General features: G+C 61.2%; 51 protein-coding genes and 1 tRNA gene (1 of these 52 running past the window's edge). 19 read left to right on the top strand and 33 right to left on the bottom strand.

Annotation, left to right across the window (positions count from 1 at the left end):
• Positions 1–553: 553 nt before the first annotated feature.
• Together rapA and rluA are read left to right on the top strand one after the other, a co-directional pair.
• A complete protein-coding gene (rapA, locus tag AB5Y95_RS18515) occupies positions 554–3421 on the top strand; it encodes an RNA polymerase-associated protein RapA (RefSeq protein WP_368161790.1) in 2868 nt (955 codons plus the stop codon).
• Between the two features lie 312 nt (positions 3422–3733).
• Positions 3734–4390, top strand: coding sequence for a bifunctional tRNA pseudouridine(32) synthase/23S rRNA pseudouridine(746) synthase RluA (rluA, locus tag AB5Y95_RS18520; RefSeq protein WP_368161791.1), 657 nt, complete (start codon positions 3734–3736; stop codon positions 4388–4390).
• 73 nt (positions 4391–4463) lie between these two features.
• Here rluA and AB5Y95_RS18525 read toward each other — a convergent pair whose 3' ends face one another.
• The 5 genes from AB5Y95_RS18525 to AB5Y95_RS18545 all read right to left on the bottom strand — a co-directional run bounded on the left by AB5Y95_RS18525 (position 4464) and on the right by AB5Y95_RS18545 (position 9228).
• Entirely contained in the window at positions 4464–4652 is a 189-nt protein-coding gene (locus AB5Y95_RS18525) for a hypothetical protein (RefSeq protein WP_080628999.1), read from the bottom strand.
• Between the two features lie 57 nt (positions 4653–4709).
• Positions 4710–6641, bottom strand: coding sequence for a bifunctional diguanylate cyclase/phosphodiesterase (locus AB5Y95_RS18530; RefSeq protein ID WP_324039908.1), 1932 nt, complete (start codon positions 6639–6641; stop codon positions 4710–4712).
• A gap of 23 nt (positions 6642–6664) precedes the next feature.
• Positions 6665–7162: a hypothetical protein gene (locus tag AB5Y95_RS18535; protein WP_005309520.1), complete on the bottom strand. Its 498-nt coding sequence runs from the start codon at positions 7160–7162 to the stop codon at positions 6665–6667.
• Positions 7163–7257: 95 nt separating this feature from the next.
• Positions 7258–8892, bottom strand: coding sequence for a chaperonin GroEL (gene groL, locus AB5Y95_RS18540; protein WP_005309517.1), 1635 nt, complete (start codon positions 8890–8892; stop codon positions 7258–7260).
• 42 nt (positions 8893–8934) lie between these two features.
• Positions 8935–9228, bottom strand: a complete 294-nt coding sequence (locus AB5Y95_RS18545; protein ID WP_005309514.1) for a co-chaperone GroES — start codon at positions 9226–9228, stop codon at positions 8935–8937.
• Positions 9229–9409: 181 nt separating this feature from the next.
• Between AB5Y95_RS18545 and AB5Y95_RS18550 the strand changes: the two genes are divergently transcribed.
• The gene (locus AB5Y95_RS18550) at positions 9410–10810 is read left to right on the top strand and encodes an MATE family efflux transporter (RefSeq protein WP_019839813.1); all 1401 of its coding nucleotides are present in this window, start codon (positions 9410–9412) and stop codon (positions 10808–10810) included.
• 23 nt (positions 10811–10833) lie between these two features.
• On the opposite strand, the gene AB5Y95_RS18555 is transcribed toward AB5Y95_RS18550, so the two are convergent.
• A complete protein-coding gene (locus AB5Y95_RS18555) occupies positions 10834–11310 on the bottom strand; it encodes an FxsA family protein (protein ID WP_005309509.1) in 477 nt (158 codons plus the stop codon).
• A 449-nt stretch (positions 11311–11759) separates the two neighbouring features.
• Between AB5Y95_RS18555 and aspA the strand changes: the two genes are divergently transcribed.
• The 3 genes from aspA (at position 11760) to AB5Y95_RS18570 (ending at position 15947) form a co-directional block, all read left to right on the top strand.
• A complete protein-coding gene (aspA, locus tag AB5Y95_RS18560; protein WP_368161792.1) occupies positions 11760–13202 on the top strand; it encodes an aspartate ammonia-lyase in 1443 nt (480 codons plus the stop codon).
• 127 nt (positions 13203–13329) lie between these two features.
• Positions 13330–14649 (top strand): anaerobic C4-dicarboxylate transporter, encoded by a 1320-nt coding sequence (locus AB5Y95_RS18565; protein WP_279463285.1) that lies wholly within the window; start codon positions 13330–13332, stop codon positions 14647–14649.
• A gap of 200 nt (positions 14650–14849) precedes the next feature.
• On the top strand, positions 14850–15947 hold the full coding sequence (locus AB5Y95_RS18570; protein WP_368161793.1) for a porin: 1098 nt from the start codon (positions 14850–14852) through the stop codon (positions 15945–15947).
• A gap of 61 nt (positions 15948–16008) precedes the next feature.
• On the opposite strand, the gene mdtH is transcribed toward AB5Y95_RS18570, so the two are convergent.
• Entirely contained in the window at positions 16009–17202 is a 1194-nt protein-coding gene (gene mdtH / locus AB5Y95_RS18575) for a multidrug efflux MFS transporter MdtH (RefSeq protein ID WP_279974460.1), read from the bottom strand.
• 209 nt (positions 17203–17411) lie between these two features.
• On the opposite strand from mdtH, the gene AB5Y95_RS18580 reads away from it, so the two are divergent.
• The gene (locus AB5Y95_RS18580) at positions 17412–18311 is read left to right on the top strand and encodes a LysR family transcriptional regulator (RefSeq protein WP_017764724.1); all 900 of its coding nucleotides are present in this window, start codon (positions 17412–17414) and stop codon (positions 18309–18311) included.
• A 52-nt stretch (positions 18312–18363) separates the two neighbouring features.
• Here the strand turns inward: AB5Y95_RS18580 and AB5Y95_RS18585 are convergent, their stop codons facing one another.
• Complete coding sequence (locus tag AB5Y95_RS18585) at positions 18364–20133, bottom strand: M4 family metallopeptidase (protein WP_213344400.1); 1770 nt, start codon at positions 20131–20133, stop codon at positions 18364–18366.
• 352 nt (positions 20134–20485) lie between these two features.
• Between AB5Y95_RS18585 and AB5Y95_RS18590 the strand changes: the two genes are divergently transcribed.
• Both AB5Y95_RS18590 and rimJ read left to right on the top strand, forming a co-directional pair.
• Positions 20486–21040, top strand: a complete 555-nt coding sequence (locus AB5Y95_RS18590) for a GNAT family N-acetyltransferase (protein WP_017764725.1) — start codon at positions 20486–20488, stop codon at positions 21038–21040.
• Positions 21040–21591 (top strand): ribosomal protein S5-alanine N-acetyltransferase, encoded by a 552-nt coding sequence (gene rimJ, locus AB5Y95_RS18595; protein ID WP_017786489.1) that lies wholly within the window; start codon positions 21040–21042, stop codon positions 21589–21591. Before AB5Y95_RS18590 ends, rimJ begins: the two co-directional genes overlap by 1 nt.
• A gap of 102 nt (positions 21592–21693) precedes the next feature.
• Here the strand turns inward: rimJ and AB5Y95_RS18600 are convergent, their stop codons facing one another.
• The 3 genes from AB5Y95_RS18600 to AB5Y95_RS18610 all read right to left on the bottom strand — a co-directional run bounded on the left by AB5Y95_RS18600 (position 21694) and on the right by AB5Y95_RS18610 (position 24570).
• Complete coding sequence (locus tag AB5Y95_RS18600) at positions 21694–21939, bottom strand: hypothetical protein (RefSeq protein WP_213344399.1); 246 nt, start codon at positions 21937–21939, stop codon at positions 21694–21696.
• Between the two features lie 309 nt (positions 21940–22248).
• A complete protein-coding gene (locus tag AB5Y95_RS18605; RefSeq protein WP_368161794.1) occupies positions 22249–23298 on the bottom strand; it encodes an oxidoreductase in 1050 nt (349 codons plus the stop codon).
• A gap of 108 nt (positions 23299–23406) precedes the next feature.
• Positions 23407–24570 (bottom strand): multidrug effflux MFS transporter, encoded by a 1164-nt coding sequence (locus AB5Y95_RS18610; RefSeq protein ID WP_368161795.1) that lies wholly within the window; start codon positions 24568–24570, stop codon positions 23407–23409.
• Between the two features lie 221 nt (positions 24571–24791).
• On the opposite strand from AB5Y95_RS18610, the gene rdgB reads away from it, so the two are divergent.
• Both rdgB and hemW read left to right on the top strand, forming a co-directional pair.
• Positions 24792–25388, top strand: coding sequence for an RdgB/HAM1 family non-canonical purine NTP pyrophosphatase (gene rdgB, locus AB5Y95_RS18615; RefSeq protein ID WP_368161796.1), 597 nt, complete (start codon positions 24792–24794; stop codon positions 25386–25388).
• A 133-nt stretch (positions 25389–25521) separates the two neighbouring features.
• Positions 25522–26667 carry a radical SAM family heme chaperone HemW gene (gene hemW / locus AB5Y95_RS18620; RefSeq protein ID WP_368161797.1) on the top strand — a complete coding sequence of 382 codons (1146 nt, stop codon included), beginning with the start codon at positions 25522–25524 and terminating at the stop codon, positions 26665–26667.
• 116 nt (positions 26668–26783) lie between these two features.
• On the opposite strand, the gene AB5Y95_RS18625 is transcribed toward hemW, so the two are convergent.
• The 3 genes from AB5Y95_RS18625 to zntR form a co-directional block, all read right to left on the bottom strand.
• The gene (locus AB5Y95_RS18625) at positions 26784–27002 is read right to left on the bottom strand and encodes an alternative ribosome-rescue factor A (RefSeq protein WP_043125097.1); all 219 of its coding nucleotides are present in this window, start codon (positions 27000–27002) and stop codon (positions 26784–26786) included.
• Positions 27003–27129: 127 nt separating this feature from the next.
• A complete protein-coding gene (locus tag AB5Y95_RS18630; RefSeq protein ID WP_368161827.1) occupies positions 27130–27666 on the bottom strand; it encodes a dihydrofolate reductase family protein in 537 nt (178 codons plus the stop codon).
• Positions 27656–28093: a Zn(2+)-responsive transcriptional regulator gene (gene zntR / locus AB5Y95_RS18635; RefSeq protein ID WP_005309469.1), complete on the bottom strand. Its 438-nt coding sequence runs from the start codon at positions 28091–28093 to the stop codon at positions 27656–27658. The genes AB5Y95_RS18630 and zntR overlap by 11 nt, the downstream gene beginning before the upstream one ends.
• A gap of 409 nt (positions 28094–28502) precedes the next feature.
• On the opposite strand from zntR, the gene purH reads away from it, so the two are divergent.
• From purH to AB5Y95_RS18655, 4 genes are all read left to right on the top strand, one after another.
• On the top strand, positions 28503–30095 hold the full coding sequence (gene purH, locus AB5Y95_RS18640; protein ID WP_017780951.1) for a bifunctional phosphoribosylaminoimidazolecarboxamide formyltransferase/IMP cyclohydrolase: 1593 nt from the start codon (positions 28503–28505) through the stop codon (positions 30093–30095).
• 110 nt (positions 30096–30205) lie between these two features.
• Positions 30206–31495: a phosphoribosylamine--glycine ligase gene (gene purD / locus AB5Y95_RS18645; RefSeq protein WP_054544158.1), complete on the top strand. Its 1290-nt coding sequence runs from the start codon at positions 30206–30208 to the stop codon at positions 31493–31495.
• A 255-nt stretch (positions 31496–31750) separates the two neighbouring features.
• Positions 31751–32125, top strand: coding sequence for a cytochrome b562 (locus tag AB5Y95_RS18650; RefSeq protein WP_005309462.1), 375 nt, complete (start codon positions 31751–31753; stop codon positions 32123–32125).
• The gene (locus AB5Y95_RS18655) at positions 32106–32672 is read left to right on the top strand and encodes a cytochrome b/b6 domain-containing protein (RefSeq protein WP_368161798.1); all 567 of its coding nucleotides are present in this window, start codon (positions 32106–32108) and stop codon (positions 32670–32672) included. The genes AB5Y95_RS18650 and AB5Y95_RS18655 overlap by 20 nt, the downstream gene beginning before the upstream one ends.
• Before the next feature lie 67 nt (positions 32673–32739).
• On the opposite strand, the gene AB5Y95_RS18660 is transcribed toward AB5Y95_RS18655, so the two are convergent.
• The 5 genes from AB5Y95_RS18660 to rpsU all read right to left on the bottom strand — a co-directional run bounded on the left by AB5Y95_RS18660 (position 32740) and on the right by rpsU (position 37640).
• Positions 32740–32816: transfer RNA gene (locus AB5Y95_RS18660), tRNA-Ile, on the bottom strand.
• Positions 32817–33010: 194 nt separating this feature from the next.
• Positions 33011–34906: an RNA polymerase sigma factor RpoD gene (gene rpoD / locus AB5Y95_RS18665; RefSeq protein WP_264082799.1), complete on the bottom strand. Its 1896-nt coding sequence runs from the start codon at positions 34904–34906 to the stop codon at positions 33011–33013.
• 183 nt (positions 34907–35089) lie between these two features.
• Positions 35090–36877: a DNA primase gene (dnaG, locus tag AB5Y95_RS18670; protein ID WP_368161799.1), complete on the bottom strand. Its 1788-nt coding sequence runs from the start codon at positions 36875–36877 to the stop codon at positions 35090–35092.
• A gap of 88 nt (positions 36878–36965) precedes the next feature.
• Positions 36966–37409, bottom strand: coding sequence for a GatB/YqeY domain-containing protein (locus tag AB5Y95_RS18675; RefSeq protein ID WP_017780947.1), 444 nt, complete (start codon positions 37407–37409; stop codon positions 36966–36968).
• A gap of 15 nt (positions 37410–37424) precedes the next feature.
• Positions 37425–37640: a 30S ribosomal protein S21 gene (gene rpsU / locus AB5Y95_RS18680; RefSeq protein WP_005309452.1), complete on the bottom strand. Its 216-nt coding sequence runs from the start codon at positions 37638–37640 to the stop codon at positions 37425–37427.
• A 179-nt stretch (positions 37641–37819) separates the two neighbouring features.
• Between rpsU and tsaD the strand changes: the two genes are divergently transcribed.
• On the top strand, positions 37820–38833 hold the full coding sequence (gene tsaD, locus AB5Y95_RS18685) for a tRNA (adenosine(37)-N6)-threonylcarbamoyltransferase complex transferase subunit TsaD (RefSeq protein WP_010635011.1): 1014 nt from the start codon (positions 37820–37822) through the stop codon (positions 38831–38833).
• 84 nt (positions 38834–38917) lie between these two features.
• On the opposite strand, the gene rpoS is transcribed toward tsaD, so the two are convergent.
• From rpoS to rlmD, 14 genes are all read right to left on the bottom strand, one after another.
• Entirely contained in the window at positions 38918–39901 is a 984-nt protein-coding gene (gene rpoS / locus AB5Y95_RS18690; protein ID WP_005309444.1) for an RNA polymerase sigma factor RpoS, read from the bottom strand.
• A 47-nt stretch (positions 39902–39948) separates the two neighbouring features.
• Complete coding sequence (locus AB5Y95_RS18695; protein WP_025202185.1) at positions 39949–41004, bottom strand: peptidoglycan DD-metalloendopeptidase family protein; 1056 nt, start codon at positions 41002–41004, stop codon at positions 39949–39951.
• Positions 41005–41013: 9 nt separating this feature from the next.
• Entirely contained in the window at positions 41014–41595 is a 582-nt protein-coding gene (locus tag AB5Y95_RS18700) for a YqaA family protein (protein ID WP_025202186.1), read from the bottom strand.
• Positions 41592–42209 carry a protein-L-isoaspartate(D-aspartate) O-methyltransferase gene (locus AB5Y95_RS18705; protein ID WP_005309437.1) on the bottom strand — a complete coding sequence of 206 codons (618 nt, stop codon included), beginning with the start codon at positions 42207–42209 and terminating at the stop codon, positions 41592–41594. Before AB5Y95_RS18705 ends, AB5Y95_RS18700 begins: the two co-directional genes overlap by 4 nt.
• A gap of 4 nt (positions 42210–42213) precedes the next feature.
• The gene (gene surE, locus AB5Y95_RS18710; protein WP_139725099.1) at positions 42214–42960 is read right to left on the bottom strand and encodes a 5'/3'-nucleotidase SurE; all 747 of its coding nucleotides are present in this window, start codon (positions 42958–42960) and stop codon (positions 42214–42216) included.
• Positions 42941–43999, bottom strand: a complete 1059-nt coding sequence (gene truD, locus AB5Y95_RS18715; protein WP_242761207.1) for a tRNA pseudouridine(13) synthase TruD — start codon at positions 43997–43999, stop codon at positions 42941–42943. Before truD ends, surE begins: the two co-directional genes overlap by 20 nt.
• The gene (ispF, locus tag AB5Y95_RS18720) at positions 43999–44475 is read right to left on the bottom strand and encodes a 2-C-methyl-D-erythritol 2,4-cyclodiphosphate synthase (RefSeq protein ID WP_005309431.1); all 477 of its coding nucleotides are present in this window, start codon (positions 44473–44475) and stop codon (positions 43999–44001) included. Before ispF ends, truD begins: the two co-directional genes overlap by 1 nt.
• A complete protein-coding gene (gene ispD / locus AB5Y95_RS18725) occupies positions 44472–45203 on the bottom strand; it encodes a 2-C-methyl-D-erythritol 4-phosphate cytidylyltransferase (protein ID WP_042008853.1) in 732 nt (243 codons plus the stop codon). Before ispD ends, ispF begins: the two co-directional genes overlap by 4 nt.
• Positions 45196–45513 (bottom strand): cell division protein FtsB, encoded by a 318-nt coding sequence (ftsB, locus tag AB5Y95_RS18730; RefSeq protein ID WP_005309428.1) that lies wholly within the window; start codon positions 45511–45513, stop codon positions 45196–45198. Before ftsB ends, ispD begins: the two co-directional genes overlap by 8 nt.
• A 178-nt stretch (positions 45514–45691) precedes the next feature.
• Positions 45692–46993, bottom strand: a complete 1302-nt coding sequence (gene eno, locus AB5Y95_RS18735) for a phosphopyruvate hydratase (protein WP_005309426.1) — start codon at positions 46991–46993, stop codon at positions 45692–45694.
• Between the two features lie 89 nt (positions 46994–47082).
• Entirely contained in the window at positions 47083–48720 is a 1638-nt protein-coding gene (pyrG, locus tag AB5Y95_RS18740) for a glutamine hydrolyzing CTP synthase (RefSeq protein ID WP_005309423.1), read from the bottom strand.
• Positions 48721–48861: 141 nt separating this feature from the next.
• Positions 48862–49659 carry a nucleoside triphosphate pyrophosphohydrolase gene (gene mazG, locus AB5Y95_RS18745; protein WP_124250547.1) on the bottom strand — a complete coding sequence of 266 codons (798 nt, stop codon included), beginning with the start codon at positions 49657–49659 and terminating at the stop codon, positions 48862–48864.
• 82 nt (positions 49660–49741) lie between these two features.
• Entirely contained in the window at positions 49742–51955 is a 2214-nt protein-coding gene (gene relA, locus AB5Y95_RS18750; protein ID WP_005309420.1) for a GTP diphosphokinase, read from the bottom strand.
• A gap of 264 nt (positions 51956–52219) precedes the next feature.
• Positions 52220–53542 (bottom strand): 23S rRNA (uracil(1939)-C(5))-methyltransferase RlmD, encoded by a 1323-nt coding sequence (gene rlmD, locus AB5Y95_RS18755; protein ID WP_368161800.1) that lies wholly within the window; start codon positions 53540–53542, stop codon positions 52220–52222.
• Positions 53543–53695: 153 nt separating this feature from the next.
• Between rlmD and barA the strand changes: the two genes are divergently transcribed.
• The 3 genes from barA to AB5Y95_RS18770 form a co-directional block, all read left to right on the top strand.
• Entirely contained in the window at positions 53696–56407 is a 2712-nt protein-coding gene (gene barA, locus AB5Y95_RS18760; protein ID WP_025202190.1) for a two-component sensor histidine kinase BarA, read from the top strand.
• A 71-nt stretch (positions 56408–56478) separates the two neighbouring features.
• Positions 56479–56958, top strand: coding sequence for a DUF1456 family protein (locus tag AB5Y95_RS18765; protein WP_368161801.1), 480 nt, complete (start codon positions 56479–56481; stop codon positions 56956–56958).
• Positions 56959–56961: 3 nt separating this feature from the next.
• Positions 56962–57671, top strand: the 5' portion of a protein-coding gene (locus tag AB5Y95_RS18770) for an N-acetylmuramoyl-L-alanine amidase (protein WP_368161802.1). 190 nt of this gene lie beyond the right edge of the window; the window shows 710 of its 900 coding nt (coding positions 1–710); its start codon is at positions 56962–56964; its stop codon lies beyond the right edge, outside the window.

Genomic DNA, 57671 nt, shown 5'->3' on the forward strand with positions numbered 1-57671 from the left:
GCGGCTCAATGAATTGCTGAATTAACTGCTGCAACTTAAAAGTTGCTTTGGTCACTTCATCAGACATTGAAAATCAAAAATTGTTTTTGATGCTCGATGCTGTGAGTGCCCACACAGATTGCTTGATTCAAATTGTTAAAGAGCGACGCAGCTTTTGGCTGCTGCGGGAGTGGCATTCTACTCAACCGCCTTCTCGAGTCAATCCTTATTTGCAAAGGCTTTTCGAGGCTATCGACTCGGCTGTTTGCGTTGCCGCTTGCCGTGTCGATGGAGGCGCATTATAGAGATCTAGATCACGCTTGCAAGCGACAATTCGCATTAAATTCGAAGAAATCGCTCAACCGCTCAACAATCAATCAAGGCGTCGCTTAATCCAGCAATTTCCTCGCCCGTAGTCAACGCCATCTATCTTCAATCATGCAGGACAAGAGCCGGATCAACAGCAGGATGAAATGGCTGCCACCATCGCCATATCCATGGTGATCACGCTCACGCCTTCGGGTAACATAGCGCCCCTTTGCGATTCACACACTCTTGGGCTTTGGAGAGTTTAATGCCTTTTGCACTTGGCCAGCGTTGGATTAGTGATACAGAGACGGATCTGGGGTTGGGAACTGTCGTTGCTGTTGAAGGACGCATGGTTACCCTGTTGTTTCCGGCTACCGGTGAAAACCGCATGTATGCCAAAGAAGAGGCGCCGGTGACCCGGGTCAGCTTCAATGTGGGCGATCAGATAACCAGTCACGAAGACTGGACCATGATGGTCGATGAAGTGCAGGAGAAAGATGGCCTGCTTATATATGTAGGTGTTCGCACCGACAATGATGAGCCGGTTGCCCTCAAGGAAGTGTTTCTCAACAACTTCATCAAGTTCAACAAGCCACAGGATCGCCTGTTCGCCGGCCAGATCGACCGGATGTCCCGCTTTACCCTGCGCTACGAAGCGCTGGTCAACCAGCACAAGCGTCGTCGCAATCCGACCCGCGGTCTGGCCGGTGGCCGGGTCAGCCTGATCCCGCACCAACTCTATATCGCCCATGAAGTAGGCCACCGTTATGCCCCGCGCGTACTGCTGGCCGACGAGGTGGGCCTCGGCAAGACCATTGAAGCGGGCATGATCATTCATCAGCAACTGCTCTCCGGCCGCGCCCATCGCGTGTTGATCCTGCTGCCCGAAACGCTCCAGCACCAGTGGCTGGTCGAAATGCTGCGCCGCTTCAACCTGCACTTCTCCCTGTTTGACGAGGAGCGCTGCATCGAGGCCTTTGCCGATGCGGAAAACCCCTTCGAAACCGAACAGCTGGTGATCTGCAGCCTCGATTTCCTGCGCAAGAAACGCCGCCGCTTCGAGCAGTTGCTGGAAGCCGAATGGGATCTGCTGGTCGTCGACGAGGCACATCACCTGGAGTGGAGCGAGGAGGCGCCGAGCCGTGCCTATGAAATGGTGGAAGCGCTGGCCGAACAGGTGCCAGGCGTGCTGCTGCTGACCGCGACTCCGGACCAGCTGGGCCACCAGAGCCACTTTGCCCGTCTGCGCCTGCTCGACCCCGAGCGCTTCTACGACTACGAGGCCTTCCTCGCCGAGGAGCAAGCCTATGGCCAAGTCGCCAGTGCCGCCCAGGAGTTGCTGGATGGTGAGGCCCTGAGCGAAGCAGCCAAACAGACCCTGGCAGGCCAGCTGGATGGTCTGGATCTCACTGATGCGGCCGCCCGTCAGCAGGCAGTCGCCAAGCTGCTGGATCAGCACGGCACCGGCCGCGTGCTGTTTCGCAACAGCCGCGCCAACATTCAGGGCTTCCCCGAGCGTCATCTCAACGTCTACCCCATGCCGTTGCCGGAGCAGTACAAGACCGCCATCAAGGTGATGGGCATGATGGGTGGCAACGGCGGCGATCTGCAGACCCGTGCCCTGCGCTACCTCTATCCCGAGAAGATCTTCCAGCAGTTTGAAGGCGACAACGCCAGCTGGACCCAGTTTGACCCGCGCGTCGACTGGCTGCTTGAGTTGCTGATCTCTGCCCGTCAGCAGAAGATACTGGTGATCTGCTCCGAAGCGGCCACCGCCATCGCGCTGGAAGAGGCCGTGCGTACCCGCGAGGGGATCCGCGCAGCCGTCTTCCACGAGGGGATGTCCATCCTCGAGCGGGACAAGGCGTCCGCCTATTTCGCTCAAGCTGAGGGGGGCGCCCAGGTGCTGCTCTGCTCCGAGATCGGTTCCGAGGGTCGCAACTTCCAGTTTGCCAGCCATCTGGTGCTGTTCGATCTGCCCCTCAACCCGGATCTGCTGGAGCAACGTATCGGCCGTCTCGATCGCATCGGCCAGCAGAACACTGTCGAGATCCACGTTCCCTATCTGGAGGGCACCTCCCAGCGCACCCTGCAGCTCTGGTATCACGATGGCCTCGATGCGTTCGAGCAGACCTGCCCGACCGCCCGCCCGGTGTTTGAAGCGGTGCGTGACGAGCTGTTCGAGCTGCTGGCAGCCAACACTGGTGAGCAGGCGCCCCTCGAAGCACTGCTGACCCGCACCCGCGAGTTGCACGAGCCCCTCAAGGCCAAACTGGAAAAGGGCCGCGATCGTCTGCTGGAGATCCACTCCAGCGGTGGCGAAGCCGCCCAGCAGCTGGTCGAGAAGCTGGCCGCCGAAGATGACGACACCGGCATGATCTCCTTCGCCCTCAAGATGTTCGACGAGATCGGCGTCAATCAGGATGATCGCGGCGAGAACGCGCTGGTGCTGATGCCGGGCGATCACATGCTGGTACCGAGCTTCCCGGGGCTGCCGCAAGACGGCATGACCATCACCTTCGATCGCACCACCGCCCTGTCGCGGGACGACATGTCGTTCCTCTCCTGGGATCACCCCATGATGCGCGGCGGTATCGACCTGATCCTCGGCTCCGAGATCGGTGCCACCTCGGTGGCTCTGCTCAAGAACAAGGCGTTGCCGGTCGGTTCCATCCTGCTGGAGCTGATCTTCGTCGCCGAGTCTGCGGCCCATCCCCAGCTCTACCGCTTCATGCCGCCGACCCCGATCCGGCTGCTGATGGACAAGAACGGCAACAACCTGGGCGAGAAGGTGGCTTTCGATGCCTTCAACCGCCAGCTGACGCCGGTCAACCGCCACCTGGGCAGCAAGCTGGTCACCGCTTCCCAGCCGGTGATCCACGGTCTGATTGGCCAGGGTCAGGCGATTGCCGAAGGACTGAAGGCAAATATTGTCGACCAGGCCCGTACTCAGATGGCGCAAACTCTGCAGCAGGATCTCGATCGTCTGGAGGCGCTCAAGGCAGTCAACCCGAACGTGCGCGACAGCGAACTGGATTATCTGCGCAATCTGCAGGCAGAATTGCACCACCTGATCGACCAGACCCAACTCAAGCTGGATGCCATCCGCTTTATCGTGGTCACCCATAACTGATAAAACGGTGAAGGCATCGTCTGGTTGATAACGACCAGACCCAACGCGAGTTGGATGCCATGCACTTTTTATCGTGGTTACCCATAACTGATAAAACGGTGAAAGCATCGTCTGGTTTATAACGACCAGACCCAACGCGAGTTGGATGCCATGCACTTTTTATCGTGGTTACCCATAACTGATACAACGGTGCAGGCATCGTCTGGTTGATAACAACCAGACCCAACGCGAGTTGGCTGCCATGCACTTTTATCGTGGTAATCCAAAACTGATGGGGGCTTGCCCCCGCTTTGACCAAAGATGCGAGACGCTATGTTTGTATACTCACCGCCCCTGGAACCCTGGCTCGATATCCTGTTCAAGGACAAGGACATCATGGTGGTCAACAAGCCCACTGGCCTGCTGAGCGTCCCCGGGCGCGGCCCCGAGAATGAAGACAGCGTGCTCTATCGGGTGAAACAACAGCACCCCAAGGCGGCGGCAGCCCATCGTCTCGACATGGCGACCACAGGTGTGCTGGTGATCCCCCTCAATCCCAACTCTCACCGGGAGCTGAGCCGGCAATTTCGCGAGCGGGAAACCGAGAAACACTATCTGGCCTGGGTGTGGGGCGAGCCGGAACTGGATGCGGGTGAAGTGGATCTGCCGCTCTGCGTCGACTGGCCCAACCGCCCGAAGCAGAAGGTGGACTTTGAGGAGGGGCGTCACGCCCTGACCTTGTGGCAGAAGCTGAAGGTAGAAAATGGCAACAGCCTGATCAAGCTGACCCCCATTACCGGTCGCTCCCATCAGCTACGGGTCCATATGCTGGAGCTGGGTCATCCCATCCTCGGCGATAACCTCTACGCCCATCCGGATGCGCTGGCGGCGGCACCGCACCTTTATCTGCATGCGGCCAGCCTGACCATCAGCCACCCCCGCAGCGGCGAACGGATGACCTTCGAGGCACCAGCCCCTTTTCCGGTCTGAGCCAAGAGAGACATTGCGATATCGCAGACATAAAAAAGCCCCCATCGACTAGATGGGGGCTTTTTCGTTAGGGTCAGACGCGAATATCGATTTTACTTCCCAGAGAAGCGTTGGCCGATGTCGGTGCAACCGGTGCTGATTGAGCCGCTGTTTGCAGCAGTTTCAATGCAGATTCACCTTCTTGGGTCTGCTGTTTCTTGGCCAGGCTGGCCGTCATCAATGCAGAACCAAATGACGCAGATGCAGAACTAGATATATCCATGGTGTACCTCCTGCCCTAAGACTATCGGCCATCTTAGGCCAGACATGAGCACTTTGGCTAAATTAAATACGCCTTGTCGGGCTGACGCCGCTCCAGCCACTCCTCTTCCATCTCCAGCAGGGTCTGATAGACCTTCTCCGCCTGCTCGGGACGGCTGAACAGATAACCCTGACCATAGAGATGGATGTCGGTCAAGGTGCGCAGCACATCTAGCTGGGCCTGGGTTTCAATCCCTTCGCACACCAGACTCTTGCCCAGCATGGAGCCCATCCGGCAGATGTTGGCGACCAGCTCGGACGCTTCGATGGAGGTATCGATCCCCTGAATGAAAGAGCGATCGATCTTCACCTTGCTGACCGGCAGTTTCTGCAGATAACTGAGGGACGAGTAGCCCGTCCCGAAGTCATCCAGCGCCAGCTGTACCCCTTGCTGGTTGAGATCCTGCATCAGCTGCAGGGAGTTTTTCACCTCGCGCATGGTAGTGTCTTCCGTCACTTCCAGCACCAGGCTGGCAGCCGGGATATGGTGGTCCATCAGCGCCTTGGCCACCAGTTTCAACAGGTTGCGCTGATACATGCCGGGAGAGATGTTCACGCACATCTGCAGATCCACCAGGCCCAGCTGCTGCCATTGATAGAGCTGCTCACAGGCGGTGTTCAGCACCCAGCTCCCCAGCTTTTCGGCCAGCTGAAACTCTTCGGCGACCTGGATCACCTCGTTGGGCGGGATGAAACCAAGCTCAGGGTGACGCCAGCGCAGCAGGGCCTCGACCGCCTCGCAGCGGCCGCTTTCCAGGTTGACGATGGGCTGGTAGTAGAGCTCGAGCGCATTGTGCTCCAGCGCCATGATCATGTCGCTGGCCAGATGCTTGCGACGCGCCGTCTCATTGAGCAGCGAGCTGTCGTAGATGACGTACGGCACATGGGTCTTGCGACTGTGGAACAGTGCCTGTTCGGCCCGGCTGAGCAGTTCCTGGGCCTGTTTGCTGTCCATCGGGAAGAAGGCGATGCCGATGCCCACCTCCAGCCGGAATGGATAGTTGTCGATGATGATGTCCTGCTTGAGCGCGTGCAGCAGACGGGCTACTAGCTCCCTCACCTGACGCAGATCACTGCTCTCGCGCTGGATCATGGCGAACTGGTCACCGCCAAGCCTGGCCACCCACTCACCGTTTTCACACAGGCCGCGCATCCGTTTCGCCAGCTCCTGCAACAGGAAGTCACCGGTGTTGTAACCGAACTTGCTGTTGATGTCGCGAAAGTCATTGATGTCCACCAGCACCAGACCAAACGGCATCTCCTTGCTGGCGTAGGATTCCATCTTCTCAAGCAGGGCCAGACGATTGGAGAGCCCGGTCAGGGGATCTATCCGTGCCACTCTGAAATGGCGGCGCGCCTCGCGGATCAGCAGGCCGCTCAGCAGCATCACCGACAACACCAGCCCGGATACCATGAACAGCAGGGCATTGCGCAACTGGCCGAAGCGCTTGTCATTGCCCGAATAGACGTTGATGTTCTTCTGCATCACGGAGGCGAGGGAATAGGAGAGCGGTTCCTGCAGAGGCGACAGCCGCATCATGATCTGCTGATAATCCGGCGTTCCCGACTTCAGGTTGGTGATGTTGGGCTCCATCTCGCGGATATTGCTTTCGATCAACTGCACAAGCCGCAGGGTCTTCTGCTTGTCCTTCATGCTCTGACGCAACTGGCCGCTGAGCAGGATGGGGGTGCGGCTCCAGAGGATGTCGTAGCGCAACATCAGGGTATCGTGATCGATACCACCATAATGGTAAATCTCGACGGAGTTGAGGAAGCGCCCCAACTCCAGTTGCAACTGCATCAGGGCCCAGGAGACGTCATAGGTATACTTCTCCATCACCCGGGTCGCATTCTGTATTTGTGCGAGGCAATACAGAGTGCTCCCGGTGAACAGCAGGATGGATAGATAAAGAACGATGAGTAAAGGCCACGCCTTGGTCTTTGCTTTCACTCGTGCTCCCAGAAGCCACTACATCAATGCTGAATATCAATGGCATTCAATTGCCAAATCATCATGTCGGTAAACTCCGAGCGTTTCAGCTCGGGATATTGATCCAGCGGTAGGATAAACCAAAGTGGTCCCTTATTCCGTACCCGCATGGTGACCCCATCATCTTGCCAGGCCAGAATCGGGTCGTATTGCTTGACCTTATCCCAGTTGAGCCTGATCTGAAAACTGTTCAATGCGGTCAAGGTGATCGCCTTGCCATCCGCACCGACGGCGGCCAGCAGATCGGCCAGCTTGGGGCCCACATATTTGTGCGGCTTGTCGACCCAGGGGTTGGCGGTCACGATCTCGTGCTGCGGCAAGGCTTTGAGCATCGCCAGATCGAAGGAGACCACCCCTTCGGTCGCTTCCGCCGGTTGTACATTGCCGGTCACCTTCAGGATGACGGGACCTTGCGGCGTTTCCAGCGCCATTGCCGGCATGGCCAGAGAAAACAGTAATGAAATCAAACCCAGTACACGCATGTTCACCTCGGATAAAGTCACTGACAATAGACTCAGTCTAGTCGCCATAAAAAAAACGGCTCGCAAAAGCGAGCCGTTTGGTAACCCAGGCTGAATTACATCATGCCCATGCCACCCATGCCGCCCATGTCAGGCATGGCAGGGGTATCTTTCTTCGGCAGCTCGGAGACCATGCACTCGGTGGTGATCATCAGACCGGCAACGGAAGAGGCAAACTGCAGGGCAGAACGGGTCACCTTGGTCGGATCCAGGATGCCCATGGCCAGCATGTCGCCGTACTGTTCGGTGTAGGCGTTGTAGCCATAGTTGCCTTCGCCGTTCTTCACCGCGTTGGCGATGACGGAGGCCTCTTCACCGGCGTTGATGACGATTTGACGCAGCGGAGCTTCCATGGCGCGCAGGGCAACCTTGATACCCACGTTCTGGTCTTCGTTGTCGCCACGCAGACCGGTCAGTTTGGCAGCAACGCGCACCAGCGCCACACCACCACCGGCAACCACGCCTTCTTCCACCGCAGCGCGAGTCGCGTGCAGGGCATCGTCAACGCGTGCTTTCTTCTCTTTCATCTCGACTTCAGTGGCAGCACCCACCTTGATCACCGCAACGCCGCCAGCCAGTTTGGCTACGCGCTCTTGCAGCTTCTCACGGTCGTAATCGGAAGAGGTCTCTTCGATCTGCTGACGGATCTGGGCTACACGGCTCTCGATCAGGCCTGCGTCACCCACGCCATCGATGATGGTAGTGTTCTCTTTGGTGATGACGATGCGCTTGGCACGGCCCAGGTCTTCCAGAGTCGCTTTTTCCAGCTCCATGCCCACTTCTTCGGAGATCACGGTACCGCCAGTCAGGATGGCGATATCCTGCAGCATGGCCTTGCGACGGTCACCGAAGCCCGGCGCCTTGACGGCAGCCACTTTCACGATGCCACGCATGGTGTTGACCACCAGAGTCGCCAGCGCTTCACCTTCAACGTCTTCGGCGACGATGATCAGCGGCTTGCCAGCCTTGGCCACGCCTTCCAGCACCGGCAGCATTTCGCGGATGTTGGAGATTTTCTTGTCAACCAGCAGGATGAAGGGGTCGTCCAGCTCGACGGCACCGGTTTCCGGCTTGTTGACGAAGTACGGGGAGAGGTAGCCACGGTCGAACTGCATACCTTCAACCACGGCCAGCTCGTCTTCCAGACCCTGACCGTCTTCTACAGTGATGACGCCGTCACGGCCCACTTTATCCATGGCTTCGGCAATCAGCTTGCCGACTTTCTCGTCGGAGTTGGCGGAGATGGTGCCTACCTGAGCAATGGCGTTGTTGTCTGCGCAGGGCTGAGACAGCGCTTGCAGCTCGGCAACGGCGGCTACCACAGCCTTGTCGATACCGCGCTTCAGATCCATCGGGTTCATACCGGCGGCAACGGCCTTCAGGCCTTCGTTGACGATGGCCTGGGCCAGTACGGTCGCGGTGGTGGTACCATCACCGGCGGCGTCGTTGGCCTTGGAAGCGACTTCCTTGACCATCTGGGCGCCCATGTTCTGGAACTTGTCTTCCAGTTCGATTTCGCGAGCGACGGAGACGCCATCCTTGGTGATGGTCGGAGCGCCGAAAGATTTGTCCAGCACCACGTTGCGGCCTTTCGGGCCCAGGGTCACCTTGACGGCATCGGCCAGGATGTTGACGCCTTCCAGCATCTTGATGCGGGCTTCGTTGCCAAACTTGACTTCTTTAGCTGCCATTTTGTTCAGTCCTTCAATCAATTCTTGGGGGAAAGGGGTGGATTACTCTTCGACAATCGCCAGGATGTCGGTTTCAGACAGGATCAGCACGTCCTGACCATCCAGCTTCTCGGTCTTCACACCGTAGCCTTCGTTGAAGATCACCTTGTCACCAACCTTGACGGCGAGGGCTTTGACGTCGCCATTATCCAGAATTCGGCCAGTCCCCACGGCAAGAACTTCACCACGGGTGGACTTCTGGGCCGCCGTACCAGTCAAGACAATGCCGCCAGCGGATTTGGCTTCAGCTTCGATGCGCTTGATGATGACGCGGTCGTGCAGTGGACGAATTTTCATCGATAACTCTCCCAAAATGAGTCTCTGTGTTGCTTTGAGGAATGGCCATTCCTGGCCAAATTAGATATGTCTCCGATGTGGGGTACGTTTGTTAACCCTTCAAGGGCAAATACAAAAAAAATATTTTCACGTACTATGAAGGTCTTCGATGGATCGCCCGAGTCCCGGTCAGGAAACCGGTTTGTGCTGCCAGCAGCCAGAACTCCGCCAGATGTACAGAGACCAGCCCGTGACCCGACCCAATCCCCTGCTGACAGCCCCCATGACGTCCGTACTGCTGCGCATGACGGGCCCCATGATCCTCGGCATCGTCGCCATCCTCGCCTTCAACCTGGTCGATACCTTCTTCATCGGCATGCTGGGCACCCAGGCACTGGCCGCCATCAGCTTCACCTTTCCGGTCACCTTCGTGGTCACCTCGCTGGCCATGGGGCTGGGGGCCGGCCTCTCCGCCGTGATGGGTCATGCCCTCGGCCAGGGCAAGCATGAAGAGGCCGCCCGCATCACCACCGACAACCTGTTCCTGGCGGTGCTGCTGGTCACCCTCATCGCCGTGGCGGGGGCGCTTACCATACACCCGCTGTTCAGGCTGCTCGGTGCCAGCGATGCGCTGATCGCCCTCATCTACGACTACATGCTGATCTGGTATCTGACCGTCCCCATGCTGGTGCTGCCCATGGTGGGCAATGCCGCCATCCGGGCCACCGGCGATACCAAGACCCCGAGCCTGGTGATGACGGTGGCCGGGCTGGTCAACGGCGTGCTGGATCCCCTGCTCATCTTCGGCATAGGCCCCTTTCCCGAGTGGGGGATCCGCGGCGCTGCCATCGCCACCTCCCTCTCCTGGCTGATGGCCATGCTGGTCAGCCTCTATATATTGCGCCACCGCGAGGGCCTGCTGCGCTGGCGCCTCTCCCCGCGCCCGCAGCTGCTGGCCCACTGGCGCGCCCTGCTGCACGTGGCCGTGCCCGCCTCCTTCACCAACATGCTCAACCCGCTGGCCAATGCGGTGCTGATGACCATCTTCGCCGGACTGGGCACCGAGGTGGTGGCCGCCTATGGCGCCGCCTCGAGAGTCGAGGCCCTGCTGCTCATCGTGATGATGGCGCTCTCCTCGGTGCTGGCTCCCTTCATCTCGCAAAACTGCGGCGCCGGCAACCCGGCCCGCGCCAAGGCGGCGCTGCAGCTCTGCATGCGCTTCGCCCTGCTGTTCCAGCTGGCGGTATATGCGCTGACCTGGCTGCTGGCCCCCTTCATCGCCGATCTGTTCAGCGATCACCCGCAGGTGGTGCGCCTCATCGTGCTCTATCTGCACCTGGTGCCCATCGGTTACGGCTTTCAGGGCATGGTGATGTTGCTGGCATCCGCCTTGAATGGCGTGAGGGCATCCAGCATCTCTTTTCTGTTCAACGGCTTGCGATTGTTTGTCTTCTTGCTGCCAGGAGCCTGGCTGGGGGCAAAACTGGGGGGAGAACAGGGAATTTATCTGGGGATCCTGCTGGCGAACCTGGCGGCGGGCACTCTGGCCTGGTGGTATGCCCGCCACCGCTTCGAGCAGTTGTGCCATCAGGGCAAGCCCTGATGGCCCGGGATTGAGCGCAGCGCTTACTCCTTGCGCTCGAACTCCCCTTCGATGGTGGTACCGCCGCGCTGGGATTGACCCGGCTGGTCACTGCCAGGCACCTCGTCGAACGGCTGCTGACGGCTTTGAAAACCGCCCATCTGCATTCTGAACTGGCTGCTGCCGATCAGCTTGTCGGCCAGCTTGTTGCGCAGCCAGGGTTGCAGCAGCAGGATGCCGAAGAAGTCGGTCACGAAGCCCGGAATGATCAGCAACAGACCGGCCAGCGCCAGCATCATACCCCCCATCACCTCACGTCCCGGCATCTCCCCCTGCTGCATCTTCTGCTGCGCGTTGAACAGGGTCTTGATCCCTTCGCTGCGCACCAGAGAGGAGCCCAGCACCGCCGTCAGAATGAGCAGGCCGACGGTCGGCAAGGCGCCGATCACGGAGCCCACCTCGATCATCACGGTGAGCTCGAGCACCACCAGACCGACCAACAATAGAAACAACTTGCCCATAACAACCTCAGTGCGGGTGAATGTGAATGAACCGCCGGCAGACCAGACAGCCGTCGATGCCGCTGCCAACCCGTCATGATATCGGTTCCTGTTGATTAAAATGGGGGTCAGCGCGCACTTTTCAAGTGCGGAGGGTGACGCAGCGCCGGATCCGCAGAAAAACCGGCTTGCCGGACTGTGATTGAAGTCATTGTTCTGTCAAAGTTAATCGGTCGATTGCAATATCTGTTTAATGACCACAAGTTATTTGAGGTTGTCTCAAATTTAGTGATCCAGGTCTAATATCAGATACCTCAATTGGGGTAATATCGACGCCAGTAATGAAGGAGGCAAAAAAGGCCTCCAACCGCCCCACTCGATGTGTGGTGCTTCAGGATGAACCGTGCGTAAGGAACTCGCGACCACTCGGTGAGGATCGTATCCATTTATCTGATTTCTGAGGCATTACAATGAGCGACATCAAGAACGTCCGCATTGAAGAAGACCTGCTGGGCACCAAAGAAGTTTCCAACGACATGTACTACGGCGTACACACCCTGCGCGCCGTCGAGAACTTCAAGATCAGCTCTCAGAAGATTTCTGACGTTCCGGAATTCGTCCGTGGCATGGTGCTGACCAAGAAGGCCGCCGCGCTGGCAAACGGCGAGCTGGGCACCATCCGTCCTGAAATTGCAGACAAGATCGTGGAAGCCTGCGACCTGATGCTGAACACCGGCAAATGCTTCGACCAGTTCCCGGTCGACGTTTACCAGGGCGGTGCCGGCACCTCCGTCAACATGAACACCAACGAAGTACTGGCCAACATCGCCCTCGAGCTGATGGGTCTGGAAAAAGGCCGCTACGACGTCATCAACCCGAACGATCACGTCAACAAGTGCCAGTCCACCAACGACGCCTACCCCACCGGTTTCCGCGTCGCCGTGGTGAACAGCACCGACACCACCCTGTTTGCCCTGGAAGCGCTGATCGCCGTTTTCGATGCCAAGGCTGCCGAGTTCAAGAACATCCTGAAGATGGGTCGTACCCAGCTGCAGGACGCGGTACCCATGACCCTGGGTCAGGAGTTCCACGCCTTCGCCGTCACCCTGCGCGAAGAGATCAAGTCCATCAAGCGTTGCCAGGAGCTGCTGCTGGAAGTGAACCTGGGCGCCACCGCCATCGGTACCGGCCTCAACACCCCGCCCGAGTACTCCGCCCTGGCCATCAAGCGCCTGGCCGAGATCACCGGTCGCGCCTATGTGCCGGCTGAAGATCTGATCGAAGCGACCTCCGACTGCGGCGCCTACGTGATGCTGCACGGCGCCATCAAGCGCATGGCGATGAAGCTCTCCAAGATCTGTAACGACTTGCGTCTGCTCTCCTCCGGCCCGCGCACCGCACTCAAAGAGATCAACCTGCCGGAAATGCAGGCTGGCTCCTCCATCATGCCGGCCAAGGTCAACCCGGTCATTCCGGAAGTGGTCAACCAGTCCTGCTTCAAGGTCTTCGGCAACGACGTCACCATCACCTTCGCCGCCGAAGCCGGTCAGCTGCAGCTGAACGTCATGGAGCCGGTGATCGGTCAGGCGATGTTCGAATCCCTGAGCCTGATGGAAAAGGCCTGCATCTCCCTGCGCGAGAAGTGCGTGGAAGGCATCACCGCCAACCCGGAAATCTGCATGAACCATGTGCTGAACTCCATCGGTATCGTGACCTACCTGAACCCCTTCATCGGCCACCACGAGGGCGACATCGTCGGCAAGATCTGTGCACAGACCGGCAAGAACGTCCGTGAAGTCGTGCTGGAACGCGGCCTGCTGACCGCCGAACAGCTGGACGAAATCCTCTCCATCGAGAACCTGATGAACCCGCAATACAAAGCCAAGCGTTACACCCGCGAAGCCACCGTATAAGCGAGCAAATGGGCCGGGATCATCCCGGCCCATAGAGTCAGTTCCCGATAGGTCTTGCCCAGCCCCATCGGGAATTGGCTTTTCTGCCAAATAAAACCTAAAAAAACTGGAAAATGGAGTGTTCACTATGATTGGAATCGAGTTGCTCGTCGTGCTCGCCGCTATCTATCTGGGGGCCCGGATAGGCAGCATCGGCATCGGCTTTGCCGGTGGTTTGGGGGTACTGGTACTGACCTGGGGCCTCGGGGTGCAGATCCCGAGCGATCAGCTGGTCACCTACATCCCCTGGGACGTGATCATGATCATCGCGTCCGTCATCTGCGCCATCGCCTGCATGCAGCTGGCCGGCGGGATGGACTATCTGGTGCACCTGGCCGAAAAAGCCCTGCGCAAGAACCCCAAATACATCACCTTCGCCGCCCCTGTGGTCACCTACCTGATGACCATGCTGGCCGGTACCGGTCACACCGCCTTCTCCACCCTGCCGGTGATCGCCGAAGTGGCCAAGGAGCAGGGTATCCGCCCGTCCCGTCCGCTCTCCATCGCGGTCGTCGCCTCCCAGATCGCCATCACGGCCTCGCCCATCTCAGCAGCCGTGGTCGCCTTCTCCGGCATGCTGGAGCCGTTCGGTGTTGACTACCTGACCCTTCTGGCCATCTGCATCCCCTCCACCTTCATCGCCTGCATCCTCGGTGCCTTCGTCGCCAACATGCTGGGCAAGCCGCTGGACCAGGATGAAGTCTATCTGGAGCGCAAGGCCAAGGGGCTGATCAAGCTGCGTGGTACCACCCAGCTCGAGATCAAACCCTACGCCAAGCTGTCGGTCTGGATCTTCATCGCCGCCATCGTGGCCGTGATGGCCTATGCCACCGCCATCTCCGGTAAAGTGGGCCTCATCACCAACCCGCCGATCCCCCGTGACGGCGCCATCATGGGCATCATGCTGGCCGCGGCCACCATCATGACTCTGGTGTGCAAGCTGGACGTGACCCAGGTCACCAACATGCCGACCTTCAAGTCCGGTATGTCCGCCTGTATCTGCGTACTGGGTGTGGCCTGGCTCGGCAACGTCTTCGTGAAGGGCAACATGGATACCATCCAGCTCATCGCCGGCGACCTGCTGAACCAGTACTCCTGGCTGCTGGCCGTGGTGCTGTTCTTCGCCGCCATGCTGCTCTACTCACAAGGCGCCACCACCAAGGCCCTGATGCCGGCCGCCCTGGCACTGGGTGTCAGCCCGCTGACCGCCATCGCCTCCTTCGCCGCCGTGAGCGCCCTGTTCGTGCTGCCCACCTACCCGACCCTGCTGGCCGCGGTCGAGATGGATGACACCGGCTCCACCCGCATCGGCAAGGCGGTGTTCAACCACCCCTTCTTCGTACCGGGTGTGGCCACCATCGCCATCGCTGTGGCGCTCGGCTTCTTCTTCGGTGGCATGATGCTCTAAGCAGCATTTAATTCCACAAATGTTCAAACGGCCCTCTCTGGGCCGTTTTTTATGCCTTCCTTTCTGGTCAAACCATTAATTAATCCTTGTCCGCTTCAGTTTCTATCAAGGTTCGCAGGGCTACTCTGGGCTATCGGAACAGAAACCGATCAACAGGGCCGAGCACAGGTCCGACAGTGTTTACACCAGAGGAACGAACAATGAAAAAAACAGCATTGACCATGGCCATCTCCAGCCTGCTGCTGGCCGGTGGTGCGCAAGCCGCGACCGTTTACAACCAGAACGACACCAAGCTCGACATCGGTGGTCGCGCCCAGGGCATGTACTACGGCACTGATGACAACGGTTCTGAAGGCGACGCCAGCTACCTGCGTCTGCACGTTGCCGGCGAAACCAAGATTGCTCCGGAAATGCAGGCCTTCGGCTTTGCCGAGTACAATCTGCCGACCTCAGGTTCAGACAATGACGAGCTGCGTTACGCCTACGCCGGCATCAAGCACGATCGCTTCGGTGCCTTCAGCTACGGTCGTCAAGACGGCCTGTTCACCAAAGCCGTTAACAACTACACCGACGTGCTGCCCGAGTGGGGCGGTGACGGCCTGGGCAAGGACACCGAAGTGTTCGGCACCGGTCGTACCAATGGCCTGGCTCAGTACATCTACACCTATCAGGGCCTGACCCTGGGTGCCCAGTTCACCGGCAACAACGATCCGCAGAACGCCGATCGCTCCAACCTGACTGGCGCCAACAATGCAACCTGGAATCCGAAGGGTTCCGCCGAAGGCTTCGCCGTGTCCGCCAACTATGACTTCGACATGGGCCTGAGCCTGGGTGCCGCCTACAACCAAGCCGGCAAGACCGACGAACAGGCTGCCAACGCCTCCTTCGGTGGTGACAGCGACGCCAAACTGTACGGCGTGGGCGCCAAGTACGCCGTCGGCGACCTCTACCTGGCTGCCACCTACTCTCACGGTGAAGACCACATGTACGTCAGCACCTTCAACGGTTACGCCGAGAAGATGGATGGCTACGAAGCCGTGGCCCAGTATGCCTTCGGCAAGTTCAAACCGTCCGTGGCCTACCTGCGCACCGACGTGAAGGACAACGCCCACGGCATCGATGACACCGCCACCGAATACGTCTCCATCGGTGCCTGGTACAACTTCACCGACAACTTCAACGCCTACGTTGACTACAAGATCAACCTGCTGGACAACAACGGTTCTGACTCCCACACCAACTCGCTGGGCAAGAACACCGACGACGTGGTCGCCGTGGCCCTGCAGTACAACTTCTAAGTCTTCCTGTAGCCTACTGTATTTTTTACCGGCCCCCTGCGGCCGGTTTTTTTATGCCCGTTCAGACGTTGACCCGCGCCAGACTCGACTCGCGATGAAAGCAGTTGACCAGCAGCAGCAAAGTGGTCACGCCCACTGTGCCCAGCACCAGCCAGGGCAACCAGGGCTGCCCCTGAGCCATGGCGTAGTCATGCAGGGCACCGCCCCCCACATACCCCGTCATGCCCCCCAGTGCCAGCCCCAGCCGGCTGAAACCCATGTAGCTGCCGCGCGCCCCCGGCTGCGCCAGCTTGGTCATCAGGGTCTCCCGTGCCGGCTCGGCGATGACGATCCCCAGATAGAAGCAGGCCAGCAGCATGAACACGGCTGGCAGGGTGTTGGCAAAGGCCACCAACCCGATGCCGGTGGTCATCAGCAGTACCCCGGCCATCAGCCGGCTCTCCAGCTTGAAGCGCCGCTCGCCATAGCGTGCCAGCGGATAGAGCAGCGCCAGCGAGATGGCGGTCTCCAGGGTATACATCCAGCCCACCGCCGTGGTACTGCCCGCCATCTGTTTGACCAGGATGGGAAAGATCAGCATCACCTGCACCCAGAGCGCATAGTAGCCGCTCAGGATCAGTACCAGCCGGCAGAATGCCTTGTCGGCCAGCACCTGGCCAAGACCGGCCCGGATCGGGGTCGGCCGCACCGAAAGCTTGTAGGGGGGCAGGATCAGCAGGTTGCACAGGGCGGCGCAGACGAACAGGCCGGCCCCCAGCAGACAGACGTATTCGAAATCGAAGTTGAGCAGCCAGCTGCCGAGCAGGGCCCCCACCACGGCGCCGGCGCTCTCCAGCATCATCAACAAGGAGATGTAGCGACCCCGCTCCCGCGGCCGGGTGAACTTGATCACCAGCGCCGCCCGGGGCGGGTCGAACAGGCAGCCGCCGAGGCCCGAGATGATGCAGGAGAGGATCAGCTCAAGGCCGCTCTGGGCATAGGCCAGGCTGGCAAAACCCGCCGCCCGCAGCAGCATGCCGCCCACGATGAGCGGGCGCGCCCCGAACTTGTCCGCCAGCGAGCCCCCCAGAATACCCAGTCCCTGCTGGGTCAGCTGACGCAACCCCAGCGCCAGGCCAACCACCCCGGCCGCCCAGCCGAGCTGATCCACGAAGCGCAGGCTGATCATGGGCATCACCACGAAGAACCCCAGGATCACCAAGAGGGAATCCAACGCCAAAAACCACCGCCCCAACCGCCTCGCCCGATCCACCATGACTACCCGTCCCCTGCTGCTTTGATGACATTCATATCGATTACTGCTCGTCGCCCGAATGACGCCGTCACCAAACGGACTCAAGGTGCTGCAAGCCCCTGAGCCGGTGTGGCAATATGCCAAAGCACAACGATTGATACTGCTATTCTGGAAGGACGCCAGATATAGTGGTAGCCGACAACTGGCTATATTTCATATTGGATTATCTTATGGCTATGACCCTCGACGATCTGCAGTTGCTGCTGGATGTGGTCAATCGCGGCAGCTTCAGCAAGGCGGCGGCCGTGCGCGGCTGGTCGCAACCCATGGTGAGCCAGCGGATCGCCGTGCTGGAGCAGGATCTGGGCCAGCCCCTGTTTCGCCGCCACCGGCGCGGCGCCACCCCCACCCCTGCCTGCGAGCAGTTTCTGCCCGCGGCGAGCGCGGCCCTCAGCGCGCTGGAAGGGGGCCGGCTGGCCATGCAGGGGGCACCGGCCCTGCCGCGCATCCGGCTCGCCTGCCTTCCCTCCCTGACGACAGTGGTGTTCGGCCCCCTGCTGCTGGCACTGGTCGACGAAACCTTCGAGATCCGCTGCAACACGGATCACTCCGGCATCATCATGCAGGAGCTGCTGACCGGCGAGACCGACGTCGGCTTCATCCTCAAGTGTCCCGCCATCGCCGGCATCCAGCTAGAGCTGCTCTATCGCTCCCCCATCATAGCGGTGGCCTGCGCCACCCATCCGCTGGCCGGGCGACAGGGGTTGACCCTGCAGGACATCGCCAACGAGCGGCTGGCGCCCCAGCAGTGGGGCACTGGCTGCGACGAGCTGATCCTGCAGTTGCGTCTGCTGCGCCAGGTGGCGAGCCCGCTGCACGCCATCCAGCCCGCCAGCGCGGCGCGGGAGCTGGCGCTGGAACACGGCTTCATCACCCTGATGCCGGCGCTCGCCATCGCCCGGGATCTGGAATTTGGCCGACTGGTGCAGCTGGACGTGGTGGATCTGCCGCCGGATCACTGGGACGTGATGATGGCCTGGCGCAGCGGCAAGCGCCCCAACCCCGCCAAGGAGCGGGTACTGGAGGCAGCCCGTACCCTGGCCGCCCGCTGGGCGGGCAAACCCGCATAAAAAAAGCGCCGGACAAGTCCGGCGCTTCACTGTTGTCAACGGCCACTGGTGATCAGTAGCTGGCCTTGAGGGTCACCCCGGAGAAGGCGCTGAAGGCGCTCAGCTGCACGTTCCAGGTCCCCGCCTTGGGCGAGTTCAGGGTGCAGGTCTCGGCGTTGCCGCTCTTGTACGGACGGCAGTCATAGCTGCTGCTGGTCGGCACGCTGCCAAACTTCACATAGAGGTCAGCATCGCCGGTACCGCCGCTGCTGGCGATCACCAGCTGGCTCTTGCCGGCCGGCACGTCGATGGTGAAGTTCAGCTTGCCACCCTTGGCGGCGGAGAGACCGGTCACCGGTACCCCGTTTTGCAGCACGCTGCCAGTGGGCGGAGTGGTACCGCCACAGGTGGCATTGACCCCGACCATGGTAAAAGCGGCCGCCACGTCGGTCACGCTGTAACCGAGATCGGTCGCCGCCTTGGTCACGCCACAGGCGCCCTGATCGAAGGTGGTGTTGGCGCCCCAGTAGAGACGGTTGGCCAGCACGAACACTTCGAAGGCCTTGCGGGTATTCCAGCCGCTGGTGTTGGCCAGCAGGTAGAAGGCGCGGTTGTAGACACCCGAGCTGTGGTGCACGTCGATGCCATCGTAGTAGTCGCTGGCGTGGCCGATGGAGCGGCCATCCCGGGTTGGATCCTCGAAATAGCGCAGGGAGCCGTTGCCCTTGAAAATCTGGGCGCCCACCAGCCAGTCGTTGCTGCCCTTCATGTAGTTCTCGGCCGCTTCCCCCGCCATGTCGGAGAAGGCCTCGTTGATGCCGCCCGACTGGCCGGAGTAGACCAGCCCGGAGTTCTGTTCGGTAAAGCCGTGGCTCACCTCGTGGGCTGCCACGTCCAGGCTCACCAGCGGATAGAAGGTGGTGGCGCCATCACCGAAGGTCATCTGGCTGCCGTCCCAGAAGGCGTTCTCGTAGTTGCGGCTGTAGTGCACCCGCATCTTCAGCTTGAAGGTCAGCGGCGCCGTGTTGTACCAGTTGCGATACATGTCGAACACCACGTTGCCGAAGTAGTGGGCATCGTTGAGGGGCGAGTAGGCACCGTTGATCTCCTTGACCGTGTTCTCCGGGCAGGTGAACTGGTGGATGGTGCCGCCCGTGGTGGCGTGATTCATGTTGAGGGTGTCAACGTTGGCACTGGTCATGCGGCAGTTGTCATCCACCTGCAGCGGGCCGAAGTCGGCGCCGTAGAAGTATTTGCCGGTCTTGATGTTGCCGCCCGGGCCGGTGGCATCCTTGTGGTTGATCCCCTCCCAGCGCTTGAGCTCGTTGCCGGTCTGGGCATCGATCATCACGAAGGGACGGCTCGGCTCTTCGCTCGCCGCGAGCCAGGAGACCAGATAGACCAGCTTGGCCTGACCCGCGTCATCCTGCATCACGAACAGCTTGACCCGCTCGTTGCTGCCCTTGGCCCCGGCCCGCGCCTTGCTGGCGGCATCGGCCGGCGACAGGGCCGCGGTCGGGCTGGCCAGATCGGCATCGATCTGGCGCAGGATCTGGCCGGAGACCTGGCTGATCTGGCCACCGAGGGACTGCTCGGCCACCAGCACCTGACCCCAGACCGGGATACCGTGCCAGGTCTGCTCATAGCGCACCCGCTGCTGGCCGTTGGGCAGCTTGACTGCCCGCACCTGGCGGAACTCGCCATCCCCGGCCAGCGCACTGACGCCGGCGGCACCGCTCGGTGCTCCCTGAATGCCGGCAACCTGATGTACGTCAACCTGTTCTGCAGCCAAGGCTGCGCTTCCCCAGCAGGCCAATACCACGGCCAAATAGACTTTGTTCATCCGTCTTTTCCTTAAGTCGATGAAGATTACACGCCGGGTCCGTTGCCCAGCGCTCCTACACTAGTTGGCGCGATCGGAATTGCTGCCTGTCATATGTGACAGCCCAGCATGAATCCATAGCAGAATCTGCTGTTGCCTGTTTTTGGTAGCGTAAAGAGCCGAAAAAATGGCGAATAACACCAGGAAAGGCCGAACAATGACAAGGCGCCCCAATGGCGGTCGGAGCCGCCCCTCCATATGGGGATAGCGCAGCCTTGATAACGGCTGAAAGTCCTTGGCTAACAAGGGGTTGATTGGCTACATTGGCGGTTCGACGGCCCATTGCGGGCCCCTGCGGCAACGGGAGGTGCGGATGTTTTCATGGCAACTGGATGACGAGCTGGCGCTGCTGTTCCTGCAGCCCGACATGGCCAGCGAACTCTTTGCCCTCTGTCGGGAGAATCGCGACTACCTGACCCAGTGGCTGCCCTGGCCCCCCTACATTCAGCAACCCGCTGACAGCGCCACCTTCATCCGCCACGCCATCGAGAAATTCGCCCGCGGCGAGGGGCTGACCACCGCCATCGAGTATCAGGGAGAGGTGGTCGGTGTCATCGGTTACAACCAGATCGACAAGGCGCTGGCAAAGGTCAGCATCGGCTACTGGCTGGCCGAGCGCTGGCAGGGCAACGGCATCATCACCCGCGCCTGCCAAGCCCTGATCCATCACGCCTTCGAAGAGATGGGGATGGAGAAGGTGGAGATCAGCGCCGCCATCGACAACGAGCCCAGCCGGGCCGTCTGCGAGCGCCTCGGCATGCAGCAGGAGGGGATCACCCGCCGTGCCGAGCGGCTGGCCGACAGAGTCGTGGATCACGTTCACTACAGCCTGCTGCGCGATGAGTGGCTTGGGCAGAGGGATCACTGATGGCACTGCCACACCTGTGCACGGCCCGCAGCCGGCTCACCGTACTGCCTCCCGAGCGGGCCGATCTGATGCTGGATTTCTATCTGCGCAACCGCGCTCACCTCACCCCCTGGGAGCCCAGCCGGGACGAGAGCTTCTATACCCTGAGCCACTGGCACGGCCGGCTGCGCGACAGCTACGGCCAATTCTTCAACGGCAGCGGGGTGCACCTGGTGGCGCTCGAGCCGGATGGCGAGCAGGTGATCGCCACCTGCAACTTCACCAACATCCTGATGGGTGCCTTCAAGGCCTGCCACCTGGGTTACGCCATCGACCAGGCCCACCAGGGACAAGGGCTGATGCAGGAAATCGTCGGGGCCGGCATCGACTACCTGTTCCGGGAGCACGGTCTGCACCGCATCATGGCCAGCTACATGCCGGCCAATCAGCGCAGCGGCGCCCTGCTCGAGCGGCTCGGTTTCGAGCGGGAGGGGTACGCCAAAGAGTACCTGATGATCAACGGCCGCTGGGAGGATCACATCCTCACCTCCCGTCTCAATCCGGCGCTCTAGCTGGTTCTCTTGCCGGCGAAGACCCCGTCAAAGACGGGGAGCGGACATAAAAAAACGGGCCCGAAGTCACCTTCGGGCCCGTTCTTCAGATGAGGTGCAGGCTTAGTTGGCCTTGGCACCGCTCACTGCGGCTTCTGCCTTGGTGGCTACGTCAGCGGCAGCCTTCTCAACGGTTGCAGTCGCTTCGGAAGCAGCCTTCTCTACGGTAGAGGTGGCTTCGCTAGCGGCTTTCTCAACAGTTGCAGCAACGTCGGCGGCCGGAGTAGCGGCCGGTGCGGCGGCTTCTTCTTTCTGACCACAAGCGGTCAACATCAGACCCAGGATACCGGCTACCAGTACTTTGTTCATGTGCATACCCTCAGAAAAATATGGAGAGATGGTTGGTACAACCATCACAGTGCGTCCTTTCACCCGGTGAAAAACCCATATGCCGGGAGCCAAGAGGCGCGCGAAATATATCCCCATACGCGCCCAATGAAAACGAGTATCACAATGATATTTTCTCGTTGGCTGGATGAAAAGAACTACTACAGCGACAAACATTAATACAAAACACTGTAAACGGCGTGAATTCGTACAATAAAACGCCACAGGCCCCGTGATGGCTGGCAATAAACGGCTATTGCATGGTGCCGGCCATCACGCACAGACCCCGCCTCAGTCAGACAGGATCTGACAAGCCAGCCGCTTACCCTCGCGAGCGCTGTCGCGGGCCAGGTCCAACAGCGCCATCACCGCCAACGCCTCGCCGGCCGGCACCGGGTTCTCCCCCTCCCCACGGATGGCGGCGCAGACGCCGCGATAGTAGGCGCCGTAATCCCCCGCCTCGCCGGCCACGCTCTGCTGCTGCAGCTGACCATCGCGGATCCGGCTGAGCTGGCCGGGTTCGTTGTCCACCCCCCAGTCTGCCGCCGGCGGCCGCTTGCCGAGCTTGAGCTGCTCCTCCTGCACATCCATGCCGAACTTGATAAACGACCCCTCGCTGCCGTGGATGACGAAACGCGGCATGGTGGCCGACACCAGGCAGCTGCCGTGCAGCACGACCCGCATCTCGCCATAGCCCAGCACCACATGGAAGTAGTCATCCGCCAGGGCGCCGGGGCGCTGCTGGGCCAGATCCGCCTGCAGCCAGTCCGGCTGACCGAACAGCTGCAGCGACTGATCGAGGATATGGGGGCCGAGATCAAACCAGAGGCCGGAGCCCGGGCCACCCGCCTCGCGCCAGCGCTGACGCACCTCGGGACGATAGCGATCAAAGTGGGATTCGAACTGGGCAACCTGACCGAGCGCCCCCTCTGCCAGCAGGCGGCGCACGGTGAGAAAGTCACCGTCCCAGCGCCGGTTGTGGAAGATGCTGAGCAGGCGCTGCTGCTTCTCCGCCAGCTCCACCAGCGCCTTCGCCTCGGCCAGATCCAGGGCGAACGGCTTGTCGATCACCACGTGCTTGCCCGCCAGCAGCGCCTCGCGGGCAATGGGGGCATGGGTGTCGTTGGGAGTGGCGATCACCACCAGATCGACCGAGGGGTCTGCCAGCACCTCGGCCAGCGAACCGACCCGGCTGCCGGGCAGATCGCTCTGCACCTTGGCGGCATCGCGGCTCACCACCCAGCCGAGGGAGAGCCCGGGCGTGCTGGTCAGAAACGGGGCGTGAAAGGTTTGGCCTGCAAAGCCGTAGCCCACCAGGGCGGCATTGATTGTGTGGCTCATCCGGTTTTCTCCACGGGTAGCTGTGTCATGAGATGCAGGCGAACCTTTGGCCTGCCAAAAGAGAAGGGGGCCCAAGGCCCCCTGAGTGTGCCCATCAGAGCACAGGATTTATTGCAAACACAAGCGCCGGCCCTGGCGGGTCATCAGCACCACCAGCGGGGGCAGCAACAGCCACATGTGCAGCGCCAGCTGGTTCAGCGGGTCGTGCATCAGCGCGCCGATAAAGCCCACCAGCGCACCGGAGCCGCTCATCTGGAACAGGCCGAGCAGGGCGGCGGCGGTACCGGCGCAGTGACCGAATGGTGCCAGCGCCATGCCGGCGGCCGAGCCCAGGATCATGGCAAAGCCGATGCTGGAGAGGAATACCGGACCCATCATGGCCAGCGGATGCGCGATGTGCATCGACAGGCTCAGGGAGATGGCGGAGAGCAACAGCACCAGCAGGCCGATGCGCAGGGTGCGTCTTGGCCCCACTCTGGCGATGAAACGGGGCGCCAGGAAGCAGGCCAGGATGTTGAGCGCCGCGTTAGCCGCAAACCAGTAGCTGAAGCCACTCATGTCCAGCCCCAGCCTCACCATCAGTTGCACCGGCGCCGCGGTGACATAGGCCAGGATCACCGCCATCGCCAGCATGCACAGCGTCGCGTTGAACAGGAAGCTCGGGGAGCGCAGCACCGGGCTGTAGCGCGACCAGCTGATGAGCGGGCCGCCGCTGCGGGTCTCTTCCGGACGGGTTTCCGGCATCCGCCACAGCAGCCAGCTGCCGACGATGACCGCATAACCGGCCATAAACCAGAAGTTGGCCGACCAGCCAGCCTTGGCGGTGAGCCAGCCACCGAGCAAGGGGGCCAACGCCGGAATGAAACAGATGGCACCGTTCAGGTAGGAGATCATCTGACCGCTCTTCTTGGGGCCGTAGCTGTCACGTACCACCGAGAAGGCGGCCACCGAGGTGGCACAGGCGCCGAGGCCCTGCAGCACCCGCGCCAGCATCAGCTCGCCGAGGCTGGCGGCAAAGCCGGCACCCAGGGCGCTCAGACCATAGAGCAGCACGCCGCCGAGGGCGATGGGCTTGCGGCCGTAGCGGTCGGCCAGCGGCCCCACCAACAGTTGCCCCAGTCCCATGCTGAACAGGAACCAGGTAATGGTGCCCTGCATCAGGGTCACCTCGGCGCCCAGTTGCTCGGCCATCTGCGGAATGGCGGGCAGGTAGATGTCGATGGCCAGCGGACTGAACAGCACCAGGAATACAAGCAGAAGAATCAATGGCATCAGTCACCTCGTGGCATGGGGAAATGGATTGGGGCGCGAGTCTACTGACTCACAGTAATGAATTGAAATGGTATTTAATCACTTCTGTTATTCCATTCAGGAAACATTCATTTTATCCACATCTTGCCATGACCCCGGTGAGGGTGATCCAGGGCAATTGGCGCTTTTCCTGGGCGCCAGCCCCGCATAGAATGCGCAGATTATTTTTGCGGAGGTGCTCGATGAACAAGCTTGTCCTGGCAACAGGGAACCAGAAAAAGGTGAAAGAATTGGCCGCCATGCTGGCCGATATGAAGATCCAGGTGATCCCACAGAGCGAGTTTGCGGTCTCCGATGCCGACGAGACCGGCACCACCTTCGTCGAGAATGCCATCATCAAGGCCCGCCACGCCGCCCGCGTCACCGGCCTGCCGGCGGTTGCCGACGACTCCGGCCTGGAAGTGGATCTGCTGCACGGCCGTCCCGGCGTCTACTCCGCCCGCTTTGCCGGTGAGGGTGCCAGCGACAAGGACAACATCGACAAGCTGCTGGGCGAGCTGAAAGGTGCCCCCGAGTATCTCAAGAGCGCCCGTTTCTGGTGCGTGTTGGTCTACATGCGCCACGCCGACGATCCCACCCCCATCATCTGCCAGGCGAGCTGGGAAGGGATGATCATCGACGAACCACGCGGCCAGCACGGCTTCGGTTATGACCCTGTGTTCTTCGTGCCCGATCACGACTGCACCTCGGCCCAGATGCCGGCCGAGCTCAAGAACCAGCTCAGCCATCGCGGCCAGGCGCTGGCCAAGCTGAAAGCGGCTCTGGCGGCGGTCAACTAAAGCGCTGTCTCCCGCCGCGTTGTCATCTACAATGGGGGCCGTCGGCCCCCGTTTCGTTCGCGGCGCCCCGGCCCGTTGTCATCGACGACAAGGGCAACCCGACCCCTTTTGATTGTTGAATACTGGAAACCCCATGCTGCAACTGCCGCCCCTCTCCCTCTATATCCACGTGCCCTGGTGTGTCCAGAAGTGCCCCTACTGCGACTTCAACTCCCACGCCCAGAAGGGGGAGCTGCCCCACCTCGAGTACGTGGCCGCCCTGCTGGAGGATCTGGAGCAAGACCTGCACTGGGCCCAGGGGCGCCCCCTCTCCTCCATCTTTATCGGCGGGGGAACCCCGAGCCTGCTCTCCGTGGAGGCCATGCAGGCGCTGCTGGACGGGGTGCGCGCGCGCATCGAACTCACTGCGGACTGCGAGATCACCATGGAGGCCAACCCGGGCACGGTGGAGGCGGACAAGTTCGCCGGCTTCCAGCGGGCCGGCATCAACCGCATCTCCATCGGGGTGCAGAGTTTCCAGCAGGAGAAGCTGACCCGCCTCGGCCGCATCCACGGCCCCGAGGAGGCGCGCAAGGCCGCCGAACTGGCCCACGCCATCGCACTGCCCACCTTCAACCTGGATCTGATGCACGGCCTGCCGGATCAGAGCCTGGAGGACGCCCTCTACGACCTGCAGCAGGCCATCGACTGCGCGCCACCGCATCTCTCCTGGTACCAGCTCACCATAGAGCCGAACACGGCGTTTGCCTCCAAGCCGCCCAAGCTGCCGGAAGATGACACCCTGTGGGAGATCTACGAGCAGGGCCACGCCATGTTGACCGCCAAGGGCTATCAGCAGTACGAGATCTCGGCCTATGCCAAGGCGGGCTACCAGTGCCGCCACAACCTCAACTACTGGCGCTTCGGCGACTATCTGGGGATCGGCTGCGGCGCCCACGGCAAGGTGACGGATGTAGCCAACCAGCAGATCCTGCGCACCGCCAAGGTGAAGCATCCAAAGGGATATCTGGACCCGAGCCGCCCCTATCTGGACGAACAGTGGCAAGTGAGCGCGGACGATCTGCCGCTCGAGTACTTCATGAACCGGTTCAGGCTGTTTGAACCGGCCCCCAAGGCGGAGTTCGAGGCCTACACCGGCCTTGAATTGGAGCGGGTAGAAACCATGCTGACCATCGCCCAGAGCAAGGAGCTAATCGAGGATCTCGGCGACAGCTGGCAGCTCACCCCCCTCGGCCATCGCTATCTCAACGTGCTGCTCGAGCTCTTTATGGACGAGTGAATACGGGTTCACTCTCTTGCGGCAAGAGAGTGAATCAGCACCAACGAATAGAGAAACAATCAGGGCGCCATTGGCGCCCTGATTGTTTTAGCTGATGCCTTGCGACAGGAACCCGCTCAGCAGCAGACGCTTACCATCTGCTGTTGGCCGGGCTCCCACCGCTTGCCGTGCTTGGCCTTGCGCTGATAACTGCCCTTGCCCTTCTTGCTCGGTTCGACCCGGGCCTGGAACAGGGGGGAGGTCACCAGTGCCTTGAGGTGGTTGTCCTGAATGATGCCGCGCAGATGTTCGCAGGCGGGCTCGGTGGTGACCCGGGTCACCTTCTTCTTAGCCATATCGGCTCCTTGATGGGATTGTCGTGTTTGCCCAGCGCCCCTGCCCCCACAGAATCGGGGCAGGCGGCGAAAAACGCGCCGATTGTGCGCCTCTCTCGGCCCGCCTGCAAGAGTGCTGGCGGGATCCTCAGGCCGGTTGATAAACGACCCGCACCAGCCCGCTCGGCAGCACGGTGCTCGACACCGGTACCAGCGCGCCGGGCAGCGATCCTGCAAAGAGCGGCACCCCACGCCCCAGGGTGACCGGCACCCAGAACAGGATCAGCTCGTCCACCAGGGCCCCCTGCAGCCCCTGCCTAACCAGCTCCCCGCCATCCAGATAGAGGTGGCGGCTGCCCACCTGCCACAGCTCGTCCAGCACCTGCGCCAGCGCCCCCTGCCGAAAGGAGACATGCTCACGGAGAGCGGCGGGTCTGTGGGTCAATACCACCACCGGCTTGTCACCATAGAACCATTCGGGAAAGGCGCTCACAATGTCATAGGTGTTGCGCCCCATCAGCAGGGTATCAGTACTCGCCATCAGCGCGCCGTAGCCGGTCTCTTCCTGGGAGTCGCCGTTGTAGGGTTCAAGCCAGGCCAGATCGCCCCCCTCCCCGGCAATGAAGCCGTCGAGGGAGAGGGCGAGAAAGGCGGATACCCGGGGCCGGCGCAGCTCAGTGCTCATGGTCATGGTGCTCGTGGCGGGAGGGAGCGCCGGATTCCAGGGTCTCCAGGATGGCGCAGTGCTCCGCCGAGCGCGGGCCGCCGCAGCAGATGTTGGAGAGCTCCCGCAGGTTATCGCGAAAACGGGTCAGCTCGACGATCTTCTGCTCCACCTGTTCGAGCTTGGTGTCGGCCACCGCCTTCACCTCCTGGCAGGTGACCTTGGCCTTGTTGGTATCGAGATCCAGCAGTTCGCCGATGTCGGCCAGCGAGAACCCCACCGACTTGGCGCGGATGATGAACTCCAGCCGCCGCTTGTCCTGCTCGCCATAGAGGCGATAGCCGGACTCGTTGCGAATGCCTGGCGAGATGAGACCATTCTTCTCGTAAAAACGCAGGGTATCCGCCTTCACCCCGCACGCCTTGGCCAGCTCCCCGATCCGATACATGCCTTTTCTCCCGTTGAATTTGCCACACAGCTACAACCGGCCCCCACTATCGCCCCTTTACCCGGCGATTGCCAGTCGGCAGCGGGAAAGAGGAGGCGGCCACCCTTTTGCCATCAAGACACTGAAAAGACAAACGTTTCACAAAAAACCACCAGAAAACGTTTAACACCGCACCAGACAAGGCTTTGTCACTTTAAAAAATCCACCACGGGTCACATTTTTTGTGTAGAATACGCGCCCACAAGAGAGCGACGCGTCAAGCGGGTATTTCCTAAAACGCTTTTGCCTGACGGCAGGTTTCAGGCGAGAGCGGTTTGCGAAATCCCCCACTTCCATTTATTTGGGGACTCTCTGTGTTGAGCCTCGCCTCCCATGGAACGGTCCCCGTTATGCTGAGGACGATAGTGTGATGGAACAAGCTCGACCCATTCGCCGTGCACTGCTGAGTGTGTCTGACAAGACTGGCATCGTGGAATTTGCCAAGGCACTCAACGAGCGCGGCGTGGCCCTGCTCTCCACCGGTGGTACCGCCAAGCTGCTGGCCGAGGCGGGTCTGCCGGTGACCGAGGTCTCCGACTACACCGGATTCCCCGAGATGATGGACGGCCGGGTCAAGACCCTGCATCCCAAGGTCCACGGCGGCATTCTCGGCCGTCGCGAGCAAGACGACGCCATCATGGCTCAGCACCACATCTCCCCCATCGACATGGTCGTGGTCAACCTCTATCCCTTCGCCGCCACCGTGGCCAAGCCCGATTGCACCCTGGCCGATGCGGTCGAGAACATCGACATCGGCGGGCCGACCATGGTTCGCTCCGCCGCCAAGAACCACAAAGATGTGGCCATCGTGGTCAAGGCTGCCGACTATGACCGCGTCATCCGCGAGATGGATGGCAACGGCAACAGCCTGAAACTGGCCACCCGCTTCGATCTGGCGATCAAAGCCTTCGAGCACACCGCCGCCTACGACGGCATGATCGCCAACTACTTCGGCACCCTGGTTCCCTCTTACGGTGACAACAAGGAAGGTGACGAGGAGTCTCGCTTCCCGCGCACCTTCAACAGCCAGTTCATCAAGAAGCAGGACATGCGCTACGGCGAGAACAGCCACCAGGCCGCCGCCTTCTATGCCGAAGAGCAGGCCGCACCGGGCTCGGTGGCAAGCGCCATCCAGCTGCAGGGCAAGGCCCTCTCCTACAACAACATCGCCGACACCGACGCGGCGCTGGAGTGCGTCAAGGAGTTCGACCAGCCGGCCTGCGTCATCGTCAAGCACGCCAACCCGTGCGGCGTGGCCATCGGCAGCGACCTGCTGAGCGCCTACGAGCGCGCCTGGCAAACCGACCCCACCTCCGCCTTTGGCGGCATCATCGCCTTCAACCGTGAACTGGATGGCGCCACCGCCAAGGCCATCGTCGAGCGTCAGTTCGTCGAGGTGATCATCGCCCCCACCGTGAGCCAGGAGGCTCGCGACGCGGTCGCCGCCAAGCAGAACGTGCGGCTGCTCGAGTGCGGCCAATGGACCGCGCCGGCACAAGGCTTTGACTTCAAGCGCGTCAACGGCGGCCTGCTGGTGCAGGAGCGCGACCTTGGCATGGTGACCCTGGGGGATCTGACCGTGGTCAGCAAGCGCCAGCCCACCGAGGCCGAACTGAACGACCTGCTGTTCTGCTGGAAAGTGGCCAAGTTCGTCAAATCCAACGCCATCGTCTATGCCAAAGACGGCCAGACCATCGGCGTCGGCGCAGGCCAGATGAGCCGCGTCTATTCGGCCAAGATTGCCGGCATCAAGGCCGAGGATGAAGGGCTGACCGTGGCGGGCTCCGTCATGGCCTCCGACGCCTTCTTCCCGTTCCGCGATGGCATCGACGCCGCGGCCGCCGCCGGCATCTCCTGCGTCATCCAGCCCGGTGGCTCGATGCGCGATCAGGAGGTGATCGACGCCGCCGACGAACACGGCATGTGCATGCTGTTCACCAACATGCGCCACTTCCGTCACTGATGGATCAGGGCCGCCGCCGGCGGCCCTTTTGTTGTCTCTTTTCACCTGGCTATTTTCACCGGCGCAGGCCCTAGGCCCGCCCGTGACCACGAATAGAAGCGAGCGATACGATGAAAGTACTGATCATTGGCAACGGCGGCCGTGAACACGCCCTGGCCTGGAAGGCCAAGCAATCTCCCCTGGTGACCCGGGTCTTCGTCGCCCCCGGCAATGCCGGCACCGCCCACGAAGGGAGCATCGAGAACGTGGCCATCTCGGCTACCGACATCCCGGCCCTGCTGGCGTTTGCCAAGGAGCAGCGCATCGGTCTGACCATCGTCGGGCCGGAAGCACCGCTGGTGAAAGGGGTGGTCAATGCATTCCGCGCCGAAGGGCTGGCCATCTTCGGCCCGACCGCCGCCGCCGCCCAGCTGGAGGGCTCCAAGGCCTTTGCCAAGGATTTTCTGGCCCGTCACGCCATCCCGACCGCCGAGTACCAGAACTTCACCGAGGTGGAGCCGGCCCTGGCCTACCTGCGCGAGAAGGGCGCCCCCATCGTCATCAAGGCTGACGGCCTGGCCGCCGGCAAGGGGGTCATCGTTGCCATGACCCTGAGCGAGGCCGAAGAGGCAGTACGCGACATGCTCTCCGGCAACGCCTTTGGTGACGCCGGGGCCCGGGTGGTGATCGAGGAGTTCCTCGAGGGGGAAGAGGCGAGCTTCATCGTCATGGTGGACGGCGAGCACGTGCTGCCGATGGCCACCAGTCAGGACCACAAGCGGGTCGGAGATGGCGATACTGGCCTCAACACCGGCGGCATGGGGGCTTACTCCCCCGCTCCCGTGGTCACCGACGAGGTGCATCGCAAGGTGATGGAGCGGGTGATCATGCCGACGGTGCGTGGCATGGCGGCCGAAGGCAACGTCTATACCGGTTTCCTCTACGCCGGTCTGATGATCGATGGCCAGGGCAACCCCAAGGTGATCGAGTTCAACTGCCGCTTCGGCGATCCCGAGACCCAGCCCATCATGCTGCGCATGCGCTCCGATCTGGTGGAGCTCTGCCTGGCGGCCTGTGCCGGCAAGCTGGATCAGGTCGAGGCCATCTATGACACCCGCGTCGCCATTGGCGTGGTGCTGGCCGCCGGCGGTTATCCCGGCGACTACCAGCAGGGTAAGCCCATCAGCGGCCTACCGGTGGAAGAGGCGAGCGGCGAGAAGGTATTCCACGCCGGCTCCCGCATGGAAGGCGATACCGTGGTCACCGCCGGGGGGCGCGTACTGTGCGCCACGGCTCTCGGCCACACGGTCGCCGAGGCGCAGCAGCGGGCCTATCAGCTGGCTGGGCGCATCAAGTGGGACGGCGTCTTCTACCGCAACGACATCGGCTGGCGCGCCATCGAGCGTGAACAGCAGCAGTAATCAACAGGGCCCGCAAGGGCCCTCTCTTTAGCTTGCCCTCGGCCAGCCTGGCAGCATGGATCATATGGCATGGTTCGATTGGCTCAACATCTTCCTTGCATCTCCCCCCTCCCCGTTACCCTTTGTGACAAAAAACAGCAATATTCACAAACAGTTCACGTACTGTCATGGCATCATGCCTGTGATGAATCCAGATAAGGGTTCATAAGAAGCCACATAGAATCGATAAGCATGTCGTTTAAATAAGGAAATCCCATGTTGAAAACTGTACGCCCCCTGTTGCTGCCCCTGATGTTTGGCCTGATGACCTTGCCCGCCATGGCCGGTGAGCTGGAGCAGCCGATGAAGAAGATCGGCTTCAACTACAAGCAGGCGGTCAAGGCCGAGGATGCCGCCACCATGGAGAAGTACATCAACGAGATGAAGGCACAGTTCGACATCGCCAAGCAGAAGAACATGCCGGCCGCCAAAAAAGAGAAGTTCCTTGAAGGCATGAACGAAGTGCAGACCGAACTGGACGCCAGCCTGGCGGCTCTCAAGGCGGGTGACGAAGCCAAGGCGCGCGAGCACCTGGCCAAGGTCAACGACCTGAAGAAGGAGTACCACAAATATGCCAAACAAAAAGGCTGATCCCTTCCACTGGGATAGTCTGGTCCGCCTCACCCACTGGGGTGTGGCGGCCATCTGTATCGGCAACCTCTGGCTCAACGAGGCGGGCGAGGAGTGGCACGAGCGGCTGGGTTACCTGGCCATCGCCCTGATCAGCCTGCGCCTGGCGTGGGGGCTCTCGTTTGCCAGGGGTCATGCCCGGTTGCGAGCCCTCATCCCAAGCCGGGAAGATTTTCGCCAGCAAGCGGTGGAGCTGCGCGAGCGCACGCCACCGGCCCCCGGCCACCACGGCAGTGGCAAGCTGGCGGTATGGACGCTCTGGCTGCTGATCCTCGCCACCGCCGGCACCGGCTGGTTCCAGAATACCGAGATGGGGTTCGAACTGGGGGCTGACGACTGGCACGTCTGGTGCACCTGGGCCCTGCAGGGGATGATAGCGCTGCACCTGCTGGCCATCCTGCTCACCTCCTGGCGCCAGCGCAGCAATCTGGTTAGTCGCATGTTGCCCGCCCGGCGACGCCCAAGCACCCCCGAGCAGGCCCCCATCCAGCAGGATCAGGGCTCCTGACCCTGTTTGAGGCGAAACGCCAGCAAGCAAAAAGGCCGCTCATGATGAGCGGCCTTTTTAGGAAATTTGGTGGCCCCTGCCCGACTTGAACGGGCGACCAATCGATTATGAGTCGACTGCTCTAACCAACTGAGCTAAGGGGCCGAAATGTGCTTTTGCGGCGTGGATTATAGGGGATGTCCGTTAGCCAGTCCATAGGCATATCAACCACTTGGCGAGATTTCATCTATATTCAAGCGGTTCCGTGGTTCATCGTCAGCGCCCCATCGCCACGGATAAAACAAAGCCCCGCATGGCGGGGCTTTTTGACAGCGGTTACGGGTTGGACCCGCCCAGGATTACTCGTCCAGGAAGCTGCGCAGTACTTCGGAGCGGCTCGGATGGCGCAGCTTGCGCAGTGCCTTGGCTTCGATCTGACGGATACGCTCACGGGTCACGTCGAACTGCTTGCCCACTTCCTCAAGGGTGTGGTCAGTGTTCATGTCGATACCGAAACGCATGCGCAGTACCTTGGCCTCACGAGCGGTCAGACCGGCCAGCACTTCGCGGGTCGCGTTGCGCAGGCTCTCGCTGGTGGCCGCATCGGCCGGCAGGGCCAGGGTGGTATCTTCGATGAAGTCGCCCAAGTGGGAATCTTCATCATCACCGATGGGCGTCTCCATGGAGATGGGCTCTTTGGCGATTTTCAGTACCTTGCGGATCTTGTCTTCCGGCATGCCCATGCGCATGGCCAGCTCTTCCGGGTTCGGTTCACGGCCCATCTCCTGCAGCATCTGACGGGAGATACGGTTGAGCTTGTTGATGGTCTCGATCATGTGTACCGGGATACGGATGGTACGGGCCTGATCCGCGATGGAGCGGGTAATGGCCTGACGGATCCACCAGGTCGCATAGGTCGAGAACTTGTAGCCACGACGGTATTCAAACTTGTCGACCGCCTTCATCAGACCGATGTTGCCTTCCTGGATCAGATCCAGGAACTGCAGACCGCGGTTGGTGTACTTCTTGGCAATGGAGATAACCAGACGCAGGTTGGCCTCAACCATCTCTTTCTTGGCGCGGCGGGCCTTGGCCTCACCGATGCTCATGCGACGGTTGATGTCCTTGATCTGGGCGATGGACAGACCGGTCTCTTCCTCGATCTGCTGCAGCTTGCCGATGGCGCGCAGCACGTCTTCGTCCATCTCCACCAGACGGGGAGACCATGCCTTGCCAGCCTGCTTCTGGTATTCGAACCAGGCAGTTTCGCACTCGTTGTTGGTGAAGGCCGCGACGAAGGTTTTCTTCGGCATCTTGGCCTGCTCAACGCAGAGTTTCATGATGATGCGTTCCTGCACGCGGACCCGCTCCATCATCTCGCGCATGTTGTTGACCAGGCGATCGAACTGCTTGGGCATCAGGCGGAATTGACGGAACACGTCGGCCAGCTGGGCGATGGCATTCTGGGTATCTTCGTGCGCGCGGCCATTCTGCTGAATGGAGAGGCGGGTTACCTCGTACTGGGCGCGCAGCTCACCAAACTTCTCGCGAGCAACTTCCGGATCCGGACCACCGTCGCCATCATCGTCGGAGTCATCACCATCACCGTCTTCGTCTTCGTCTTCATCTTCATCCTCGTCAGCCAGATCTTCCTCGCTGAGCTCGGAGCCGATGTGAGTGGCGGTCGGTGCGACGTCGTCGGTCTCGTTGGGATCGATGAATCCGGAGATGATGTCGGACAGGCGCAGCTGTTCGGCTTCATACTTGTCATATTGTTCAAGCAGATAGGTAATCGCTTCCGGGTACTCGGCGACGGAACTTTGTACCTGGTTGATACCGTCTTCGATCCGCTTGGCGATATCGATTTCGCCTTCGCGGGTCAGCAGTTCGACGGTACCCATTTCCCGCATGTACATGCGGACGGGATCGGTCGTGCGACCAATCTCGGATTCAACAGATGCCAGAGCCTGGGCCGCTGCTTCGGCAGCGTCCTCATCGGCGGTACCACCTTCAGCCATGATAAGATCATCGGCATCCGGGGCGTTCTCCACCACCTGGATACCCATGTCGTTGATCATCTGGATGATGTCTTCGATCTGGTCAGAGTCGACAATGTCTTGCGGGAGGTGATCGTTCACCTCGGCATAGGTCAGGTAGCCCTGTTCTTTACCTTTGGCAACGAGGAGTTTAAGCTGAGACTGCGGGGTTTGCTCCATAGAACTCATCCGGTTGGTGTTGCTAGGTTGCGCGTACAGTGCGCTGCTGCGCAAATAGCCAATTCTAATAGAAAACCGCCAGACATGCTATGTCTGGTTGCGGCGTCGGTCATGAGAAACCCCTGCCCGCAGTATTGTCGGGGCCAGGCGGTTATAAAATGTTTGCTTTTAATCCCGTCCATTCGGGCAACGGTATTCATATTGGGGTTAATCACTCAAATATCAAGCCCCACTCTCATTTCTTTTCTCAATCTGCACCTCTCTGATCAGCATCATCAGCTCCTGAGTTTCCTCAGAGCTTAGCCCTTCCTGCGCCACCTTGGCCTGCAATTCCTCGATGCGCTGCTTCAGGAACAGGTTGATGAAACCGACGAAAGTATCCTGCAATTCTCCCAGAATATCGGGCTCCTGGTCGAGCTTTACCTCTTCAAACAGATCGTGCATCGCCAGCTGGGCCAGGATCTCTCCCTCTTTGGTACCGCGCCAGTGTTCCAGCAGGATACCCGTTGTCACCCCAGGTTGAGTCAGGATCTGCTGATGCAGTTGCAGCAGAAACTGGATCCCCTGCAGACGAAGCCCAGCCAGCTCAGGCATGGCCGGCAGTTCGGCGGTGATCGCCGGATATTGCACCATCAGGGCCAACGCCCGGCGCAGTGGTGTCAACTTGGCCGCCTTGGGCTTGCTCACCTCAGCCTTCGGCTGGCTGTTGCGGGCAAACAGTTCGGCGATCCGCTGCTTGTTTTCGCCCCAGCGCATCATGCTGGAGAGGCGGGTAATCAACCCCTCGCGGGTAAAGCCTTCCGGCACCCGGCGGATCAGCTCGGCGGCCTTGTTGGCCACTTCGAACTTGCCCGCCTCACCCGAGAGGGCCGCATCGCGCCCGAGACGTTCGAACATGAAGTCGGCAAACGGCTGAGCCTGGTCGAGCAGCGCTTCGAACCCCTCCTTGCCGATCTGGCGCACCAGGGAATCGGGATCCTCGCCGTCCGGCAGAAAGACGAACTTGAGCTCACGGCCATCCTGCAGATGGGACAGCGCGTTATCCAATGCCCGCCAGGCCGCCTCACGGCCGGCATTGTCGCCGTCGTAACAGCAGACCACCTCGGCCGTGGTGCGAAACAGGGTATGGATATGGTCGCTGGTGGTCGCGGTTCCCAGCGCCGCCACCGCATAATCGATGTCGTACTGGCCGAGCGCCACCACATCCATATAGCCCTCCACCACCAGGATCCGACGCGGATCCTTGTGCGCCTGCTTGACTTCGTAGAGACCGAACAGCTCCCGTCCCTTGTGGAAGATGGGCGTTTCGGGAGAGTTAAGATACTTGGGCGTGCCATCCCCCAACACCCGGCCACCGAAGCCGATGACCCGGCCGCGCTTGTCGCGGATCGGGAACATGATGCGATCGCGGAAGCGGTCATAGCTGCCCGGGCCGCTGTCACGCGGGATCAGCATGCCGCCCGAGATGAGCAACTGCTCGTGTTCCCGGCTGGCTCCAAAGCGGCGACGCACCTGATCCCAGTCTCCGGGGGCATACCCGATGTTGAAGCGCTTGACCACCTCGCCAGTCAGGCCCCGGCCTTTCAAATACTCCACCGCCTGCGGCGCGTTCTTGAGATTGCTCTCGTAGAAGCGCGCAATCTGGTTCATCAGCTCGAACAGATCCTTGCTGACAGCCGGCTGGCTATTGCCAGACCCACCCGCGGTTTGCTCGCGCGGCACCTGCATGCCATGCAGGCTGGCCAGCTCCTCGATGGCGTCGGGAAACTCGAGCCCGTCGTACTCCATCACAAAGCCAATGGCATTGCCGTGGGCACCGCAGCCGAAACAGTGATAGAACTGCTTCTCCTGACTGACGGTAAACGAGGGGCTTTTTTCGTTATGAAAAGGGCAGCAAGCCTGGTAGTTCTTACCGGCTTTCTTCAGTCGCACACGGGAGTCGATCAACTCGACAATGTCTGTGCGTACCAGCAGATCATCGATAAAGGATTGTGGGATCCTGCCTGCCATAACCGTCCTGTTTCATTGCGTAGAAAATAAAAAAGCCGCGCATTCCTAGGGAAGCACGGCTTCTTTGACCAAACAAGAGAGTTGCCTGTTACGCCAAGCGGGTTTTCACCTGCGCACTGACGGCGCCGACATCGGCACGCCCCTGAATTTTCGGCTTCAAGACAGCCATGACTTTACCCATGTCAGCCATGACGGCAGCACCACTTTCAGCGATGGCTTGCTCAATCAGTGCGGCAATCTCGGCTGCGGTCAGCTGTTGCGGCAGGAATTCCTGCAACACAGCGATCTCGGCGGACTCTTTGTCGGCAAGATCCTGGCGACCGGCGGCCTCGAATTGACTGATGGAATCACGGCGCTGTTTGACCATCTTGGTCACCACAGCGAGGATATCCTGATCATCGAGCTCGACACGGGTGTCAACTTCACGCTGCTTGATTTCAGCCATCAACAGACGGATCGCGCCCAACCGCTGCTTGTCTTTGGCAAGCATGGCGAGCTTTTGCTGATCCTTGAGTTGATCCTTCAGAGACACGGCATGATCCCTTGATTAGTACAGGCGGATACGACGTGCGTTTTCGCGGGACAGCTTCTTGGCGTGACGCTTAACGGCGGACGCTTTGGCACGCTTGCGAATGGTAGTCGGCTTCTCGTAGAACTCACGGCTACGAACTTCGGACAGGATACCGGCTTTTTCGCAAGAACGCTTGAAGCGACGCAGAGCAACGTCAAACGGCTCATTTTCACGGACTTTGATTACTGGCATGTGCCTTTCACCTCAGTGATAAATTGTTAGCTGACCTTCAATCGATCAGCATGTCTTAAAATGGTGCGAAATTATACTCTGGACAGGGAATGAAAGTAAACCCGCAGAGATCGCTCTGGTTTAAAAAACCCGCGAAGGTTACCATAGCCGTCTCATTTTAGCAGTGAAATTTTTTAGCAATGCGTGTATTGGGCATAGAGACATCCTGTGACGAAACCGGGATCGCGATCTTCGACGATCAAAAAGGGATCCTTTCCCACCAGTTATACAGCCAGGTCAAGCTGCATGCGGACTACGGCGGCGTCGTTCCCGAGCTGGCCAGCCGGGACCATGTGCGCAAGACGATCCCCTTGATCCAGGCGGCGTTGCAAGAGGCCGGACTGGGCAAGGATGACATCGACGGCATCGCCTATACCGCGGGCCCGGGTCTGGTTGGCGCCATCCTGGTGGGGGCCACCATAGGCCGCTCGCTGGCGATGGCATGGAACAAGCCGGCCATCGCCGTGCACCACATGGAAGGCCACCTGCTGGCACCCATGCTGGAAGAGAAGGCCCCCGAGTTCCCCTTTGTGGCGCTCTTGGTCTCCGGCGGCCACTCCATGCTGGTGCGGGTCGACGGTATCGGCAGCTATCAGCTGCTGGGCGAGTCTATCGACGATGCCGCCGGCGAGGCGTTCGACAAGACCGCCAAGCTGATGGGTCTGGACTATCCCGGTGGCCCACTGCTCTCCCGCTTGGCGGAGAAAGGCCTCAAGGGCCGCTTCACCTTCCCGCGTCCCATGACCGACCGTCCCGGGCTCGACATGAGCTTCTCCGGCCTCAAGACCTTTGCCGCCAACACCATCGCCGCCAACGGTGATGATGAACAGACCCGTGCCGATATCGCCAGAGCGTTTGAAGATGCGGTGGTCGATACACTGGCCATCAAGTGTCGCCGCGCCCTGAAGGAGACCGGCCTAAATCGCCTGGTGGTGGCCGGCGGCGTCAGCGCCAACCGTCACCTGCGCGCTCAGCTGGCCGAGCTGATGGAGAGCCTCAAGGGGGAAGTCTTCTACCCACGTACCGAATATTGCACCGACAATGGCGCCATGATCGCCTATGCCGGCATGCAGCGCCTGAAAGCGGGCGTGTTCGAGCCGCTGGCCGTGAAGGCCGTGCCGCGCTGGCCGCTGGATACGCTGGATCCGGTTTGATCCTGAGGATCCTGCCGACATGAAAAAGGGGCCTTGGGCCCCTTTTTGTTTTGCCTGGTAAGCATCTTCGCTCACTCGCAGCAATTAGTTGGTACGGAACAGCGCCTCGATGGAGAGCCCCTGCCCCAGCAGGATCTCCCGCAGACGGCGCAGTCCCTCCACCTGGATCTGGCGAACCCGCTCCCGGGTCAGGCCAATCTCGGCCCCCACGTCTTCCAGGGTCGCCGGCTCATAGCCGAGCAGACCGAAGCGACGGGCCAGCACCTCACGCTGCTTGGGATTCAGCTCTTCCAGCCAGTGCACTATGCTGGCGCGCATGTCGTCATCCTGGGACTCTAGCTCCGGGCCCATGCCGCGCTCATCAGAGAGCACATCCAGCAGCGCCTTGTCGCGATCGCCACCAATCGGGGTATCGACCGAGGTGATCTTCTCGTTGAGCTTGAGCATGCGGTTCACATCGTCCACCGAGCGATCGAGCGCCTGGGCAATGTCCTCGGCGGTCGGTTCATGATCGAGGCGATGAGAGAGTTCGCGCGCGGTGCGCAGGTAAACGTTTAACTCCTTGACCACATGAATGGGCAGACGAATGGTACGGGTCTGGTTCATGATGGCCCGCTCTATGGTCTGGCGGATCCACCAGGTGGCATAGGTGGAGAAGCGGAAGCCGCGCTCCGGATCGAATTTTTCGACCGCGCGGATGAGACCGAGGTTGCCCTCTTCGATGAGATCCAGCAGCACCAGGCCGCGGTTGTTGTAACGACGGGCGATCTTGACTACCAGTCGCAGGTTGGACTCGATCATGCGCTTGCGGGCGGCTTTGTCGCCCCGCAAGGCACGGCGAGCATAATAGACTTCCTCTTCAGCCGTGAGCAGGGGGGAGAAACCAATCTCCCCGAGATAGAGCTGGGTGGCATCCATCACCTTGTTCAGTTCAGGTGCCATCAGCTCATCGGAAATCGTCTCTTCGGCCTCGGCCGCAACTTCCTGTATCTCTTCTTCTTCCTGACTCTCCAGCTCTTCGTCGAACTCTAACTCTGCATCCTGCATTACCAGTTGTTCTTGGCTCATGGCGTGTCTCCCTGACCTGCACCAGAGTAAGACTTAACTCTCTGGGTCTAACGCTTTGGCAAATGGCTCATCGGGTTGATCGACTTGCCTCTGTACCGGATTTCAAAGTGCAATCGCACATCCGGCGCGTCCGTGCTACCCATGTTGGCAATGACAGATCCGCCCTGCACCGAATCCCCTTCCTTGACCCGCAGCTCATCGTTGTGAGCGTAGGCTGAAAGGTAGTCATCATCGTGCTTGAGGATGATCAGCTTGCCATAACCCCTTAGTGCGCTACCCGCATAGACGACCTTGCCGCCGCTCGCCGCGTAGATGGGTTGCCCCTTCTGGCCAGCGATATCTATGCCCTTGTTCCCCTGTTCTGCAACAGAGAAACCCTCGACGATCCGGCCTTTGGTAGGCCAGTGCCAAGAAAGTCTCGACTGAGGCTTGTTGTCGTTTTTTTGTTCTTTTGCCTGAGCGTATTCTTTTGAAGATGGCTGAGCAACGGTTTTTTGTTTGATGAACGGAGTGGTCGTACCTGACGTTGCCGGCGCCAGGGGTTTGGGACCACTGCTCTGGCTGACCACCGGAGCGGTCACCGGCGAGGTCGCCGCCACCATCTGGCCACTGCTCGCCCCGGAGGACTGCACGTTCAGCACCTGCCCCACCTGAAGGGCAAAGGGGGCCCTCAGATTGTTGTTCTGGGCCAGGGTCTGATTCGACATGCCGAACTGGCGGCCAATGCTGCTCAGGGTATCACCGGGTCGAACCTGATAGGTGCCCGCGCTGCGTGCCACCGCCATGGTGCTGCCGGAGGCGTCGAGCCGGATCTGCTGACCCGGATAGATGTTGTAGGGGGGGCTGATACCGTTGAGGCTGGCCAGCGAGGGCACGTCATTGCCCGAGTTGAAGGCGATGGAATAGAGCGTATCCCCTTTCTTCACCGTGTAGCTGTTGCCCTGAATGGTGGGCTGGGCCGCCATCTGGCGCGCCGGAATGGTGGAAACAAGACCGTCATTGCCCAGTCCCTGGACGGGGGCGGCGGTCTTGCTGGAAGCGCAAGCAAGCAACAGCCATGACAACACGACGACACTGCTTCCTTGCCAAATACGCGAACGCATAGTGGATCCTCAACGACTAAACCAGAAATAGGCCACGACGGCCAAACCAATACAGAGCCAACCCAGCACATCCACATAGTGCATCAGCTTGCGCTCCATCTTTTCGCCACCCCAGCGCATCAGACCCGCCACCAGGAAAAAGCGCATGCCACGCCCGATCAGCGAGGTCACGATGAAGGGCAGCAGTGCCATTTGCAGCAGACCGGCCGTCACGGTAAACACCTTGTAGGGGATCGGCGTGAAGCTGGCAATAAAAATCACCCAGATACCCCACTGCTGGAACCACTGCTCGGCCACGGCAATCTTGTCCTCATAGCCGACCGACACAACCAGCGGCTGGACGACAGGCTCCCACAGGGCATAGCCGAGCAGGTAACCCACCAGGGCGCCCAGTACCGAAAACAGGGTGGCGAGCGCGGCATAGTGCCAGGCCCGCCGGGGTTTGCCGAGCGCCATGGGGGCCAGCATCACATCCACCGGGATGGGCCAGAACACCGACTCGATGAAGGCGGTGATCGCCAGATACCAGGGGGCATACTTGTGGCGCGCCCACTGCATCACCAGCACATAGAGGCGGGAAAACAACTTCACTCGACATCTCCGTCAATCAGGGGAACAAAACGGACCGGCTCCAGGATCCGGCTGGTGAGCTGGGAGCCCGACCGCTCGATCAGCTGCAGGGTCTGCTGGCTATCTCCCACCGGCAATACCAGCCGGCCACCGTCGGCCAGCTGATCGGTGAGGGCCGTCGGCACCTCGCTGGCGGCCGCCGTGACCAGAATGGCGTCAAATGGTCCTTTATTGGGCCAGCCCAGCCAGCCATTGCCGTGCTTGGCGGAGACATTGTGCAGGTCGAGCTGGCGCAGCCGGCGCCGGGCCTGAAACTGCAGCGACTTGATCCGCTCCACCGTGTAGACGTGCTCCACCAGATGAGCCAGCACCGCCGTCTGATAACCCGATCCTGTGCCAATCTCCAGCACGTGGGCCGGATTGTTCTGGATCAGCAGTTCGGTCATGCGCGCCACCATGTAGGGCTGCGAGATGGTCTGGCCGTGACCGATGGGCAGGGCCGTATTGTCCCAGGCCTTGTGGGCCATGGCTTCATCCACGAACAGCTGGCGCGGCACCTTGGCAATCGCCGCGAGTACGCGGAAATCGCGAATGTCCTGCGCGATCAGCTGGTTTAACAGGCGCTGTACTATCACACCTTCATCCCTGCAGGTCCAACCAAGCCCCCAGCCCCGCCAGACTGCTGTAGGCAGTCATATCGATGGTCAGGGGGGTGATCGAGACGTAGCCCTGCTCGATGGCGGCGAAATCCGTGCCTTCTCCCGCATCTTGCTGGCTGCCGGGGGGGCCGATCCAGTAGATGGGCTGACCGCGGGGATCCTCGGTGCAGATCACCGACTCCGCCCGGTGGCGGTTGCCAAGGCGCGTCACCCTGATCCCCTTGATCTGGTCGAGGGGCAGGTCAGGCACATTGACGTTGAGGATCTGATCGGCGGGCAGCGGGTGCACCATCATGCCCCTCACCAGCTGGGCGGCGTAGTGGGCCGCCGTGGCGAAATGGGTCTTGCCTACCAGCGAGATGGCCAGCGAGGGGAAGCCGAGGTGGCGTCCCTCGGTTGCAGCCGCCACCGTGCCCGAGTAGATGACGTCATCCCCCAGGTTGGCACCGTGGTTGATGCCGGCCACCACCATGTCGGGTTCCGGACGCACCAGCTCGTTGACGGCCAAGTGTACGCAATCGGTCGGCGTTCCCTTCACCGCATGATACCCGGTTTCGGCGATGCGGGTGACCCGCAGCGGCACTTCCAGCGTCAGGGAGTGACTCGCCCCGCTACGATTGCGATCCGGCGCCACCACGATGACCTCGCCGCAGGCGGCCAGCGCCTCGCTGAGAGCACGGATCCCCTCGGCATGCACACCGTCGTCATTACTGACCAGAATTCTCATCGGATTGATTCCTGAAACCATGATCGGCCTCTTCGGCCTGCATTAACTCGCGCACCACGCTGGTGGCAAACGCCCCGGCCGGCAGGAAGAACGACAGGGTCAGCACGGCCCCCTCCAGCTGCCAGCTCATGGCCTGCGGCTTGAGCAGCAAGGGGCGGCGATCCTGATCCAGCCCCGCCTTCTCCAGCCCATCGCACCACTCGTGATAAGGCGCCAGCACTGCCTGCTCGAACTCGGCGGCGGCGCCCTGGCTGGCAGAACGACCACGGCCCCACTGGGGCGCGGTGAGCTGCACGTCGCCGGAGGCGAGACGCGCCTCCAGCTCGGGCGTCACGCTCTCTTCGCTGAAGATGGAGTGGCTGCCTTTGAGCATCACGCAGTCGCCAGCCAGCAGCTGATGGGCCAGCCCCTGCTCGATGCGGGCGCTGACGATGGCGTTGAACAGCATGCTGCGGGCGGCGGAAAGGTAGAGGGAGCGCTTGTTGCGATCCTTGATCCGCTTGCCGGCGAACATCGCCTTGGCGGCCTCCAGATTGTTGCCACCGCGGCCGAAACGCTGCTCGCCGTAGTAGTTGGGCACGCCCTGATCGGCGATGGCCTGCAGGCGGGACTCCAGCCCGTCGGCATGTTCCAGCGCGGTGAGGCGCAGGGTGAAGTGGTTGCCCTTGAGATAGCCGACCCGCAGCTTCTTGTTGTGACGCTTCACCTGCAGGATCCTGATGCTGTCGCTCTCGATGACCGAGAGATCCGGCTCTGCCTTGCCAGGCAGGTGGATACCGAACCACTGTTCGGTCACCGCGTGGCGATCTTTCAGCCCGGCCCAGGTCACCGCATTGCGGGCAACCCCGGCCGCATCGGCCAGCAGGCCCGCCACCCAGGCGGTGTTCTCGCCGGTTTTGCGCACCTGGACGAAGATGTGCTCACCCTCGCCGCAGGGTTCAAACCCGAGATCTTCATTGACCACGAAGTCGGCGGCTTGCGCCTTGAGGATGCCACGGGCAGTGGGCGCCCCGTGCAGGTAGGCCAGTTGTTCGAGCATTATTGTTTCACCAGTAAGACAACGGCTTCGGTGGCGATCCCTTCCTTGCGCCCCGTGAATCCAAGCTGTTCGGTGGTCGTCGCCTTGACGTTCACCCGGTTCAAATCACATTGCAGATCGGCGGCCAGCACGGCGCACATGGCGTCGATGTGGGGCGCCATCTTGGGCGCCTGGGCGATGATGGTCACATCCAGATTGCCGATGGCATAACCCGCCTTCTGCACCCGCGCAAACACGTCCCGCAGCAGGATGCGGCTGTCGATGCCCTTGAATTCGGCCGCGGTATCGGGGAAATGGCGGCCGATGTCGCCGGCGCCGATGGCCCCCAGCAGGGCATCGCTCACCGCATGCAGCACCACGTCACCATCGGAGTGAGCCAGCAGGCCCTGTTCATACGGCACCGCCACCCCGCCCAGCATGCAGGGGCCAACCCCGCCAAACTTGTGTACATCAAAACCATGTCCAATCCGGATCATGCCAGCTCCTCTGTGGGTGAATCGGGTCGCGCCGGCCGGCGCGCGTCCTGTTGCTGCAAATAGAGCCCCGCCAGGGAGAGATCCTCCGGCCGGGTCACCTTGATGTTGTCGGCTCGCCCTTCCACCATTCGCACCGGGAAGCCGGCCCGCTCCATGGCGGAGGCCTCATCCGTGATGGTGGCCCCCAGTGCCAGCCCCTCCTCCAGTGCCCGCTTGAGGGGGCCGGTGGGGAACATCTGCGGGGTCAGGGCGTGCCAGAGCTCCTCGCGCTCGACGGTGGCGAGGATGTTGCCGGCGGCGTCGGAGCGCTTCATGGTGTCGCGCACCCGGCTGCCGAGGATGGCTCCGCCACAGGCCATGGCGGTGGCGATGAGGCGATCGAGATCGCCGTGGGTCAGGCAGGGACGGGCGGCGTCATGCACCAGCACCCACTCCCCTTGCGCCACGTGCAGCGCATTGAGCACGGAGAAGGCGCGCTCGGCGCCCCCTTCCACTCGCAGGATCCTCGGATCGGCGGCCACGGCCAGTGTGTCGAACCAGCGGTCATGGGGAGCCAGCGCCACTATGACCTGACCGATAGCCGGGTGGGAGAGCAGCCGGGTCAGTGTGTGCTCCAGAATGGTCATGCCCGCCAGCTGCAGATACTGTTTCGGGCACTCGGCCCCCATCCGGCTGCCGATGCCGGCGGCCGGCACGATGGCGGTCAGTCCACTGTGATGATCAGTCATCGTAGGCTGCGTCTCCGGAACTGGAGCCCTTGTCTTTGTCCTTGGGAATGATGCGGTAGAAGGTCTCGCCCTGCTTGATGTAGCCAAGATCGTTGCGCGACAGCTCCTCGATGGCTTCCAGACCCGAGGTCAGGTCATCAATCTCGCGATAAATCAGGTTGTTGCGATCCTTGAGTACCAGATTGTCCTGCTGCTGCCGGGTGATGGCATCGGACAGCTCACGATAGTCAGACAGGCCGTTCTTCCCCAGCCAGAGGTCGTATTGAAGCCCTCCCAACAGGAAGAGCAGGATAAGAGTGAGTAGCCGCATGCACTGAGTCTCCTTCAAGCGGCCTAGTTTCCCATATTCGCAGGCAAGACAAAAGAAAGCCTGTGTCCCGGATGGGTTCGGTCGGAACAAAAAATGCAGAATCCGGGGATGGGGGTGACACAGACGAAAAAGCCCCGCCGGATGGCGGGGCTTTGTGAAGCAGGAGAACAGGCGACGATTAAGCCTGGTTCTTCACTTCTTTCAGACCGCGGAACGGAGCCTTGGCACCCAGGGCTTCTTCGATACGGATCAGCTGGTTGTACTTGGCAACACGGTCAGAACGGCTCATGGAACCGGTCTTGATCTGGCCAGCAGCGGTACCCACAGCCAGGTCGGCGATGGTCGCGTCTTCGGTCTCACCGGAGCGGTGGGAGATGACGGCAGTGTAGCCAGCGTCTTTGGCCATCTTGATGGCAGCCAGAGTTTCGGTCAGGGAACCGATCTGGTTGAACTTGATCAGGATGGAGTTCGCGATGCCGTTGTCGATACCGCGCTTGAGGATCTTGGTGTTGGTTACGAACAGGTCGTCACCCACGATCTGGATTTTCTTGCCCAGTTTCTGGGTCTGGTAGGCGAAGCCTTCCCAGTCAGATTCGTCCAGGCCGTCTTCGATGGAGACGATCGGGAACTTGGCAGTCAGCTCTTCCAGGAAATCAGAGAAACCGTTGGAGGTGAAGACACGACCTTCGCCTTTCAGGTTGTACTCTTTCTTCTCTGCGTCGTAGAACTCGGAAGCAGCGCAGTCCATGGCCAGGGTCACGTCGGTGCCCAGCTTGTAACCGGCAGCAGCAACGGCTTCGGCGATCACTTCCAGCGCTTCGGCGTTGGATTTCAGGTTCGGAGCGAAACCACCTTCGTCACCAACTGCAGTGTTGTAGCCCTTGGACTTCAGCACTTTGGCCAGGTTGTGGAACACTTCGGCACCCATGCGAACGGCTTCTTTCAGGGTCTTGGCGCCAACCGGCTGGATCATGAACTCCTGGATGTCGACGTTGTTGTCGGCGTGCTCACCACCGTTGATGATGTTCATCATGGGCAGCGGCATGGAGTAGACACCCGGGGTACCGTTCAGCTCGGCGATGTGAGCGTACAGCGGCATGCCTTTGGCAGCAGCGGCAGCTTTGGCGTTGGCCAGGGAAACAGCCAGGATGGCGTTGGCGCCGAACTTGGATTTGTTCTCGGTACCGTCGAGGTCGATCATGATCTGGTCGACAGTGGCCTGGTCCTTGGCATCTTTACCCAGCAGAGCTTGAGCGATCGGGCCGTTGACGGCTTCGAGGGCTTTCAGCACGCCTTTACCCAGGAAACGGCTCTTGTCGCCGTCACGCAGTTCCAGCGCTTCGCGGGAACCGGTGGACGCGCCAGACGGAGCGGCTGCCATACCAACAAAACCACCTTCCAGGTGAACTTCGGCCTCAACGGTCGGGTTACCACGGGAGTCGATGATTTCACGACCGATCACTTTAACGATCTTGGACATGTGTATTTCCTCAGGTTTCGTAAAAAAACAACAAAAATATGCCAAAAAAAGCGGCTGTGGCACAGGGCCCCAACCGCATTTATTTTCAATTACTTCAGATTACGCTTCTGATACTCGCCCGCCGCCTTCACAAAACCGGCGAACAGGGCGTGGCCATCACGAGGAGTCGAGGTGAACTCCGGGTGGAACTGCGCGGCCACGAACCAGGGGTGATCCGGGATCTCGATGATTTCCACCAACTTCTTGTCGGCGGAGAGACCGGTCACTTTCAGACCCGCTGCTTCGATCTGCGGCAGCAGCTTGTTGTTCACTTCATAACGGTGACGGTGGCGTTCGTAAATGGTCGGGCTGCCGTACATCTGACGCACCTTGGAATCTTCCACTAGGTGGCAGAGCTGGGAACCCAGACGCATGGTACCGCCCAGATCGGACTTCTCGGTCCGGGTCTCGACGTTGCCTTCGTCATCCACCCACTCGGTGATGAGACCCACTACCGGGTAGGCGCAATCTTTCTTGAATTCGGAGGAGTGAGCCCCGGCCATGCCGGCCACGTTGCGGGCAAATTCGATCATCGCAACCTGCATGCCGAGACAGATGCCGAGATACGGGATCTTGTTCTCGCGGGCATACTGGGCCGCCAGGATCTTGCCTTCCACGCCGCGCTCACCGAAGCCACCCGGCACCAGGATTGCGTCCAGACCTTCCAGCAGCTCGGCGCCACGGGTCTCGATGTCCTGGGAATCGATGTACTTGATGTTGACGGAGAGACGGGTCTTCAGACCGCCGTGTTTGAGCGCCTCGTTGACGGACTTGTAGGCATCTGGCAGGGAGACGTACTTGCCTACCATGCCGATGGTCACTTCTGCAGTCGGGTTGGCCTCTTCATAGATGACCTGTTCCCACTCGGCCAGATCGGCCTCCTTGCACTCGATGCCGAAGCGCTCGGTGATGTAGGAGTCCAGGTTCTGGGATTTCAGCAGCGCCGGGATCTTGTAGATGGAGTCGACGTCCTTCATGGAGATGACGGCACGCTCCGGCACGTTGCAGAACAGGGCGATCTTGGCACGTTCGTTGGCCGGAATGGCGCGGTCGGAACGGCAGATCAGCACGTCCGGCTGGATACCGATGGAGAGCAGCTCCTTCACGGAGTGCTGGGTCGGCTTGGTCTTCACTTCGCCGGCGGCGGCCAGATAAGGCACCAGGGTCAGGTGCATGAACATGGCGTTGTTGCGACCCACTTCGGCAGCCAGCTGACGAATGGCTTCGAGGAACGGCAGGGACTCGATATCGCCCACGGTACCGCCCACCTCGACGATGGCAACCTGATGGCCTTCGGCACCGGCAATCACCCGCTCTTTAATGGCGTTGGTGATGTGCGGGATCACCTGAATGGTGGCGCCCAGATAGTCGCCGCGGCGCTCTTTGCGCAGCACGTCGGCGTAGATGCGACCGGTGGTGAAGTTGTTGCGGCGGGTCATCTTGGTGCGGATGAAACGCTCGTAGTGGCCCAAGTCCAGATCGGTCTCGGCCCCGTCCTCGGTTACGAACACTTCACCGTGCTGGGTCGGGCTCATGGTGCCCGGATCCACGTTGATATAGGGGTCCAGTTTCATGATGGTCACATCCAGACCACGGGCTTCCAGAATGGCTGCCAGAGAAGCTGCGGCAATGCCTTTGCCGAGGGATGAAACAACGCCACCAGTTACAAAAATATATTTTGTCGTCATGCTGAACCTGAAAGAAGTTTAGGGAATTTTAAGGGGTGCTTCGGGGATGAAGCAGGACGGGGAAACAGTATACCAAAACCCCCTCTCCCAAACAATGAACAAAAATCTATCAGGCTCCCGGCGCCCCTATCTTGCGCCAAATCAACTTTGTTCGGTTTCCTTGGCCTTGACCCAGGCGGCATCCAGCTTCTCGAGGCTGCAGTCGGTCATTTTCAGCCCTTCCGCGGCGATAAACTGCTCAACCTGACGAAAGCGGCGTTCGAACTTGGCGTTGGCGCCCCGCAGCACCTGCTCCGGATCCTTGCCCAGATGACGCACCAAGTTGACGGTGGCAAACAGCAGATCGCCGAGCTCGTCGCTCACCCGCGCTTCATCCACGTCGGCCATCAGCGCCTCTTCCATCACCTCGTCGATCTCCTCGTGGATCTTGTCCACCACCGGGCCCAGGGTCTTCCAGTCAAAACCGACGGTGGCGCAGCGCTTCTGGATCTTGGCGGCGCGGGTCAGGGCCGGCAGCGAGAGGGGGATGTCGTCAAGCACGCTCTCTTTGTCGAGTGCCGCCCGCTCCTTGGCCTTTTCAGCCTCCCAGTTCACCTTCACCGCCTGCTCGTCGCCGAGGTCGGCATCGGAGAAGACATGGGGGTGGCGACGAATCAGCTTCTCGCTCACCGTGTCGACGATGTCGGCAAAGTCGAACAGCCCCTGCTCCTTGCCAAGCTGGGCATAGAACACCACCTGGAACAGCAGATCCCCCAGCTCCCCTTTCAGCCCCTGCCAATCTTCGGTCTCGATGGCGTCGGCCACCTCGTAGGCCTCCTCCAGGGTGTGCGGCACTATGGTCTGGAAGCTCTGCTTGAGATCCCAGGGGCAGCCCCCGTTCGGGTCGCGCAGTTTGGCCATGATGGCGAGCAGTTGGGGCAGGTCGTAACGTTGGGACATGGGATGTTCGCTTTTCTTGATGCTACCGGGAGAAAACAGTGACCGACCTGGCGGTCGGTCACGAGTGCAGTGTTGCGTACGATCAGAGGCGCTTGGCGCTGATCACGTCATTGAGCTGGCTGAGCTTGGCCAACGCCCGGTTGAAGGCGTTGATGTTGTAAATTTCCAGCTCCATGTCGATCTCGGCGGTCTGCTCACGCACGTTGGAGCGCGAACGCACCCCCATCACGTTGATCTTCTCGTTGGCAAGCACGGTGGTGATGTCGCGCAGCAAGCCGGACCTGTCGTTGGAGAGGATGCGGATGGTGAGACCGTAACCGCCGGAGTAGTTCTCCCCCCATACCGCGTCGATCAACCGCTCCGGGTTGCGGCGCGACAGCTCTTTGAGTTGCTCGCAATCCTCCCGGTGGATGGAGACGCCGCGGCCCATGGTGATGAAGCCCTGGATGGCATCCCCGGGGATCGGCTGGCAGCAGCGGGCGATGTGGGTCATCAGGTTGCCCACCCCTTCCACCACAATGTGATCCTTGGGCTTGTGGCGGAACGGCGCATTGGCCTTCTGTTCCAGCTTCTCCAGCAGGCGGCGATCTTCCTCCTCCGCCGTCGGCTTGTTGTAACAGGTGTCCAGGTAGTTGATCACCTGGTTGATGCGGATGTCGCCGCTGCCGATGCCGGCCAGCAGATCGTCGGTGCTCTCCAGATTGAAGCGGCGCAGCATGTTGCCCTTGTCGATCTTGGCCATGCTGAGGTTGTGGCGATCCAGCTCCTTGTCGAACAACTCGCGCCCGGCGACGATGTTCTTGTCCCGATCCAGCTTTCTGAACCAGGTGGCCACCTTGGCCCGCGCCCGGCTGGAGCGCAGGAAACCCGAGTTGGGGTTCATCCAGTCGCGGCTCGGGTTCGGTTCTTTCTGGGTGATCACCTCCACCTGATCGCCGGTCTGCAGCGCATAGGTGAACGGCACGATGCGGCCGTCGATCTTGGCGCCGATGCAGCGGTGGCCGATCATGCTGTGGACGTGATAGGCAAAGTCGAGGGGCGTGGCCCCCGCCGGCAGGTCGATGACATCCCCTTTCGGAGTGAACACATAGACCCTGTCCTCGAACACCTGACTGCGCAGATCCTCGAGCAGGGAGCCACTCTCGGAGAGATCCTCCTGCCAGGCGAGCAGCTTGCGCAGCCACTCGATCTTGTCTTCGAAGTTGTTGGCCTTGCCGCCGGCCTGAGCCCCTTCCTTGTAGCGCCAGTGGGCCGCCACACCGAGCTCGGCATCCTGGTGCATCTGATCGGTACGGATCTGGATCTCCACCGTCTTGCCCTCGGGCCCCACCACCACGGTATGGATGGACTGGTAGCCGTTGGGTTTGGGGTTGGCGACATAGTCGTCAAACTCGCGGGGAATGTGGTGGAAATGGGTGTGAACGATGCCGAGCGCCGCATAGCAATCCTGCAGCCGCTTGGTCACCACCCGCACCGCACGCACGTCGAACAGCTCGTTGAACTCGAGGTGCTTCTTCTGCATCTTGCGCCAGATGCTGTAGATATGTTTCGGCCGGCCGTAGACTTCGGCCTCGACCCCCGCCTCTTTCAGGGCATCGCGCAGGGACTGCACGAACTCGCGGATGTAGCGCTCCCGATCGAGGCGCTTCTCGTCGAGCTGTTTGGCGATCTGCTTGTAGGTATCCGGGTGCAGGTAGCGGAAGGCGAGATCCTCAAGCTCCCACTTGAGCTGACCGATGCCGAGCCGGTTGGCCAGCGGGGCGTAGATGTTGGTGATCTCCTGGGCCATCAGCACCCGGGTCTCTTCATCGGCCTTCTTCGCCTCCCGCAGGCAGGCGATCCGCTCCGCCAGCTTGATCACCACGGCGCGCACATCCTCGACCATGGCGAGCAGCATGCGCCGCACGTTGTCGACCTGCTCCGGCGAGGTTTCGCTGCGGTGGAGGGTCTGCAGGGAGCGGATGGCCTCCATCTCCAGCACCCCTTCCACCAGCTTGGCGATCTTGGGACCGAAGTCCTCGTCCATCCGCTCCTGGCTGATGAGACCGGCTTCGACGAAGGGATAGATGATGGCGGCCTTGAGGGTGCCGAGATCCATGCTGAGCATCAGCAGGATGCCCACCATCTCGACCCCGCGCACCAGCAGCCGGTTGGTGAGCGCTTCGTCACCGAGCGTCAGACAGTACTGGTAGACGGTTCGCAGCTGATCCTTGTCACTGTCACTCAGGGTGAGCGAGCTGACCCACTCCTCCAGGGTGAAGTTGTCTTTCAAATGAATATCGCGAACCGCAACCATGGTATCAATCCTTTAAATTATTGGGCCGAAGGCTGTCGCCCCCTCCCCTCATGAGATTGCCTCAAATGGGGATCTGCGGAGAATTTTTCAAGGCATATTGTCAAGAAAAACAATAGAGTTCTCCGTCAGGCCCTGCCGATTTACAAGGGTCTAGATTACCCCAATCATGCCTGCCCAGACAGCGTTATGGACGCCACCATCGTCAGCTGACGGCTGCCCTTTCATGGCACCGCCACCACGTCCGTTTTGCCCATCACCGCCCGTCTATTTGCGCTCGAACAGCGCCATGGACTCCAGGTGGCCGGTGTGCGGGAACATGTCGAGCATGCCGAGGCGCACCAGCTGGTAGCCCCCTTTCACCAGCACCTGGCTGTCGCGCGCCAGGGTGACCGGATTACAGGAAACGTAGACCACCCGTCTGGGTGAAAGTTTCACGACGTGCTCCATCACCTCGAACGCACCGGGACGGGCCGGATCCAGCAGCACCAGGTCGAACCCTTCCCGCGCCCAGGACATGCCGGCGATGTCGCCGCTCAAGTCCGCCTTGTAGAAACGTGCGTTCTCGATGCCGTTGCGACGGGCGTTCTCTTCGGCACGGGCCACCATGGCCAGCTCCCCTTCCACCCCCACCACTTCGCGGGCCTGACGGGCCAGCGGCAGGGTGAAGTTGCCGATACCGCAGAAGAGATCGAGCACCTTGTCATCCTTGCCCGCCTCCAGCCAGTTCAGTGCCTGCTCCACCATGCGCTGGTTGACCGGGCCGTTGACCTGGATGAAGTCACCGGGAGCGAACGCAAGAGACAGGCCATCCAGCGAGTAGGAGGGCGCAAACTGCTGGTGCAGCGGCTCAATCTGCTCATCGGCCGCCTGCAGATAGAGGTCGATCCCCTGCGCCTTGGCAAACTCGATCAGTTGCGCCCGATCCGCCTCGGTCGGCCGGCCGGTATGGCGCAGCAGCATCAGGATCCCCTGCTCGGCCTGGATAAGCTCCGCATGGCCCAGCTCACGCTGGCTCTTGAGGCGGTTGAGGCATTCGCGCAGCGGGGCGATCAGCGCGGAGAGCGGTTCAGCCAGCACCGGACAGCCACTGATCTCCACCAGATCGTTCGACTGGCGACGACGAAAGCCCACCCGGGTGCAGCGGCCGTTCTTGTCGAACTTGATGGCCAACCGGCAGACCCGGCGATAGGCGTGGGACTCCCCGCCCAGCACGGGCTCCAGCGCCGGGGGCTGGATGTTGCCGAGCCGCTCGAACAGGCTGACCAGGCCGGCCTCCTTGGCGGCGCGCTGATCCGCTTCGGCCAGGTGCTGAGCACTGCAGCCGCCGCACTCGCGGTAGTGGCTGCAGAAGGGGGCGATGCGATTGGCCGCCGGGGTCACCACCTGTTGCAGGGCGGCGTGGGCATACTGCTTCTTGTCTTCGAGGATGCGGGCCTTGACCTGCTCACCGGGCAACGCCCCTTCGATGAAGATCGCCTTGCCCTGGTGGCGGCCGATCCCGACGCAGTGGTGATCCAGGCTGTCTACCGTAAATTCAATACGTTGGGGCTGGGTGGATTTCTTTTGGGGCTTGAAAAACTGGGCCATAAAACTTGGTGCCTATAGGTGGCTATGTCATGATTGTGGAATCTGCAGCAGGCTATTGTCCCACAAGAATAATAGTATGACCAAATACGGCCTGTGGGCCCGCACCCGCTCGTTTACGCCATTGCCAACCCTGCTCTTCGGGGGATCATCCGCATGACCAAATACGGCCTTCGGGCGCGTGTGCTGGCCTTTACCATCTTGCCGACCCTGATCATCGGCGGCCTGATGGCCGGCTATTTCACCTTCCACCGCTATCAGCAGCTGGAAAACAACCTGATCGATCAGGGCATCAACATCATAGAGCCGCTGGCCATCGCCAGTGAATACGGGATGACCCAGCACAGCCGCGAATCGCTCAAGCGGCTGATCGGCCTCACCCACCGCAAGAACTCGCCGCTCATCAAGTCCATCGCCGTCTTCACCCAGGACAACCAGCTGTTCGTGACGTCCAACTACCACAGGGACTTCACCCGGCTGCGGCTGCCGGACGGCAGCCAGATCCCCGAGCTCACCAGCGTCACCCTCTATGGCGACGACATCATCTTGCGCACCCCGATCCAGGCCGAGACCAGCATGGACGGCTTCCCGCTGCCGAGCGACGTGGAGCCGCCGATGATCGGCTACATCTCCATGCAGATGACTACCGACCGGGCCATGATCCTGCAATACCGCGACACCTTCTTCGCGGTGATCATGGTGCTCATCGGCATCGCCTTCAGCACCCTGTTCGGCTTTCGGCTGGTCAAGAGCGTGACCCAGCCCATCACCGACATGGTGCAGGCGGTGCACAAGATCAGGGAGGGACGGCTCGACACCCGGGTCAGCGGTCAACTCACCGGCGAGCTGGACATGCTGAAAAACGGCATCAACGCCATGGCCAAGGCGCTCTCTGAATACCACGAGGAGATGCAGCAGAACATCGATCAGGCCACCTCCGACTTGCGCGAGACGCTGGAGCAGATCGAGATCCAGAACGTCGAGCTCGACATGGCCAAGAAGCGGGCGCAGGAGGCGGCGCGGGTCAAGTCGGAGTTCCTCGCCAACATGTCCCACGAGCTGCGCACCCCGCTCAACGGGGTCATCGGCTTTACCCGCCAGCTGCTCAAGACCAGCCTGACCCCGAGCCAGACCGACTACATGCAGACCATCGAGAAGTCGGCCCGCAACCTGCTCGGCATCATCAACGACATCCTCGACTTCTCCAAGCTGGAGGCGGGCAAGCTGCAGCTGGAGCACATCCCCTTCAGCCTGCGCGACACCCTCAACGAGACCATGCACCTGCTCGGCCCCAGCGCCCACGACAAGCAGCTGGAGCTCTCCCTGCAGGTGGATGCCGAGGTGCCGGACTACCTCACCGGCGACCCCATGCGCCTGCAACAGGTGCTGACCAACCTCACCGGCAACGCCATCAAGTTTACCGAGCGCGGCAACGTGGACGTGCGCATCGAGCAGACCGGCAGCCTCAGCGGCAACAAGGTGCGGCTCAACGTGCTGATCCGCGACACCGGCATCGGCATCTCGGAAGAGCAGCAGCGCCAGCTGTTTCAGGCCTTCAACCAGGCCGACTCCTCCATCTCCCGCCGCTATGGCGGCACCGGCCTGGGCCTCGTCATCACCCAGAAGCTGGTGCAGCAGATGGGGGGCCAGATCCGCTTCGAATCGGAACTCGGCAAGGGCTCTGTCTTCTCCTTCAGCCTGGATCTGGAGGTCTCCCCCCTGCCCCAGACCGACCGGTTGCCGCTGGATCGCATCCAGGGCAAGCGGGTCTGGCTGCTGGAACCGGATCCCTTCAGCCACTCCGCCATCTGCGCCCTGCTGGCGGAGTGGCAGCTGCAGGTGCACTCCCTGACCGGCGACGACCCCTGGCCCGAGATGAGCAGCCAGGACATGGTGATCATCGGCAGCGGTACCCAGCACAGCCCGCAGCAGGTGGTGGCGCGCCTCGACGGGCTGGATGGCCAGCAGAACACCATAGTGCTGCTCAGCAGCCACGAGCCTTCGCTCTACGAGGCCATGCTGGCCCACGGTGCCCAGCACTGCCTCTCCAAACCCATCAACCACCGCAAGCTGCTGCACGCCCTGCTCTCCCCCGAGGCGGCGCGCAGCGCCCCGCTGCCAGAGCCCTCCCCGCGCAGCGTGCAGGAGATCAAGGTGCTGGCGGTGGACGACAACGCCGCCAACCTCAAGCTGATCGCCGCCATGCTCAAGGAGATGGTGAGCCAGGTGGTGGTGTGCAAGAACGGCAAGGAGGCGGTCAGACTGGCCCAGAGCCAGCCGTTCGACATCATCTTCATGGATATCCAGATGCCGATCATGGACGGCATCAGCGCCACCCAGGCTATTCGCAGCCAGTCTCTCAACACCGAGACGCCCATAGTCGCGGTCACCGCCCACGCCATTCCCGGCGAGCGGGAGCGGCTGATCCGCCAGGGCATGGACGACTATCTGGCCAAGCCCATCGACGAGGCCATGCTGGCCAAGCTCATCACCGACTTCGCCCATCGTCGCCACCAGAATCACGCCAGCCAGCAGATCGACTGGTCGCTGGCGGTGCGCCAGGCGGCGGGCAAGCTGGATCTCGCCAAGGAGATGCTGACCATGCTGATGGCCAGTTTCGACGAGGTGGATCCTGTGCTGGAGGCGGCGCTCGCCGGCCAGGTGGAGGACAGCGAGGTGCTGGCCCAGCTCCATCGCCTCAACGGCGGCTGCGCCTACTCGGGGGTGCCTCGCCTGCAGCGGCTGCTCTCCCAGCTGGAGCAGCAGTTGCGAGACGGGGTGGCGGTGGCCGAACTCGAGCCCGAGTTGCTGGAGCTGCAGGATGCGATGGAGCAGGTGCGCCAGGAGGCTCCCCGCTACCTCGCCTGACCCGGTGGCCCGCTTTTTCTGACGCGGGCCCCGCCAGATGGTAAAGTTGCGCCGTTTCCACAGGAGTCGACATGACCAACAACGATATTTTGCGCCGCCTGCGCTACGCCCTCAGCATCAACAACGACCAGATGGTCGACATGTTCGCCAAGGGCAACCTGACCGTCACCCACACCCAGTTGCACGGCTGGCTGATGAAAGAGGCAGAAGAGGGTGAGGTGCAGGAGGCTGGCTTTGCCGCCTGCCCGGATTCGGCCCTGAGCCAGTTCCTCGACGGCCTGATCCTGGTGCGCCGCGGCGCGCGGGAAGATGCACCGCCCCAGGTGATCCCGAACCGGATCAACAACAACATGATCCTGCGCAAGCTGCGCATCGGCCTCAACTTCAAGGAAGAGGAGATGCTCGCCACCCTCAAGCTGGCGAACTTCAACCTCTCCAAGTCCGAGCTGAGCGCCCTGTTCCGCTCACGGGACCACAAGCACTACCAGGATTGCGGGGATCAGATCCTGCGCAACTTCCTCATCGGCCTCACCGCCAAGTATCGCGGCTGAACCATGGGCCGGCGTCTGCGCTCACCATCATCCCGCCTGCTGGCGGTGGGTGGGCGCCGTCGGCCATGGGGCAACTGCCGGCACTGGTATGCCCTCTGCCTCACCCTGCTGCTGAGCGCCTGTCAGCCAGCCCCCTATCGGCTCAACAACGACCATCAGAGCGCCAGCCAGAACGAGCGCATCGCCTTTCTGATCCTGCACTACACGGATGAAGACGATGAGCGTTCCCTGCGCCTGCTGACCGAGCCGGCCCATCAGGTGAGCGCCCACTACCTTATCCCGCGCGATACCGATGAGCGGCCGCTGCCGGTCTACCAGCTGGTGCCCGACAACCGGCGCGCCTGGCATGCCGGCCGCAGCCGCTGGCACCAGTATACGGGGCTCAATGCCAGCTCTCTTGGCATCGAGATCGTCAACCTCGGCTACCCGCCACAAGATGAGCTGCTGCCCGCCCACCAGCGGCGCTGGCAACCCTACACCCAGGCACAGATAGCCGCCCTCGGCCCCCTCACCCGCGAGCTGGTCGAGCGCTACCAGATCCCCCCCACCCAGGTGCTGGCCCACAGCGACGTCGCCCCCGAGCGCAAGCAGGATCCCGGCCCCCACTTCCCCTGGCGCGAACTGGCCCTGCGCTACGGGGTGGGCGCCTGGCCCGATGAAACCCGGCTGGCCGAGCTGCGCCAGCAGCCGGCGCCGGCCTGGGATGCCCTCGG

The organism is Aeromonas sp. R5-3, from assembly GCF_040908225.1.
Taxonomy (GTDB): domain Bacteria; phylum Pseudomonadota; class Gammaproteobacteria; order Enterobacterales; family Aeromonadaceae; genus Aeromonas; species Aeromonas dhakensis.

What these genes read in the sequence shown, in the direction of transcription:
- rapA (WP_368161790.1), top strand. Translation starts at nt 554, where the DNA reads ATGCCTTTTGCACTTGGCCAGCGTTGGATTAGTGATACAGAGACGGAT.
- rluA (WP_368161791.1), top strand. Translation starts at nt 3,734, where the DNA reads ATGTTTGTATACTCACCGCCCCTGGAACCCTGGCTCGATATCCTGTTC.
- AB5Y95_RS18525 (WP_080628999.1), bottom strand. Translation starts at nt 4,652, where the DNA reads ATGGATATATCTAGTTCTGCATCTGCGTCATTTGGTTCTGCATTGATG.
- AB5Y95_RS18535 (WP_005309520.1), bottom strand. Translation starts at nt 7,162, where the DNA reads ATGCGTGTACTGGGTTTGATTTCATTACTGTTTTCTCTGGCCATGCCG.
- groL (WP_005309517.1), bottom strand. Translation starts at nt 8,892, where the DNA reads ATGGCAGCTAAAGAAGTCAAGTTTGGCAACGAAGCCCGCATCAAGATG.
- AB5Y95_RS18545 (WP_005309514.1), bottom strand. Translation starts at nt 9,228, where the DNA reads ATGAAAATTCGTCCACTGCACGACCGCGTCATCATCAAGCGCATCGAA.
- AB5Y95_RS18555 (WP_005309509.1), bottom strand. Translation starts at nt 11,310, where the DNA reads ATGGGCAAGTTGTTTCTATTGTTGGTCGGTCTGGTGGTGCTCGAGCTC.
- aspA (WP_368161792.1), top strand. Translation starts at nt 11,760, where the DNA reads ATGAGCGACATCAAGAACGTCCGCATTGAAGAAGACCTGCTGGGCACC.
- AB5Y95_RS18565 (WP_279463285.1), top strand. Translation starts at nt 13,330, where the DNA reads ATGATTGGAATCGAGTTGCTCGTCGTGCTCGCCGCTATCTATCTGGGG.
- AB5Y95_RS18570 (WP_368161793.1), top strand. Translation starts at nt 14,850, where the DNA reads ATGAAAAAAACAGCATTGACCATGGCCATCTCCAGCCTGCTGCTGGCC.
- mdtH (WP_279974460.1), bottom strand. Translation starts at nt 17,202, where the DNA reads ATGGTGGATCGGGCGAGGCGGTTGGGGCGGTGGTTTTTGGCGTTGGAT.
- AB5Y95_RS18580 (WP_017764724.1), top strand. Translation starts at nt 17,412, where the DNA reads ATGGCTATGACCCTCGACGATCTGCAGTTGCTGCTGGATGTGGTCAAT.
- AB5Y95_RS18585 (WP_213344400.1), bottom strand. Translation starts at nt 20,133, where the DNA reads ATGAACAAAGTCTATTTGGCCGTGGTATTGGCCTGCTGGGGAAGCGCA.
- AB5Y95_RS18590 (WP_017764725.1), top strand. Translation starts at nt 20,486, where the DNA reads ATGTTTTCATGGCAACTGGATGACGAGCTGGCGCTGCTGTTCCTGCAG.
- rimJ (WP_017786489.1), top strand. Translation starts at nt 21,040, where the DNA reads ATGGCACTGCCACACCTGTGCACGGCCCGCAGCCGGCTCACCGTACTG.
- AB5Y95_RS18600 (WP_213344399.1), bottom strand. Translation starts at nt 21,939, where the DNA reads ATGAACAAAGTACTGGTAGCCGGTATCCTGGGTCTGATGTTGACCGCT.
- AB5Y95_RS18605 (WP_368161794.1), bottom strand. Translation starts at nt 23,298, where the DNA reads ATGAGCCACACAATCAATGCCGCCCTGGTGGGCTACGGCTTTGCAGGC.
- AB5Y95_RS18610 (WP_368161795.1), bottom strand. Translation starts at nt 24,570, where the DNA reads ATGCCATTGATTCTTCTGCTTGTATTCCTGGTGCTGTTCAGTCCGCTG.
- rdgB (WP_368161796.1), top strand. Translation starts at nt 24,792, where the DNA reads ATGAACAAGCTTGTCCTGGCAACAGGGAACCAGAAAAAGGTGAAAGAA.
- hemW (WP_368161797.1), top strand. Translation starts at nt 25,522, where the DNA reads ATGCTGCAACTGCCGCCCCTCTCCCTCTATATCCACGTGCCCTGGTGT.
- AB5Y95_RS18625 (WP_043125097.1), bottom strand. Translation starts at nt 27,002, where the DNA reads ATGGCTAAGAAGAAGGTGACCCGGGTCACCACCGAGCCCGCCTGCGAA.
- AB5Y95_RS18630 (WP_368161827.1), bottom strand. Translation starts at nt 27,666, where the DNA reads ATGAGCACTGAGCTGCGCCGGCCCCGGGTATCCGCCTTTCTCGCCCTC.
- zntR (WP_005309469.1), bottom strand. Translation starts at nt 28,093, where the DNA reads ATGTATCGGATCGGGGAGCTGGCCAAGGCGTGCGGGGTGAAGGCGGAT.
- purH (WP_017780951.1), top strand. Translation starts at nt 28,503, where the DNA reads ATGGAACAAGCTCGACCCATTCGCCGTGCACTGCTGAGTGTGTCTGAC.
- purD (WP_054544158.1), top strand. Translation starts at nt 30,206, where the DNA reads ATGAAAGTACTGATCATTGGCAACGGCGGCCGTGAACACGCCCTGGCC.
- AB5Y95_RS18650 (WP_005309462.1), top strand. Translation starts at nt 31,751, where the DNA reads ATGTTGAAAACTGTACGCCCCCTGTTGCTGCCCCTGATGTTTGGCCTG.
- AB5Y95_RS18655 (WP_368161798.1), top strand. Translation starts at nt 32,106, where the DNA reads ATGCCAAACAAAAAGGCTGATCCCTTCCACTGGGATAGTCTGGTCCGC.
- dnaG (WP_368161799.1), bottom strand. Translation starts at nt 36,877, where the DNA reads ATGGCAGGCAGGATCCCACAATCCTTTATCGATGATCTGCTGGTACGC.
- rpsU (WP_005309452.1), bottom strand. Translation starts at nt 37,640, where the DNA reads ATGCCAGTAATCAAAGTCCGTGAAAATGAGCCGTTTGACGTTGCTCTG.
- tsaD (WP_010635011.1), top strand. Translation starts at nt 37,820, where the DNA reads ATGCGTGTATTGGGCATAGAGACATCCTGTGACGAAACCGGGATCGCG.
- rpoS (WP_005309444.1), bottom strand. Translation starts at nt 39,901, where the DNA reads ATGAGCCAAGAACAACTGGTAATGCAGGATGCAGAGTTAGAGTTCGAC.
- AB5Y95_RS18695 (WP_025202185.1), bottom strand. Translation starts at nt 41,004, where the DNA reads ATGCGTTCGCGTATTTGGCAAGGAAGCAGTGTCGTCGTGTTGTCATGG.
- surE (WP_139725099.1), bottom strand. Translation starts at nt 42,960, where the DNA reads ATGAGAATTCTGGTCAGTAATGACGACGGTGTGCATGCCGAGGGGATC.
- truD (WP_242761207.1), bottom strand. Translation starts at nt 43,999, where the DNA reads ATGCTCGAACAACTGGCCTACCTGCACGGGGCGCCCACTGCCCGTGGC.
- ispF (WP_005309431.1), bottom strand. Translation starts at nt 44,475, where the DNA reads ATGATCCGGATTGGACATGGTTTTGATGTACACAAGTTTGGCGGGGTT.
- ispD (WP_042008853.1), bottom strand. Translation starts at nt 45,203, where the DNA reads ATGACTGATCATCACAGTGGACTGACCGCCATCGTGCCGGCCGCCGGC.
- ftsB (WP_005309428.1), bottom strand. Translation starts at nt 45,513, where the DNA reads ATGCGGCTACTCACTCTTATCCTGCTCTTCCTGTTGGGAGGGCTTCAA.
- eno (WP_005309426.1), bottom strand. Translation starts at nt 46,993, where the DNA reads ATGTCCAAGATCGTTAAAGTGATCGGTCGTGAAATCATCGACTCCCGT.
- pyrG (WP_005309423.1), bottom strand. Translation starts at nt 48,720, where the DNA reads ATGACGACAAAATATATTTTTGTAACTGGTGGCGTTGTTTCATCCCTC.
- mazG (WP_124250547.1), bottom strand. Translation starts at nt 49,659, where the DNA reads ATGTCCCAACGTTACGACCTGCCCCAACTGCTCGCCATCATGGCCAAA.
- relA (WP_005309420.1), bottom strand. Translation starts at nt 51,955, where the DNA reads ATGGTTGCGGTTCGCGATATTCATTTGAAAGACAACTTCACCCTGGAG.
- rlmD (WP_368161800.1), bottom strand. Translation starts at nt 53,542, where the DNA reads ATGGCCCAGTTTTTCAAGCCCCAAAAGAAATCCACCCAGCCCCAACGT.
- barA (WP_025202190.1), top strand. Translation starts at nt 53,696, where the DNA reads ATGACCAAATACGGCCTTCGGGCGCGTGTGCTGGCCTTTACCATCTTG.
- AB5Y95_RS18765 (WP_368161801.1), top strand. Translation starts at nt 56,479, where the DNA reads ATGACCAACAACGATATTTTGCGCCGCCTGCGCTACGCCCTCAGCATC.